The following is a 57671-nucleotide window of genomic DNA, read 5'->3' as shown; positions in this document are numbered from 1 at the left end:
TCCCGAGATCAGGATCAGGGGCGCGGCGACAAGAATGCGGGTAAGGATCGGTGGGGCGGCGGCCCGCAGCACAAAGCCGCTGAAGATGCGTCGGGCAGGCAGACCGCAGGCCAGGGCGGTGCGCACCGGAGCCTCGGTCAGCGTCTGCCGGAAGATGGCATGGAAAAAACGCAGGTTGTATCCCAGGCTGGCGGCAATCAGGCTCAGGCTGGGCACAGTGACATGATGGAGATAGCTCAGCGGGCCATGCACACGCCAGCCGCGAACCGGAAACCAGTCCAGCCAGACGCCGAAAATGGCCTGCATGCCTATGACGATGATGACCAGCGACAGGCTCATTCCGGCGGCAGCCAGCAGCGCGCAAAAGCGATCAAGGATGCTGCCGGGGCGCCAGGCGGCCACCAGTGCCAGCAGCAGGGCAAGCACGATGCCGACAACGAATCCCGGCAGCAGCAGCAGGATGGATACCACAGCGGTTCGAAGCAGGAGATGGCCGACCGGTTCGCCACTGGCAAAGCTGTGGCCGAGGTCCAGTCGTACCAGTTGGCCGAGGTAATCCGCGTAGCGCAACAGGAAAGAGCGATCCTGCCCGAGCTGGTGGCGGACCTGGGCAATCTGTTCAGCGGTGGGGTTGCGCCCCAGCTGCTCCCAGGCCGGGTCTGGTCCGAAATACACGACCAGGGTAAAGCTCAGCAGAGTAACGCCGAGAAGCAGCGTGACGCCGCTGGCCAGCCGCCGCACGAGGGTCCTTCCCGGCGTTTCGGGCGGCATCGTCAATGGTCGACGTCAGCGTCGACATCGACATCGACAAAGCGCAGGAAATAACCGCCCAGGATTTCCCGATCCGGCAGCATCCGCACGTGGCGCTTCCACAGGTGAAGGCGGGTGCGCGAAAGTGACCCGATGATGGCGCAATCGTCGATGATCATGCGGTTCATGCGCCTGTAAAGCGCCCGGCGATCGTCTCCGGCCGGCAGGGTGGCGGCCTTTTCGAACAGGCGGTCGTATTCGGGGTTGTTGTAGTTGCTGCTGTTGGCGCCGGGAGCGGCATTGGGGCCATAGAACAGCTGCAGTGCATATTGCGCATCCGGATAAGCAAGCGTCCAGCCCATCAGGAAAAGATCGAGCTGGCGGCCGCCGATGGCTCGTGCGTACTCGCCAAAGCTGGCGAAGCTCCGTGGTCTGAAATGATTGCCGGGGATGCCGACAGCCTGCATCCAGCCCCGGAACTGTTCGAACATCTGGCGCTGCTGGATGCTTGATTCCAGCCCGTAAACGAGCTCCGGCAACGCCTCATCTTGCCAGCCGGACGACTGCAGACGTTTGCGTGCCCGTTCCGGATGGTGGGCCAGAGAGTCACGTCTGGCTACGGGGTCATGCGCAGCCAGCAGCGGCGGAATCACGCCCGGAAAGGTTTCGCCCAGGCCGTGATAGAAGGTTTCGTTGCGCGCCGACCAGTCGAAGGCCTCACGCATGGCGCAGCGCAGCTCGCGGTTGCGGCGCTGGCGCTCGGGGTCGGGGTGATAACCGATGGCCGGGTTGCCCAGGTTGAACCCGTAGAACACGAAGCCGGCCTCCGGCGTGGCGCTACTGTAATAGCGCTTGCGCAGATCGGGTCGAAACCGGGGCGGGCTGCGGCTGTCGAGTACACGCTCGGCCATTTCCGGCGGCACCATGACCAGATCCACGCCGCGGCTTGAACGAAAGCTGCTCCAACGGGTTGTCGGCTCGGTAATGAAGTGAATCTCCAGGCGGTCGAGTAGTGGGTAGTCACGGCCATCGATCGCTTCCAGATCATATGCGGCGTGGCGTTCGGGATCATGGCCTTCAGCTGCCAGGTCGACTGCACCGCGGTCAAAGTGCGGGTTGGGCTGCAGCACCGCCATGGATTCATCAAAGCGTTCCAGTTTGAACGGACCCGAGCCCACCGGGTGCGTGCCGAAAGCTTCTCCGTAGTGTTCCACGGCCTCGCGCGGCACGATCGCCGCCAGTGCAGTGGCCAGCGTGTGGGTGAACTGTGGGTAGGGGCGTGTCAGCTCGATGACGACAGTGTGGCGTCCCTCCGTTCGCAGACCGGGCACGAGCTGGTCCGGGCTGCTCAGTGCTCGTTTCCCATCGAGGCCGACAATGCGGTCGCGCCACAGCCAGTCCCCGCGTGAACGCGTGACCGCCAGAAAGTGACGCTTGAGCGAATAGACGACGTCCTCGGCGATCACCGCACGCCCTTGCCCCTGAGGAAAGGCCGGGTCATCAATGAATCGCACATCAGTTCGCAGGTGAATGCGGTAGGTCAGGCCATCAGCGGAGATTTCGGGCAGATCCCGGGCCAGGTTGGGCGTGAGCTGATAGGGCCGCTGGAGATATTTGTAGCGATATAGCGTGTCGAAAAGATTGCTGGCCAGCGTGGCGGCATAGACGTTGTCGGCGTGGGCCGGATCCAGTGAACTCGGCGCGCCGTCGATTGCATGGCGATAGATTTTTGCCGGGGGCTGATCGTCCTGGCCGGCTGGCTGGCAGCCGCCGGCCAGGATGACGGCAAGTAGCAATATGGCCAGACGAATGAATGGCATCGAGCGGTCCTGAGTGGTTTTCCCAAATGGCCTGGTGGCAGCCGCTGCACCCGAACGCCGGGCCGGCTGCGCGCACAACATTAGCGGAGTCACGTCACCGGCCACAAGTGCGGCAGAAATATTTAGCAAAAGGAGTTGCAAATGACGCTGGTTGCCGATATTGTCATTCACCATTAATGGCAAACGACAGAAAAGGGGAAGCCAGTGAATGCGCAAACAGCCCAGGGCGCACTGCCGCAAGCCACTGCCGAATTCTGTACGTTCGCCGCTCACGGCATCCACGCCCTGGGGAGTCTGGATGACGACTTCGGGCAGGCCTTGCCCTGGTACGAGGCCTTGGTCCGGCCGCGCGGGGCCTACCGTGACTGGGCTCCGAGCGACTTCATAGATTTGCTGTATCGCGAGCGCTTGCCGGTGTATACCGACCTCGAGGTGTTCCAGCGCGTGGTGTCCTGGCAGCTGGAGCAGGGGCAGCCGATGCGCGTCAGCATCAATACGCACCCCGAGTCCCTGATCAATTCCCGATTTGTGCAGATGGTGCTGGACTGTCAGGGCCGTGCCCGCCAGCTGGAGCACTCGATCTGTCTGGAGCTGGTCGAGTTCGGGAGCAGCCGGGAAAAAAGCACCCTGGTCGCCAATGCGCAGCGCCTGCGTCAGGCAGGTGTTCTGGTTGCGCTGGATGACTTTGGCTGTCGCATCAACTGTTTTGACCTGTGTGCGGCCGGCATTGTCGATTTGCTCAAGGTTGATCGCGACGTGACCGGAGGCGTGCATCTGGACAGCAATCGCCGCGCCGTGGTCGACAGCATCGCGACCCTGGGCCGTGGCCTGGGGGCGCGAGTCATTGCCGAAGGGGTGGAGACGCCCGCGCAGGTGGAAGCGCTCAAGTCCCTGGGTATGCACTATGGCCAGGGCTATCACTTCCAGAAACCGCAAATACTGGAGATCTGAGATGGGTCAGGTTGTCGAGAAGACCGGCGCAACAGAAGACATCAACTGGCTGATGGAGGCGATGGCGCGGATGGTCAGGCCGGTCATTCGATTTGCCGTCGGCAGAGTCTCGTGTTCCGCGCTGGTCAACCTTGTTCGTGAAGTCTATGTGCAGGAAGCAAGGGCGCACCTCGAGAAGGAGTCGCCTGATCAGAGGGTGACGCGATCAGCCCTGGCCCTGCTTTGCGGTATGGACGGGCGGGCAATCAAGGCATACGAAGAAACACCCGAACGTCAGTACACCCCGCCGGATGTTTGTTCGGAGGCGGCCATTCTTGAAACCTGGGTTACCGACGAGGACTTCCAGAGTGCTGAACTGGGCGAGCCTGCTTCTTTGTTGGTGCATGGGCCGCACGGCACGTTCCAGAGACTGGTCAGCCGTGCCGCCGGCCGAGCCGTGACGCCGCAGACGGCGCTGGAGCGCTTGCTGGACGCAGGCAACGTGGAGCTGAACGAATCGGGAACCCACGTGCGATTGCTCGATCGGTCTTACATGCTGGTTCCACGGTCAAAGAAGTCGGCAATCGAGGCCGGCAGCTTTGCATTCAATCGGCTCGGGAGGGCGGTAGTCCACAACACGTCCGACACGGAAGATGGTCGCGCACCCTGGCTCCAGCAGGACCGATGGTCAATGCGCATCCCGGCCAGCCGTCTGGGGGTTCTGAGGCAGGAAATGCGCGAGCTCCTGCTCAAGCACATTCGCGAGGTGGAGAAACGCCTCGAAAAGGAAGAATCCGACCCGGCTCAGGATATCGATTGTTCCGTCGGCGTGGGTTGGTATTACTGGGAAGATGCTGATCGCCGCCCCCTTTGATTGCCATGAATAACACGCTGGGCACGTTGCCCAAAGGAGAGAGTCATGCTGCGTTTGATTCAAAAATCGGGAACGGGAATACAGAAGTCGGGTACAGGCATCGAACAGGATGAAGCCGGCGCATCGCTGATGCCGAAGCTCGCCTTGTTTGCGCTGTTTTTTTTGATGCTCCACGGACTGGCCTTTGCTCAGAGTGATGCGGGCATCACGCTCAGCCAGAGTGACTCCGGCCTTGTGGTATCACTTCACGACAGTAGTGGTGTCTATGTCGGCCAGGCTGAAAGCGTGGCCGACGGCTATTACATGGTCCCGCTGTATCGCGTGGTATCCAACGGGCATTTCGAACGCAACTTCGCAGCCGTGATCGCTGGCGCCGACCGCGCTGTCGCCGGAGAGGCCGGCTGCGGCGGCAACGACCTTGACTACCACGGTTCCGGTAGCGGCAAGGAAAGTCAGGGTGCAGACGCTTGTGAGCCCATTGCCAAGCACTACCATGGCTCGGGAAGCGGTTCGTCCGGTGAGCGTGTCGGTTGCGAATCCGCCAGCCTGCAGTATCACGGCTCGGGCAGCGGGTCCAGCAACAGCGGCCAGAGTGAATGCCAGCCGGTTGCGGGAGAGCCTCTCTATCATGGCTCGGGCAGTGGCTCTGCTGGCGATGCTGCTGCCTGTGCGCGAGCCTCACTGCAGTATCACGGCTCTGGCAGCGGCGGTGCCGGTGAGCAGGTCGGCGCATGCCGCGGCCTATCGCCATGGGGGGTTGCCGAGGTTGCAGTGGATGCCTCGGGCGCCAGCGTTGTCGTCAACCGCCTATCCGCTGCTGGTCTGGAAGAGCATGTTGTGGCGGCCCTGCCCGGTCGGCAAGAGGTGCCAACCGGCTTTTCAGCCAGCGACAGGACGGTATCGGCAGCCAGCGGCGCGATTGTCATCCCTTGACGCCAACAGCGCGGTGCAATCAGCCAAGATCTTCGTTTCCAATGGGCGCTTGAGTCGTCAGTCTTCCCCTTCCCGTTGACGACTCGTGCGTTGTTGGCCTGCCCCGGCTCTGCCGGGGCTTTTTTTGCCTGTTCCGGGCTGACGCGCCGATCAGAAGGGCTTGTACAGAGCCAGTGAAACGATGCCGAGAAACATGCACAGTGCCAGCAGATAAAGTCCGACCGAGCGCGTGTGCTGTCGGGCTCTGAAGGCCAGCACGCCGGTGAAGATGTAGGCGACCACCAGCAACAGCTTGGCGCCCAGCCACGACATCAGCGGCCATCCGACGATCATCCAGATGGTGATGCCGGAGGCCAGCAGTAGCGTATCGACGATGTGCGGCGCAATCTTCCAGACACGCTGTGTCAGCGGGCGGCGCAGCACCAGGCGGATGAAACCGCGCAGGGCAAAGCCGATGCCGCTGGTCAGCGCCAGCAGAATATGGATGTTCTTCAGCAGAGGGTAGTAGCTCATCGATCCGTTCGGGTCAAAAGTGCGCAGAGGATGCATTTTATGCGAATGTGCTCCCCGGTGGGCGCGGGCTATTCTCAATAGCCGGTGCTGCGGCGATAATGCCCGATCGAGCCATCGGTGCCGTCGATGGCGCAGTAGAAATCCCAGACAAGGCGCATCAGCATGAGTCACCGCGGCGCGGCAGGTTACGAAGAGGCGATTGATCGCGTCATCCAGCGCGTCGGCCGGCGGCTTGTCGTTGGCCTGCCGCTGGCGCTGGGCAAACCCAATCGTCTGGTCAATACGCTTTACCGGCGCGCCGTGCGGGACCCGGAGCTCGAGCTTGAAATCGTCACCGCGCTGTCCCTCGACCCGCCGGAGTCATCCCATTGGCTGGAAAAACGGCTGATGGATCCGATCGTGGAGCGTCTGTTCGGCAGTGATTATCCGCGCCTGGACTACGTCCGCGACCAGCGCGCCGGCCGCGTGCCCGAGAACATCCGGATCACGGAATTCTACTTCCAGTCCGGCGCGGCGCTGGGGTATCCAGCGATGCAACGTCACTATATATCCTCCAACTACACTCACGTTGCCCGCGATCTCATCGACCGCGGCATCAATGTGCTGCTGCAGCTGGTAGCCGGCCCGGAAGACGATCGCTACAGCCTGTCGTGCAACCCCGACGTCACGCTGGACGTTGTCAAGCGCCTGCACGACGAGGCCGACTGGCCCTGGATGGCAATAGCGCAGGTCCATCCTGATCTTCCTTTCCTGTACGGCGATGCCGTGGTAGCAGCGGACTATTTTGACGCCATCCTTGACGAGGATCCGCGACAGAGACTGTTCGCCGTGCCCCGCAATCGGGTGTCCCTGCAGGATCATGCCGTCGGGGTGCATGCCTCGCGGCTGCAGGCAGACGGCGGCACGCTGCAGATCGGCATCGGCTCGCTCAGTGACGCGCTGGTCAACGCCATGATTCATCGCCACCGCGACAATGCCGTTTATCGCCAGGTGGTTGCATCTCTCGATGCCCCGGGGGCCGGGTTCGAGCATCTGGACGCCTTCGGCGAGGGGCTTTACGGGGCCAGCGAGATGTTCATGGATGGTTTCATGCACCTCTATCGCGCCGGCATTCTTGCCCGCGAAGTATTCGACGATCTCGAGCTGCAGCAGCGAGTCAACGCCGGCGAGACCGTCGAGCAGGCAGGCAGCGGCGCCATCATGGACGGCGGCTTTTTTCTCGGCAGTGAGGCGTTCTATCGTTTTCTCCAGAATCTCGACGACGACGAGCGGCCGCGATTCCGGATGCACGGCGTCGGTCGCATCAATCAGCTCTATGGCGGATCGGAAGCGCTGGAAGTCGAGCAGCGCCGTCACGCCTGCTTCATCAACACCTGCATGATGGTCACGGCCACCGGGGCGGCGGTTTCCGATGGCCTGTCGGATCATCGGGTGGTTTCTGGCGTTGGCGGCCAGTACAACTTCGTCGCCATGGCGCACGCCATGCGCGACGGGCGCTCGGCGTTGATGGTGCGGGCAACGCGAACCGGCAGCGGCGGGCGCGTCGTGTCCAATATCGTCTGGGAATACCCGCACACCACCATTCCCCGCCACCTTCGCGATCTGGTGGTGACCGAGTACGGGGTGGCCGACTTGCGCGGCAAGACCGACGAGGAGTGCATCAAGCGGATGGTTGGCATCATGGACGCCCGCTTTCAGGATGGATTGGTCGAGCAGGCAAAGCAGGCCGGCAAGCTCGACCCCGACTGGCAGGTGCCGGCGGCGGCGCGCCGGAACACGCCGGGCAAGCTGGCAAGCGCGCTCGCAGACCATGGTCCACTGTTTCCCGATTACCCCTTCGGCAGCGACTTCACCCCGGTCGAGCAGCGCCTGATTCCCGCGCTCAAGCGCCTCAAACGCTTGTCCGGCAGCAAGCCGGCACTGCTGCGAGCGCTGTTGCGCGGGCGGCCCGACGACTACCCCGACGAGCTCGAGCGCCTGGGCCTGGCCGCACCCTCGTCACTGAAGGAGCGAATCCATGCCCGACTCGTTGCCGCAATGCTGGCAGAAAATTAAAGAACTCGGAATTGTGCCTCTGAGAGCCACTCGTTGATCACCCGTGTGGCGGCTTCCGGTCTTTGCATCCACGCGTAGTGGTCCGCTGTTTGTGCGTCCGCGTCGGACTCGATCACCCGCGTGGAGATATCGCATCCGCTGAGCTTGCCGATCAGCCAGTCAAGGGAGCCTTGCGGCACCAGCCAGTCGTCGGCCATGCGTAGCGTCAGCGTTGGCAGCTTCAGCTCGCTGAAGCGCGCCTCCAGGTCGATATCGAGGCCCCGTGGTCGATAGCGCCCGGAGCGGGCACTGCGTCCCCAGTCGGCCATCACGCCGCGCGCCTCGTTGCCGCCAAAGCCCACGCGCTTGCCGGGGTAGTAGCCAAACAGCGCGCCCAGGGCCGGAAAGGCGAACATGGTCGCCGCCATCATTGCCTGATGCCAGCCGGGAAAACTGCGCCAGTAGGGCGAGCCGCCGGCAAGAATGATCAGGCCACGGAGTCCCCGCGAGTCGGCGGCGGCGCTCATGCAGGTTAACTGCGCGCCCAGGCTGTGGCCGCCCAACAGGTAGCTGCCACCAGTGCGCTCGGCGACGGCGCTTCGGGCCAGGGCAATGTCGTTCAGAAGCTCGCGGTAGCCCCAGTCACACTGCCTCGAGGCGCGCATGCTCGACGAGCCGTTGCCGCGCCATTCATGGAGAAACACGGTGATGCCGATATTGGCCAGCGCACGGGCAAAGGGGATGAACAAGCGCGCGCTCAGACCCATTCCGGGCAGGAACAGCAGCGTTTGGCGCGGCTGCTCGGCGGCAACGTGGATCAGTTCGAATTGATGGCCGTCGGGGGTCTCGACGGGTACGACGGGTTGGTTGTGCGGCATAGCGACAAGTTGGGCGGCAGGAACGAGGGCATTGATTCGGCACGAGCAAGCGGTATGATATTATCATACTTTTGTCGCGTCAGGAGCACCAGCCATGAGCATGCACCGGAAAACCATCACGCTGACCGAGCAACAAGACGACTGGGTGAAAAGCCGGATTGAAAGCGGTCATTTTGGCAATGACAGTGAGTATATCCGCGATCTCATCCGAAGGGATCAGCAGGCCAAGGAACATCTTGCCATGCTCAGGCAGGCCCTCACTGAGGGTGAATCAAGCGGACAACCCAAACCGCTTGATCTATCCGCCATCAAGGCGGCCGGCCGCAAGCGAATGAAGACGGACTGAGTGAGTGCTCAAGCTCAACATCACACCGAAGGCGGAATCGGACCTCATCGGAATATGGATGTATACCTGTCAGGAGTGGGGTGCTGATCAGGCGGATGAATACCTGGATCAGTTGGAGAGGGGAATGAAACATCTTGTCGACCATCCGTCGCTTGGCACGAACTACGAGCACGTCCTCCCCGGATATCGCAGGTTGCAGGTCGAGCATCACGCTGTTTTCTATCAAGTCTTTCAGTCAAGCGTGCTCGTCGTTCGTGTGTTGCACGAGGACATGGATGCGCCTGAAAGGCTTCTGGATTAGAGCCCGCTATCTTTAATGGACCCACTAGCCAAGCGCTTCGATCAATTGCGCTACCTGCCGCTCGCTCGTGGCCCAGGAGCACACCAGGCGTGCCAGATCGTCGTGGCCGGGCCAGATGTGGAACCGGAACCCCCTGTCCTTGAGCGCGGTCAGTTTATCGGGCGCGGCCCGCATGAAGACTTCGTTGGACTCCACCGGCCAGTGGAGTGAGGCGCGTGGACTGGCTTCGATGCCTTGCGCCAGCGCGGCGGCGCGGCCATTGGCGGTGCCGGCCAGCTGCAGCCAGAGATCATCTTCGAGCATGGCCAGCAACTGGGCCGAAACGTAGCGCATTTTCGAGAGCAGATGGCCGGCGCGCTTGCGCCTTCGCTGCATGCCTTCCAGCCATTCTGGATGCCCGAACACGATGATCGCTTCGGCGGCCAAGGCCCCGTTCTTGGTCACGCCGAAGCTGAGTACGTCCACGCCGGCCTTCCAGGTGATTTCGGCCGGATGGCAGCCGAGGTGGTGCACCGCGTTGGCAAAGCGCGCACCATCCATGTGCAGATGCAGCCCGCGCTCATGCGTGGCTGCGGCAATGTCGCGGATGGACTCGGGCCGGTAGACCGTGCCGCATTCCGTCGCCTGGGTGATCGACACCACCGCAGGCTTGACGTTGTGGACGCCGTGAGCGCCGGCGCGGTCAATTGCGGCCGCCACCGCTGCTGGGTTGAGCCTGCCGTTGTCGCCCGGTAGCGGCATCAGTTTGGCGCCGGCCGAGAAGAACTCCGGCGCGCCGTTTTCGTCGTTGTGGATATGCGCGAGCTCATGACACAGCACCGCGCCCCAGGGCGGGCTCAGTTCGGCGATGGCTACGCTGTTGGCCGCTGTGCCGGTGGCAATCGGCAGCACGTGACAATCGATATCGAAAACTTCGGAGAAGCGCTGATCCAGCTGCTGGCTGTAACGATCGTTGGCGTAGGCGGTGGCGAAGCCCTGGTTGGCTTGCGAAATCGCCTCGATCATCGCCGGATGCGCCGGCGCCTCGTTGTCGCTTGTGAAATTCATTGCTCAGTTAGCTGGTTCGCTGGTTGGCTAGTTGGCTAGTTGGCTAGTTGGCTAGTTGGCTAGTTGTGCTCGGATCAGCTCTGCGTCATTTGCATTATGCCAGCCTCACCGCAAAATCATTGCTAACCAGCTAACCAGCTAACCAGCTAACCAGCTAACCAGCTAACCAGCTAACCAGCTAACCAGCTAACCAGCTAACCAGCTAACCAGCTAACCAGCTAACCAGCAAACCAGCAAACCAGCAAACCAGCAAACCAGCAAACCAGCAAACCAGCAAACCAGCAAACCAGCAAACCAGCAAACCAGCAAACCAGCAAACAAACTCCCCGCCGAATTCCCGACAATATCCCCGATGAGCGAAATCCCTACTTTCGATCCCGAATCCGTCATGCAACGTGATGTCGGCTGGCTCAAGCGCCGGCATCGCCAGCTTGTCCGCTTCCGCGGCCCGGCGGATAAGCGCCAGCGGCTGATCATGGAATACGAGAAGCGTCTGCAGGGCTCTACCGCGCGGCGTGAGCAGCGGGCCGAGGCGCGACCGGATACAGGCGAAGCGCCGGATCTGCCGATCTCGGCCCATGCCGACCGGATCGTGGAGGCGATTCGTGAAAATCAGGTGGTGATCGTTGCCGGCGAGACCGGTTCGGGCAAATCCACTCAGCTGCCCAGGCTGTGTCTGGAGGCCGGTCGCGGCGTGCGCGGGCTGGTGGGCTGTACCCAGCCCCGGCGGATCGCCGCGCGTTCGGTAGCGCGCCGCGTGGCCGAGGAATTGGGCACCGAGCTCGGTCAGGCGGTCGGTTTTCAGGTCCGCTTCACCGATCGGGTCTCCGAGCAGAGCTACATCAAGTTTATGACCGACGGCATTCTGCTGGCCGAGATTCATCACAATCGCCTGCTCGATGCCTACGACACCCTCATCATCGACGAGGCCCACGAGCGCAGCCTCAATATCGACTTCCTGCTCGGCTACCTCAAGCGCCTGACGCGGCGGCGGCCCGACCTCAAGATCATCATCACCTCGGCGACCATCGACACCGAACGCTTCGCCGAGCACTTTGACGATGCGCCGGTGATCACGGTCGAAGGCCGCGGCTACCCGGTCGATATTCAGTATCAGGATGCGGCCGAGGGCGAGAGCCTGCCCCAGCAGGTGCAGCGGGCGGTCCAGACGGTCAGCCGCATCGATTCGCGCGGCGATATTCTGGTGTTTCTGCCCGGCGAGCGCGAAATCTTCCAGGCCGCGCGCGCCCTCAAGCGCGCCAACCTGTCGCATACCGAGGTGCTGCCGCTGTATGCGCGCCTGCCGGCCGGCCAGCAGGATCGCATCTTCAAACGCGGCGCCGGGCGCCGGATCGTGCTCGCTACCAACGTGGCGGAAACCTCGTTGACCGTTCCCGGTATCCGTTTTGTGATCGATTCGGGTCTGGCCCGGATTTCGCGCTATGCGGCTCATTCCAAAGTGCTTCGGTTGCCGGTCGAGCCGGTCTCCCAGGCCTCCTGCAATCAGCGCGCCGGGCGCTGCGGGCGGGTCGCGCCGGGCACCTGCATCCGCCTGTTCGACGAGGCCGACTTTCTCGCCCGACCAGAGTTCACCGAGCCGGAAATCCAGCGCGCCGGCCTGGTCGGCGTGCTGCTTGAGATGTTGGCCCTGGGCCTGGGTGATCCTGAAGACTTTCCGTTCATCGACGCCCCGCCCAGGCGCCTGATTGCCGAAGCGCGTCAGGCGCTGCTGGAGCTGGGCGCCGTCGACCAGGATCAGGCTGGTCAGGCTCAGCGCCTGAGCCGGCTGGGCCGTCAGCTTGCTCGCCTGCCGGTGGATGCGCGTCACGGCCGCATGCTGATCGAGGCCGAGCGCCGCGGCGCCCTGGCCGAAGTACTGGTGCTTGTGGCCGGGCTGTCGGTGGCTGACGTGCGCGATCGACCGCTGGACCAGCAGCAGGCCGCCGATCAGGCGCATCAGCAGTTTGTCGTTCAGGGCTCGGACTTTCTCACCCTGTTGAAGCTCTGGCAGTGGTGGCAGCAGGCGCGCTCGGAAAACTCTCGCAGCCAGGCCGACAACCTGGCCAGAAAGCACTTTCTGGCGCCGCAGCGCCTGCACGAGTGGGGGCAGCTTCACGGCCAGCTCAGGCAGATCGCGCGTGAGGAGCGCTGGCGGCCTGGCAAGGTCGGCGCCGCCGAGCCGGAGGCGGTGCATCGCAGTTTGCTTGCCGGCCTGCTGGGCCTGGTCGGTCAGCATCAGGAAGCCGGTGAATACCAGGGCGCGCGCGGCCACAAGTTCCGCATCTTCCCCGGCTCCGTGCTGGCGAAGCGCAATCCTGGCTGGATCATGGCGGCCGAGCTGGTGGAAACTGCCCGCCCGTATGCCCGCATGGCCGCACCGGTGCAGCCCCGCTGGCTGGAAGAGCAGGGCGCCCATCTGCTCAAGCACCGGGTGTTCGACCCGTATTGGGACAAGCGCTCCGGGCGGGTGATGGGTTATGAACAGGTCAGTCTGCATGGCCTGGTTCTGGTCGAGAAACGGCGCACGCACTATGGCCCGCACGACCCGGAAACGGCGCGCGCGGTGTTCATCCGCCACGCCCTGGTGCGCGGCGAGATGCATTCCCGCGCCGGATTTCTCAAGCGCAACGCGGCCCTCAGGCGCGAGCTGGCCGAACACGAGCACAAACGCCGCCGGCGCGACGTGCTGGCCGCCGAAGCCGAGCTGGAAGTGTTTTTCTCCGCGCAACTGCCGGCCGACATATATACAACCAAAGCCTTTGCGCGCTGGTACGAGCGGCTCGACGAAAGCCAGCGCCAGCAGCTGCTCTACGATCGCGCCACGCTCTTGCGCGACGAAGCACCGCTGGCCGGGCAGGAGGCCTTCCCCGAGCACCTGCCGATCGGACCGGAGCGCTTTCGCCTGAACTACCACTTTGATCCCGCCAGCGAGCGCGACGGCGTCACGCTGGATTGCCCGCTGCATCTGCTCAATCGGCTTGATGCCGGGCGGCTGCAGTGGCTGGTGCCGGGGCTGCTCGAAGAAAAGGTTACCGCCCTGATCGCCAGCCTGCCCAAGTCGAAGCGGCGCTCGCTGGTGCCGGCAGCCGAATACGCCCGCGCGGCAATCGAGGCCCTGGGTGAGCCCGACGGGCCCTTGCTCGAGCGGCTGGCCGAGCAGCTGGCGCGGATGTCGGGCATGCACGTCGACCCGGGCGAATTCAAGCTCGACAAGCTGCCGAGATACCTGCATTTTCTGGTGCGCGTGCGTGGTGAGGGCGGCAAGGTGCTGGGCGAAAGCCGCGACCTGGGTGAATTGATCGATCGCTTCAGCGATCGGGCCCGGCGCGAGTTCATGGAGCGCCAGGCCGGGCAGTGGCAGCAGGATGGCTTGACGCCGTCGGACTTTCCCGAGCTGCCGGAAATCATCACCACCCGCGGCGGTCACCGCGCCTGGCCGGCGCTGGTCGACCAGGAAACCCGCGCCGGCGTCCGATTGTTTGACAGCGAAGACGAAGCGCAGCTCGCCCACCACGACGGCCTGCTGGTGCTGCTGCGCGAAGCCCTCGCTGACAAATGGAAGTACCTGCAGAAGAACCACGGTCTCTCGCGCGAGGCCCAGCTGGCCTGGACGCGGGTGGAGAGTCTGGGCGACTTCGCCGAAGCGCTGCGAAACCTGGCTCTGCGCAGCTTTCTCGATTACACCGGGTCGGTACGCGACCCGGCGGCCTTTGATCGGCTGGTCGCGGCCGCCCGTCAGGAACTGCTTGGCAAATACGCTGAGCTGGCAAAAACTGCCGATCAGTGTCTTGGGAAGTGGCACGCCCTGTCGATGTGGCTTGGCAGCCTGGAACAGGCCGTGCCGGCTGCAGTGGCCGACATGCGCAGCCAGCTCGACGATTTGATGTACGCCGGATTTCCGGCCGATATCGATGCCGAACGACTGGCCCACTATCCGCGCTACCTGGCGGCGATGGAACAACGCCTGGAAGCGCTGGAGCTCGACCCGGTGCGTGATCGCCAGCGCATGGACCAGGTTGCCCCGTGGTGGCAGCGCTACCTCGAACGGCTGGCCGAAGGCTGGTACACGCCCGCGCTCGATCGCTACCGCTGGCTGGTGGAGGAGTACCGCGTGCAGATTTTCGCACAGGAGTTGGGCACGGCAGAAAGGACCTCAAGCAAGCGCCTGGCCGATGCGTGGTCTGAATGTGAGTTGGAGGCAAGGCAGAATGCGTGATATATTTCTCAAATAATGCCGGAAAGGCCTGAATTAACGGAACTTTCATGCTTTGACGATGGTCTCGTTTCATCAAGGGGCGCTACAATGTGGACAGCCAGCTATCAGCAGGGAAACTCGAGAGTGAATGGAATGAAAGCCCGAATTGGATTTATTGCAGCGGTGTTGCTTGCAGGCGCCATGACGACTGGTGCACACGCCGATGGTCAAGGCCGCGATGCAACAACCCTCATGTTTGACATTGACGCGCCTGTACCGCTAACAGTGCCGATCATTGTGCGCCAGGGGTCGAGTGATTCCTCGCTCAATTACAGTCCGAATGCTGGCGTGGTCGAGTTTTCGATTGGCGAGCTAGCTGCGATCAGCGGTGATCGGATAGCTTACGATGAGCCTATATTCTGTTTTGCTGACACTGACAGCTCACATTCTCGCCCTGCAGTGAAAGTGACCGATCCGAATGGCCATGTCATTGTTGAAGGCGCTGCCACTGGTGAGTCGCTTCGCTACTTTCCCTTCCTCAAGGTGCTCTCATTCTCGCCTGGCACATCGTCTTATTGCTTTTACAAGAATAATGGGGATGATTTCGGCTTGTTCGGTCAGCAGTCGGGCCAAGACGGGACAGATAACTGCAATGACTGTATTTGGGCTGATCGCTTTTCATCCTTCTCCGACGTTGAAGTCACGTACGAACAATTGCCCAGCCAGGTCACCGTTGGCGATGAGATTACCTATCGGTTGAAGATCGAGAACAAAGGCAACGGTGACGCCAGTGAGCTGGCTCTGCAGGAAGTGTTTCCGGCCAACCAGAGCGTCTATGGCGCGGTGCTCAGCGAAGGCAGCTGGACGTGTTTTTCGAGCGATGGGGGCAGCTATTGCCCGGAACCCAGCTCCGGCCAAGGATCATTGCGTTTTCCGGATTTGAGCTTGCCGGCTTACAAGACATTGACCTTCGAGATTACACGGACGGTTGCTGCCGACGAGCCGCTGACGGTCGGGACGATTGATCTGCACGCGGCAGTGCTGGATTATGGTACGGCCGTGCCACGTTTTGATACCGCGCAGGAACCGCTGGCAGTCGTTGGTAAGCCGACAGCGCTGCATTTCCACCAGCAGCCTACTGATACGGAACAGGGCGATCCCTTTGATCCGCCGCTTGTTATTCATGTCCACGATGGCAACGGCAACCTGGTCACGACCGACAGCTCGAGCGTCATCAGCTTGCGCTTGGTGGCCAACGGGCAACCAATGCCTCAGGAACTGGCTGCGATGACTGTCGATCAGGGTGTGGCGGATTTTTCTGGCTCAAACGGGGTTGAACTGCCCGGTAATCTGAACCCGGGCACCGACTATTACCTGCGCGCTGACGCTATCAACCCATTATTTGTTATTCCGGGGAAGGGAAGCGACACTTTTGCCGTGACCGCCGCTACCCCGTAAAATTGCATCGCGGCGCGGATACGGGCACCGCCCGCTTCCGTGCCCGTGGACTGGATGGCCACTGATCGTGCACGCGCTCAAGGCATGGTTGAGTTCATATGCCCGTCGCGCTGGTGCTGGCGACGGTCGCGATTGGATCGACCGCGTTCTTGCGCTCATCGAGCCCGAGCATAATACCGATCCTGCAGCCCCGACAGCTGCTGAAATCCTGACTGCCCTCGAGGCGCTTGAGCGCCTCTCGCCCGACTGGCCCACCGTTATTGCGACCGTGCTATGGCCGGGGGTTGCAGCGAGTGGCCACAAGTCCTGCGACCTCGGCGATTCAGCGCTGACCGCTGCGGTTGACAACTTGCTCGATCAGCTCGGCACCCTGCAGCATTTTGGCCGCACCTACCTGCCCGACGATCAGACCCGCGCCGAAGGCTTGCGCCAGCTGCTGATGGCGCTGGTGGCCGACGTGCGTGTGGTGGTGATCGCGCTGGCCTGGCAGATTGCGCGATTGCATGCCGCGCGCGACGCTGACGAGGCCGCGCAGCGGCAAATTGCGCGCGAAACGCAGATGATCCACGCGCCCTTGGCCAATCGCCTGGGGATATGGCAGTTCAAGTGGGAGCTCGAGGACCTGGCCTTCCGCTATCTCGAGCCCGAAGCCTACCGCAGTATCAGCCGCATGGTGGCCGAAAGGCGCGCTGATCGTGAAGCCTTCATCGACGAGTTCATGGAACGCCTGCGTGCGCTGCTCGCGGCCTCGGAGATGGACGGAGAGGTCAGCGGCCGGGTCAAGCACATCTACTCCATCTGGCGCAAGATGCAGCGCAAGGGCCTGGACTTCCATGAGCTGTTCGATGTGCGCGCCGTGCGCGTGCTGGTCGATACCGTCGAACAGTGCTACGCCGTGCTGGGGCTGGTGCACACGCGCTGGCAGCCCGTGCCGAGCGAGTTCGATGACTACATCACCAACCCCAAGGCCAACCTGTATCAGTCGCTGCACACGGCCGTGAACACCAGCAGCGGCCGGGTCGTGGAAGTGCAGATTCGCACGCACGACATGCATCGCCATGCCGAGCTGGGCGTGGCCGCCCACTGGCGCTACAAGGAAGGCGGTGCGCGTGATGAGGCGATGGAAAGGCGCATCGGCGCGATGCGCCAGCTGCTTGAAGGTCAGGGCAGCGAGGATGATGACGAGGCCCTGCTCGAGGGTTTCAGCAATCTCACCACCGAGGATCGAGTCTACGTTCTGACTCCGGCCGGAGAAGTGCGCGATCTCTCCGCCGGAGCAACGCCGCTGGATTTTGCCTACCTGATCCATACCGAGATCGGGCATCGCTGCCGCGGCGCCAAGGTCAATGGCCGCATCGTGCCGCTGACCTATTGCCTGCGCAACGGCGATCGCGTCGAGATTCTGACCGCGAAAGAGCCGCGCCCTTCCCGCGATTGGCTGATTCCGGACCTGGGCTACATTGGCACGGCGCGGGCGCGCTCCAAGGTTCGCCACTGGTTCCGGCAGGCCAACCAGGAGGAAAACCTGGCGGCCGGACGGCAGGCGCTCGAAAGCGAGTTCCGCCGCCTGGACCTGGAACCCGGCGAAGCGGCTCGCGTGAAAGGCAAATTCAACGCCACCCGTATCGAAGAACTGTATGTCAGCGTTGGTGCCGGCGATGTGACGGCAACCCAGGTTGCCCGGGCAGTCGAGCGTCTCCACGAGCGTGAACGCAGGGAACGCAAGGGCATACCGCTGCAGCGCGAGCCGGTGGCGCGCGGCGATGACGACGATGTGCGTATCGAAGGCGTCGGCAGCCTGATCCACCAGATGGCGCGCTGCTGTCAGCCGGTTCCCGGCGACGATATTGCTGGCTACATCACCCGCGGGCGGGGCGTGAGCATCCACCGGCAGGATTGTCGGCAGTTCCTCACGCTGCAGGGCGAGCAGCCCGAGCGCGTGCTCGAAGTGCAGTGGACCCGCCGGCTGCGCAATCGCTATCCGTCACGGATTGTCGTCCACGCCTGGGATCGTCGTGAACTGATCAAGGACATCGGCACCCTGCTGGCCGCCGAGAAAGTCAACGTCACCGGCATGAACGCCCAGCACGCCGAGACCAGCGACGAAGTGGATATCAGACTGACCGTTCAGGTCGAAGACTTCGACCAGCTCACCACTTTGCTCAACCGCCTGCAGACCATTCCCAGCGTCACCGACGCCCGCCGGCTTCGTTAGTGGGAAAATCCTGTAAACGCCAAGACGCCAAGACGCCAAGACGCGAAGTAAAAACCGTGGTTAACTTTGTTTATTTTTTCCTGGCGTCTTTGCGTTTCAAAGGTTTTTCCGATCCCCGGCGCCCATCAGCTCGACGATTGCCCGCCTGGCGGCATCAAAGCTGAAGTGCTTTTCGACGTTGGCCAGGCCGCCGTCGGAAAGCTTCATCCACAGCGCCTCGTCGTTGTAGGCGCGCACCACGGCTGCGGCAAAAGCCTCGGTGGTGTCGGCAATGAGCACGTCTTCGCCGTGTTCCAGATACATGCCTTCGGCGGCGCAGGTGGTGGCCACCACCGGCAGGCCCCAGGCCATGGCCTGGTTGACCTTGCCTTTCACGCCGGCGCCATAACGTAGCGGCGCGATCGACAGCCGGCTGGTCTCCAGGTAAGGCGTGAGGTCGGCCACGTAACCGTGCATGATCACGCCGTCGCTTCGGCGCTCGCGCAGCCCCTCGGGCATGCGGCTGCCGATGATGTGCAGCCGCGCCTCGGGTATGCGGCGCCGGACCAGCGGCATGATTTCCTCGATCAGCCACTCGGCGGCATCAAGGTTGGGTGGATGCTGAAAGCCGCCTACAAAGACCAGGTCGCGTCGCTCGGCCCAGCCGCAGCGGCGGCCGTGAATGCGATGAATGTTCGAAAGCACGCGGACATGCGCTTCGGGTTCGAGCTGTTGCAGAAGGGTCTGCTCGACTGGGCTGACCACCAGCGTGGCGTCGGCCTGCCTGATCAGCGCCAGCTCGGCTGCCCGGGTCTTGCGCGCCATGCGCGCGGCCTGGTCGTCGCCGGCAATTTCGGCCATGCGCTCCTCGCGCAGAAAATGCAGGTCGACGGTGTCGAAGGCCAGCGCCGCGTTGGGGCAGTGGCGCTTGATGCTTGGCAGCAGAGGGCTGAGCACATAGTGCCGGCTGACGATCACTTGATCCAGGCGTGGGCCGTGCTCGGCCAGCCAGTCGTCGATGCTCGTGGCCCAGGGGTGGTGCAGCACTTCGATGCCGATTATCTGCAGCTCGCGTGTGTAGCGCGCCACCCAGGCGAGATTTTCCGGCATGAAGCTGACCCGGTAACCCAGGTCGCGGAGGATGGTGAGCATGGCGACCATGCGCATCGATCCGGAATCCTTGTCGGGCTCGGGCGTGGTCGCGTCGATGACCAGAACGTGGCCGCGGTTGCGGTGATGACGCGCCCGATCAACGGCCTCGACCGCTTCGGGGCCAGGGACTGGCGCGGGTTGTTGTTTCAGCTGCGGTCGCCAGCGTTCCAGGAATTTCTCGCGGTTGATCGCCTGATAGCGCTTGGTGCCCGAGGACTCGTCGGTGCCCGAACTGATGCCTTCGTGATGGACGATGGTGCAGGCAGGCTGGTAGATCACCCGCAGGCCCTCCTCGCGCACACGGAAGCACAGGTCGGTGTCTTCGTAGTACGCCGGCGTGTAGTGTTTGTCGAAGCCGCCCAGTCGTTCGAACAGTTCACGCTCGATACCCAGGCAGGCGCCCGAGACGTAGTCGGCCTCGCAGGCGAAGCTGTATTCGGGGCGTTCGGGCTGGTCGCCGCGGCCGTAGTTCCAGCCCGAGCCGTCGCTGAATATAATGCCGCCGGCTTCTTGCAGGCGCCCGTCGGGGTAGACCAGGCGCGCGCCGACAATGCCGACGTCGGGAAACGCAGAAAAGGTATCTACCAGGGCTTCGAGCCAGCCGGAGGTGACCGTCGTGTCGTTGTTGAGAAATACCAGATACTGCCCGCGAGCGCTCTCGGCACCGGCGTTGCAGCTGGCGATGAAGCCGCTGTTGGTGTCGTTGCGCAGTACTCTCAGACCGCGGCACTGGGCCAGATAGTCGGCGGTGCCATCGCTGGAGCAGTCGTCCACGACGATCACCTCGCAGGCGTGCCGACCGGCGCGATCGGCCAGTGAATTGAGGCAGGCCGAGGTGTAGTGCACCTTGTTGAAAACCGGCACGATGATGCTGACCAGGGGATCATCTGCCGACTCGAACGAGACCGGATACAGTTCCTCGACCGGTGGTTCGACCGTTTCGATCGCAGTCGGCGGCTGCGCGCCCGGGTGAATGCCCTGTTGCATCAGTTCCAGCGTGCCGCGCGCGCCGTAAAGCCGCAGATTGTGAACCAGCCTCGCCAGCAGGCGCGGCCAGCGCAATGGGTTGTAGACGCGCCGGCGCAGCGCATTGGCAGCTACGCGATTGACCACGCGCATCGGTCGGGTGATGCGCCAGGAGCGGCTGGCGAAGATGGTCTGGAGTTCTCGATCCAGATGGTCGATCCGCGCCTCGGCACTGCTGCGGACCTGCTCCAGTTCGGCTTCGCTGCGTTCGATGGTTTCGGCAACTTGCCGTTTGTGGCTTTCCACCTCACCTTCAAGCTTCCTGGCCCACTGCGTGCGCTCGTTGGCCAGCCGCTCCTGCTTGCGGGCCCAATCGGCCCGGCTCTGCAGCTCATCGTCGAGCGTCTCGACCCGGGCGCGCAGCGCCGTGTGCTCATGCCGGAGATCGGCCAGCTCGGCGGCGCGGGCGGCGGCTTGCATCTCGATGCCGGAGCTGGTGGCCGCAGCCCGCAGCCCGACCTGACGCCGGGGCGCGAGGTCATTGATGGAAATCAGCGCCTTGGTCACCGGGGGCTCTTTCGGCAGGTTTTTGCGCAGCGCGGTCAGCTGCTCGGGGTTTTCTGCCAGCGATCGGATCGTTTGCGTCAGGGCTTGCGCATTCGGCTCGAACAGCAGGCCGTCGACCTCGTGGCTGATCCGTTCGATGAAGCTGCCGGTACGCGTGGCCAGCGGCACCAGGCCAAGGGCACGGGTCTCGCTGAGCACATAGTTCCAGGTTTCGGCTACCGTGGATAAAAACAGCGCGGCCTGAGCGCCGATTCTCGCCAGGTGTACTGGGAGGTCTTCGTGGCGGTAGTCGAGCACGATGTCGACATCGGGCCGGCCGAAAAAGCGCATGCCGTGGCGGCCGCAGCCCAGCAGGGTGATGCGGGCGTGGTCGCGCAGTTCATCGAGCGCCGCTTCGAGCAGGCCCAGCCCCTTGCCGGGCGACAGGCGCCCGACGACGACCAGGTTGAGCCGTCCGTCGGGCAGGGTCCGCGGTGCGACAGCGGGCGTGTCGGCCGGCCAGCCGGCGAAGCCGTGAGGAATGATTTGCGCCTTTGCCAGCGGATCGTCCACCAGGCGGCGCCAGCGCTCGAGCACCTGTTCGGTCGGAGCCGCCAGAGCCACATCGCTTTTCGCCACGGCTTCCAGCCAGGCGGTGGTCAGGTCCTGCCAGGGGGCGACGCGCCGTTCGACAAACAGAAAGCCATCGCCGGAAGCGGCAATTGCCGCTTCGAGATCAATGGCACCCTCGGCGGTGATCCAGGCGAAGGGATCGTGATCGAGCGCCGGCCATGCGGGATAGTAGTCGTGCAGCATCTGGATGGTCGGCAGGCCGGTGGCCAGCGCATCCAGGCCATGGCCGATCAGCGAAGACACGACCACGCGGCCGACGCCATAGCGACGGATCACCGCATCGAGTATGTCGCAATATTGCGGGTGCTCGATATCCGTCCCGGGAATGGCTGGCGCCAGGGTCCATTGCCGGATACAACCGCGGCCGGGGCCGGCGGCGTAGAGCTTGACCCACTGGCCGTGGACGACGCCGTCGGTTCGGCCGCTGGCGGAAAGCACCAGGTGGTGGTGGGTTTCGTCGGCGGCTGCCAGATCGTCGATCCAGCGGGCGACACCACCGCCCCAGTCGTGGCTGATGTGCAGCTCGACCGGGCGCTGATCGAATCCGAGCAGGGGCAGGGAATCGATCGTGTCTTCTTCCCCCAGCCGCTCGAGAGCCGCGCACAGATGGCCCATTGCTGCGCGCCGGTCCGGCGCGTCGATTTCGTCAGCGCTTTCGGCATGCGGATCCTCCAGCCACAAGCCGTCATACAGCCAGCAGTGCCCTTGATTGGCCAATTCGATGGCTGCATCAGCTTGCCCTGGCGCAATCACGGCCAGTCGTTCAGGGTGCAGCCGGATCAGCGAGAAACGCAGCTCGGAGGCGGCGTTGACGAGAGCATCAATGTTGGCTTCGGCTGTGAGCGCAAGGCCAGCCGCCGGGTCGAGCCCGGGCTGGTGGTTGCCCGGCAGGCCAAGAAGCGGCGGGCAGTCTGCTGAGGCCAGGGCGTGGTCGAGGCGGCGAGAAAAATGTTCGGGCAGTATCAGGCCCGGTGCCACCAGAACAATGCCGTGTTCACGGTGCCGGGCCTCGATGCTGTCAAGCCAGTGCCACCACGGCCCCCGGCTGCCGGGCAGGACGCCCAGGCTGTCAGGCACCAACCCGCCTTCGCTGGCGACGATCTCGCCAGGAAAATGCCGCTGCAGGTTTGCAAGCCATGCTGGCTCGACCATCCGGCCGGGTTCGGTCAGGACGACAACCAGGGCACGATCGCTGAATGGACTGTTTGCGTCAGTCACCAATTGGCCTTGAGAAATTTTCCAGATGCATAATCGGACGGTATACTGCCCCGAACCGTTTGCGCCGGTCGGGCCCGTTGCGGCAAATGCGTCGCCGCAAACGGGCAATTATCGTTCACCCATGGACTTCTGTCATCTCGCGTATGGCCGGCAAGCCGCGGCGCAGCCGTAAAGCACGTTCCCGCAAGAAGAAAACCGGCAGCCGCCGCTGGCTTCGCTGGCTGCTGCGCCCGATGCTGTTCGTGCTGGGCCTGTCGCTGGGCCTGCTCGGACCGTGGGTGTGGTGGCTCGATCGCGAGGTGTCACTGCGTTTTGCCGACCGCCACCTGACCGAGGCCAGCCGCGTTTACGCTCGCCCGCTGGAGCTGCACGACGGGCTTCTGTTTTCGCGTCGGGATTTGCTGGTCGAGCTCGAGGCCGCCGGGCTGCGTTCGGGTGCGATCGAGCGACCGGGGCGCTTCCGGGTCGACGGCCAGCGCATCGAGCTGCACCTGCCGGCCTTCGATTTTCCCGACGGACGCCAGGCCGCGCAGCGTGCATCACTGCGGCTGCGCAACGGGCGTATCGACCTGCCTGACGAGACCGCGATCCTGCGGCTGCCGCCAGCCGAGCTGGGGCGCATCCTGCCGCTTGACGACCGCGTGCGTACGCCGCTGGCCATCGAGGAGTATCCGCCTTTGCTGGTCGCCGGAGCGCAGGCGGTCGAGGATCGCCGCTTCAAGCATCATTTCGGGCTTGATGTCTGGGGCCTGGCACGCGCGATGTGGGCCAATTTCCGCGCCGGCAAGGTGGTGCAGGGTGGCAGCACGATCACTCAGCAGCTGGTCAAGAACCTGTTTCTCTCGCCCGAGCGCAACCTGCTGCGCAAGTTCAACGAGGCGATCATGGCCATCAGCCTGGAGCAGCGGTTTTCCAAGGCCGAGATTCTCGAGGCCTGGCTCAACGAGGTTTACATGGGCCAGGACGGTCGCCGCGGAATTCACGGTTTCGGACGCGCCGCAGAATACTATTTCGGCCAGCCGGTGGAAGCGCTCGATGCCGGCCAGATCGCCTTGCTGGTGGGCATGGCGCGCGGCGCCTCCTGGTATCACCCGCTGCGCAATCCCGAGCGTGCCCGGGCTCGACGCGATCTCGTTCTGACCATGTTTCACGAAACCGGCCTGATCGACGAAAACAACCTGCGCCGCCAGCAGCAGGCCGGGCTGGGGCTGCGCCCGTCGCTGCGCTCCGGCGCCAGTCAATACGGTGCCTTCATGGACCTGGTCGGGCGGCAGCTGCGGGCCGACTACCGCGAGCGTGATCTGCGCGGCAAGGGCTTGCGGGTGTTCACCACGCTGTCGCCCTCGGCACAGCGCCGCGCCGAGGCCGCGCTGGCCAACGGGCTGGCGCGAGTCGAGCGCGAGCCCGATTCGCTGCAGGGCGCCATTGTTCTGCTCGAGCCGGGCGACGGCGAGCTGCGCGCGCTGGTGGGTGATCGTGCATCCGGAAGGCGCGGATTCAACCGTGCGCTGGACGCACGCCGTCCGGTGGGTTCGGTGATCAAGCCGCTGACCTATCTGCTGGCCCTGGCCCGAGCCGACGCATTCACCTTGGTTACGCCGGTCGAAGATGAACCGTTGACGGTCGATATTCCCGGTTCGGAGGCCTGGCAGCCGGTCAATCATGATCACGTCAGCCACGGCACGGTGCCGCTGCTCGAGGCGCTGGCGCGCTCCTACAACCAGGCCAGCGTGCGCATCGGCCTGGCCGTGGGCGTCGATGCCCTGTTTCAGCTGATGCGCCAGCTTGGGGTGGCACCCGGGCGCGAGGCACATCCGGCCGCTTTTCTCGGTGCCGTGAGCCTCACTCCGCTGCAGGTCGCCCAGCTCTACCAGCCCATTGCTTCGGAGGGTTACAGCGCGCCGCTGCGGGCCGTGCGCGAGGTGGTGGACAGCGACGGCGAGACCATCGCGCGCTATCCGCTTCGTCTCAAACCGCTGCCGCAGCGCGAAGCCCTGGCCCTGCTCGACTTTGCCCTGCGACGAGTGGTGACCCATGGCACGGCACGTTCGCTGCCCCGGCTGCTGCGGCATGATCCTGGCGTGCGCGGCAAGACCGGCACCACCAACGACCAGCGCGACGCCTGGTTCGTGGGCTACACCAGCGACTGGCTGGGCGTGGTCTGGGCCGGCCGCGACGACAACCAGCCCGCCGGCGTCGGCGGTGCGAGCACGGCGCTGCCGGTCTGGGCCGCGCTGTTCGACAAACTGCCCACGCGCGAGGTGCGCCCGGGCCGGCCCGACAGCATCGAGTGGTTCTGGATCGACTGGCCCAACGCCCGCCTGGCTGCCGAGCACTGCGAGGGAGCGGTGGCGATCCCGTTCATTGCCGGCAGCCAGCCGACAGCACTTTCCGATTGCGTGGAAAAGCGTGGACGCTGGCCGTTCGGGCGCTGACGCGGGTTTGTGCGGTTCAGAGCCCGGGCGATTCCCTGTACCATTGGTGCGGTGCCCACACGATGCTTGCCACAAGCCGATGACCGCAACAGCATCCCGTATTTCGATTCACGTTGTATCAGCGCCCGGGCTGGTTCTCCTCTCGGCCCTGATTCTGGCCGCCTGTGCGCCCTGGCAGCCGACCCTGGACGACCCGGAAGTGGCCGAGCAGGTGCGCGCACCCGCCGGCGGCGAGGAGTCGCGCGGCCTGCAGGTCTATCCGCTGCGCAATCCGGCCGTGCGCGAGCTTGAACAGGCCGCCGAGGCAGCCCGTTCGGAAGGCGATTTCGAGCGTGCCGAGTCGCTGCTCGAGCGCGCCCTGCGCATCGAGGATCGCGACCCCGAGCTGCTGCAGCGCATGGCCGAGCTGCAGCTCTCGCGCGGCGACTGGGAACAGGCGGAAAATTACGCCACCCGCTCCTGGGAACTGGGGCCGCAGGTCGGCGATATCTGCCGGCGCAACTGGCGCACCATGGCTCTGGCGCGCGAGCGCAGCGGCGCGTTGGTCGCGGCCGCCGAGGCCCGCGAGCGCGTCGAGATCTGTCCCCTCGAGCCGCCCGAGCGCTTCTGATCGTGGCCCGTGCCGCGATGATGACCGCTTGATGAGCGCCTCCCTGGCGACCCTGTTCGGCGCCGATGGTGCCCTGGCCGGAGCGCTGCCGGCGTTTCGACCGCGTGCGGGGCAGCTCGGACTGGCCGAGACCATCGATCGCTGCCTTGACAGCGGTCAGGATCTGGTCGCCGAGGCAGCGACCGGCACCGGCAAGACCCTGGCCTATCTGGTGCCCGTGCTGCTGCGCGGGGAGCGCACGATCATTTCCACCGGCACGCTCAACCTGCAGGACCAGCTCTTTCGACGTGATCTGCCGCTGGCCCTCAAGGCGCTCGGCGTGGAGCGCAAGATCGCGCTGCTCAAGGGGCGGGCAAACTACCTGTGCCTGCACCGCCTCGAGCGTCATGTCGCTGAGCCGGAGCTGTTCGAGGATGTCATGCCCGAACTGCACACCGTACAGCGCTGGGCCGGCTACACCAACAGCGGCGAGATCAGCGAGATCGACGATATTCCAGCGTCCTCGCGGGTGTGGCCGCTGGTAACCTCGACTCAAGACAACTGCCTGGGCAGCGACTGCCCCTTTATATCCGACTGCCATCTGGTTCACGCCCGGCGCCGCGCCCAGGAGGCCGACGTTGTGGTGGTCAACCATCATCTGCTGTTTGCCGACATGGCGCTCAAGCAGACCGGCTTCGGCGAGGTGTTGCCCGGCGCCGAGACGGTCGTGATCGACGAGGCCCACCAGGTGCCGGACACGGCCATGCGCTTTTTCTCGCGCGGCCTGAGCGCCTGGCAGGTGCGCGAGCTCACCCGCGACACTCTGGCTGCCAGCGCTGGCGCCGCGGGCAGCCTGAAGCTGCTACAGGCGCCCGTGGCCAACCTGCGCGCGGCGCTCGAGCAGGCCGTCAGCGCCAGCGTCGACCTGCCGGCCCGCGGCGAGTACTCGGCCCTGCGTGACTGTCTGAACGAGTTTCAGGCGCTCTTGAAAGCCCTCAACGACCTGGCGCGCGCCCTCGACCCGCTGGCCGAGCGCACGCGCGATCTGGCCAATTGCGCCGAGCGCGCCCTGGCTATGCAGGAGGGTCTGCACGCCTTTCTGGAAGGCAAGGAAGGCTACGTGCGCTGGTTCAGCTCGCGCCGCGGCCGCTTCCAGCTCAACCTCACGCCGCTGGACGTGGCCGCGCCGCTGACCGAGCTGCGCGAGCGCGTGCCCGCGACCTGGGTGATGACCTCGGCGACCCTGGCGGTCAACGGCCGCTTCGAGCATTTCACCCGCCGGCTCGGTCTCGAGTCGGCCGAGGAGCTGGTCGTCGACAGCCCCTTCGACTACCCGAACCAGACGCGGCTTTGGATTCCCGAAAACCTGCCCGAGCCGCGCGATCCGGCCCATACCGAGCGGCTGCTCGAAGCCGTCATGCCGCTGCTGCGCGCCGCCGGGGGCAGGGGTTTTCTGCTGTTTACCGCGCATCGCGCCCTCAGGCGCGCCGCGCAGTGGCTGCGAGCGCACAGCGACTTCAACCTGCTGATCCAGGAAGACGCGCCGCGGCACGTCCTGCTCGAGCGTTTTCGCAGCACGCCCAATAGTCTGTTGCTGGGCGCGGCCAGCTTCTGGGAAGGCGTGGACGTGCCGGGCCAGGCACTGAGCATCGTGGTGATCGACAAGCTGCCTTTCGCCGCCCCGGATGATCCGGTACTCGAGGCCACGCTCAAGGCCGTGCGCGAGGGCGGCGAGAATCCGTTCACCACCGTGCAGCTGCCGCAGGCGGTGCTGGCGCTCAAGCAGGGCGCCGGGCGGCTGATTCGCCAGTGGAACGATTTCGGCGCGCTGGTGCTGGGCGATCCGCGCATCACGCAAAAACCCTACGGGCGGCTGTTCCTCAAGAGCCTGCCGCCGATGACCCGGGCCCACAGCGCCGCCGAGGCGGCCGAGTTCCTGCGCGAGAGGTTGGCAGCATGATCCGGCTGGGGATCGAGACGGCAACCGATTTCTGCTCCGTGGCCCTGGAGGTCGACGGCGAGATGAGCGTGCGCGAGGAGCTCGCGCCGCGCCGCCACGCCGAGCTGCTGATTCCCTGGATTCGCGAACTGCTCGCCGGGCGCGGCATCGGCTTTGCTGATCTCGACGCGCTGGCGGTCTCGCGCGGGCCCGGCGGCTTTACCAGCCTGCGCATCGGCCTGGGCGTGGCCCAGGGCATTGCGCTGGGCCACGAGCTGCCGATTCATGCCGTCTCCACCCTGGCCACCCTGGCGCGCGCCGCCAATCCGCAGGCCCGCGCCGGCCACGTCCTCGCCGTGCTCGACGCGCGCATGTCGGAGGTCTACGCCGGGTTCTTCGAAGGACGAAACGGGGAGCACAGGTCGGTCGGCCCGGAAGTGGTCGTGGCCCCGGCCGCACTGACGCTGCCCCATGACGGCCCGTGGCTGGCCGCGGGTTCGGGTCTGTCGAGTTACGCCGATGAGCTCGAGCCGGTGCTGGCCGGCAAGACCGTGGAAAAACAACCGCAGACCTGGCCGGACGCCCGCAGCGTGCTGGCCCTGGCCGACTCGGTCGAGCCGGTTCCCGCCTGGGAGCTGGAACCGAAGTACGTGCGCGATGAAGTGACGGGGTGAGTCATTTTTCAGCACGCGTGGTCAGACGCCGCTGGCGTCATCCGTCGGCGATGTAACGCCGACCTACGCCGCTCGTTCGCGTGCGGTTTGACGTGGACCGCTGAAGTGGGTCGCGGTTACATCCGCGACGGACGACATTTCAACCTTGAACACACGTAGCGCATGCGTGGTCAGGCCCGCTGACGTCCCGTCGGCGATGTAACGCCGACCTACGCTTCGTTCGCCGGCGGTTTGACGTTGACTGCTGAAGTAGGTCGCGGTTACATCCGCGACGGACGACCTTCGCCGTGGTCGGAGCGCTCAATCCGCCAGCTTGCGGAACAGCCGGTCGTAGCGTCCGGCGATTTCCTGCCAGCTCAGCGAGCGCGCCATTGCGTGGCCCGACTCGCTCAGGGCGCGGCGGCGGTTGGTGTTTTCCAGTAGTCCGGCCACGGCTCGGGCAAAATCGTCCCAGCCGTCGCGGATCAACAGTTGCTCGCCGTCGGTGACGGGCAGGCCCTCGCAGCCCTTGCTGGTGCTGACCACGGCTAGGCCGGCGGCGAAGTAGTCGAGGATCTTCATGCGCGTGCCGCCGCCGGAGCTCAGCGGCACCACGGCGATATCGCAGGCCTTGAGGGCCGGCGCCAGCTCGTCGAGGCTGCCGGGCAGACGCAGGTCCGGATGCTCGACACCCGGCGGTGCGTCGCGGCCGATGCCGAGTACCTGAACGCGGTGCCCCAGCCGCTCGAGCCGCGGCAGCAGTTCTTCGACCAGCGTGATCAGCGCCTGGCGGTTGGGCGGGTAGGAAAATGTGCCGTGATAAACCAGCACGGGTCGAGTCGGATCAAGGCCGAATATGGCGGCGAGGTCGGCGGGTTGCGCAGTATCGAAAGCAGGCAGGTCGACGCCGTGGGGGATGGTCATCTGTCGGCCCCGGCACAGGCCGCCGGCGATCAGTCGGGCACGGTCGCGGTCGGAAACGCAGACGACCGCGTCCATGCTGTTGGCCAGCTTCACTTCGCTCGCTTTCAGGGTTTCGACGGCGCGCGCCGACAGGTCGGGCAGCTGCTCGGCCAGGCGCTGATACTCCACGTTGTGTTCGGCCAGCACCGCCTGACCGCCGTTGAGCAGGCGGCAGATGCGGGCCGACTGGGCATAGCCGGGGAACTCGGCCAGCGCCACCGAGGCACCAATATGGCGGCCCACCCAGGCGGCGCGCAGGCCGTAGCCGGGATCATAGAGCGGCCAGTAGAGAAAGGCGTTGCTGGCCGGCAGGCCGCGCAGGCGGTGGATGGCGTGGCTGAGAATCTTCGGCATGGCCAGCGCGCGCAGCCACCACGGCAGGGGATGCGCGGTGATGTCATCGGGCGTCACCCGCCAGTATCGACTGCGCTCGGCGGTAACGATGGCGACGGGCCGCCCCAGGCGGGCCAGTCCACGGGCGGTTTCGATGATCTTGACTGCGGCGCCGTGGTCGGTCGGGAACAGGTCCGGGCGGGTGATCACGACCACGCCGTTGCCTTCCACCATCCGGCGAACGGGGCGTAGCAGCCGCCTTGCGATCAGGCCGGCACGCCCGGGCGCCGGTCGCGATACTGTCGGGCCGGCACCGGCCGCCGGACTGAAGCGCCTCGGCTGCCCGCCGGGTGTTTCGAGCCAGTCGAGGAGCGGACGGCTGCAGGCGCTCGGGCTGAAACGTTCGCGGGCCAGGCGATGGGCGCCGCGGGCCTTGTCGTGCCAGGTCTCGGGGTGCGCCAGCGCCTCGATGACGGCCTCCCGGGCGCCCCGGCGCGAGTCGACCACCCAGCCGGCGTTGTATTCGCGCACCAGCGCGGCGAGCGGCAGGTAGTCGTTGATCAGCAGCGGCAGGCCGGCCTGCAGGAACGAGGCGATTCGAAAGGGCTGCGCCAGCTCGCGCTCGAAGTTGGCCTTGGCCAGCTCGACGCCGATATGTGCCCGCGTGTCGAGAAAGTTCTGCCATTGTCGCCATGAACGCATGCCGTGCCCAATCGCGTCGATGCCGGTCTCAACGCTTCCGAAATGATGCAGCTCGAGCTCGCCGGGCGCCTGCGCCGCTGCCAGGTCGGCCAGCCAGGCCGAGCCGTCGCGCCAGGGCCAGTCCTGGCCGCCGGCGACCAGACGCAGCGGCTTGTGGCGATACTCTCGTGCGTTTGGTGGTGCCTTGATGGCCAGCGGCACTTCGATGATCGGTACATGTCCGCGCAGATCCTCACCGGCAGCCAGCAGCCAGCCGGCCAGCAGGATGCGCTGGCGGGCGTTGCCGACCATCAGCACGCTGGCCCGTGACAGCGCGCCGGTATAGCGCCGGATCGCGATCGGCGTGGTCATGGGATCGACGAAGTGCTCCTCGAGTGGACGCGGCGCGATGCAGTCGATCACGACCGCCTGGTCGAGTTTGTCGGGCAGGCGCTCGGCGAGCTGCCAGTAACCGAGCACAAGCACGTCCGGACGTATCTTGTGAATGCACCTTCCGAGGGCCGAGTGTGTCCATTCCGGGTTGTGTCGCTGGATGATCTCGTGGCCGGCGGCGGAAAGCGTTTCGCTGAGCATTGCCGCGCGCAGCTGGTTGCCAGTCGCTACGTGGTCGGGATCCAGCGGCGGCTCCAGGGTCAGGTAGAGAACGCGCATGAAGTCTTATCGAGCCCCGCCGGAATGCCAGAGTGTTTCGAGCAGCTCCGCGCCGCGCTGGCTGCCGTCGGCGAGAAAGCGCTCGACGATCTGTTCGCAGCGATCCGCACTGGCCTCGATCAGGCTCTTCTTGACCGCGGCCACGCGCGCCGGCGGCATGCTGAAGTTGGTCACGCCCAGCCCCAGCAGCAACCGGGCGGCGCGCTCGTCGCCGGCCAGCTCGCCGCAGACGGTCACTTCGAGGTCATGCCGCCGACCCGCTTCGACGATCCGGCCGATCAGCTCGACCAGGGCCGGATGGGCCGGATCGTGAAGGTAGCTGACCAGCTCGTCCTGGCGGTCGATGCCCAGCACGTACTGGATCAGGTCGTTGGTGCCGATGGACAGAAAGTCCAGCGCAGTGGCCATGGCATCGACGTTGAGCGCGGCCGCCGGCGTTTCGATCATGCCCCCGACCGGCAGCTCCGGATCGATGGCCAGGCCTTCGGCGCGCAGGGCCTCCCGGCATTCGGCGATCAGCTGGCGGGCCTGGGCGATTTCGTCCACGTTGGTCAGCATCGGCAGCAGGATGCGCACCGGTGAGCCTTCGGTCGAGGCGCGCAGAATGGCGCGCAGCTGCGCTCGGAACAGATCGGTAACCGACAGCGACAGGCGCAGCCCGCGCAGGCCCAGGGCGGGATTGGCGCCCTGGGTGAGCGCCAGCGCGTCGGGCAGCTTGTCGCCCCCGGCGTCGAGCGTGCGGATAGTGACCGGCTTGCCGCCCATGGCTTGGATGGCATCGCGGTAGGCGCGGTACTGCGCCTCCTCATCGGGCATGTGCTCGTCGAGAAAAAGATACTCGGTTCGCATCAGCCCGATACCGGCGACGCCGGTATGCATGCAGCGCTCGAATTCGATCGGCAGTTCGGCGTTGCCGTAAATCTGGAAGGACTTGCCGTCGGCCGTACGCGCGGGTCGGGAGATGAAGCGTTTGAGTTCGCCGCGATGACGCTCGCTGGCCGCCTGTTTGTCGGCATAGTGGCGCTGCAGGCTGTCGTCGGGGTTGACCAGCACGGCGCCGTAATGACCGTCCAGCACCAGGCGCTCGCCCTCGTCGAGCAGCTCGAGGGCGTGGTGCACACCCACGATCATGGGAATTTCCAGGCTGCGAGCGAGGATGGCCGTGTGCGACCAGGGGCCGCCGTGCTCGGTAACCAGGCCGGCGACCCGCCGCTGGCTCAGGATGGTCAGGTCCGCCGGCGTCAGTTCGGTCGAGATCAGAATCGTGTCGCTGAGCTGATGCGGTACCTGGGCGTTGAGGAGTGCCGGGGGCTGCTCAGCCAGTTCGCGCTGGATCAGATTGACGACCTGTTCGAGGTCCTCGCGACGCAGCGCCAGGTATTCGTCGTCAAGGCGCCGGAACTGCTCCTGCAGCTCGTCGGCCTGTCGTGCCAGCGCCCACTCGGCGTTGACGCGATTGTTGCGGATGCGCTCGCAGGCCGACTCGACCAGCATCGGGTCGTGCAGGATCAGGCGATGCGCTTCCAGCAGTTCCCGCGCGGTTTCACCACCGGACTCGCCAATGCGCTCGAGCACGCCTTCGAGAAAGGCGTTGCCGCGTTTGACGGCCCGCCGAATACGGTCAATTTCCGCCTCCACGGCGTCGGCTTCGAGGCGATACTCGGGCAGGGCCAGCTCGCCGGGCGTGAGCCGATGCACTCGGCCCAGTGCAATGCCGGCCGTGACTCCGATGCCGGTCAGCGCCAGGCTCACTCGCCCTCTCCGAAACGATTGGAGACGAGCTGCGCGATGGCGTCAGCGGCGCTGTCCTGATCGGCGCCGTCGACCTCCAGCGTCAGTTGACTGCCACAGGGTGCGGCCAGCAGAAGCACGCCCATGATGGACTTGGCGTTGACGCGCTTGTCGCCATGACTCAGCCAGATCTGGCTGTCGAAACCGGAGGCGGTCTGCACCAGCTTGCTGGCGGCGCGGGCATGCAGGCCAAGCCGGTTGATCAGCTCCAGTTCGACGGTCTTCATGACTGCACGACGCCCTGGGTGCCACCGGCGACCGCCAGTTGAGCAAGTTCGGCCGGGGGATTGTCGGCGTGGTTGGTGACCTTCAGCAGCATGGGCAGATTCAATCCGGAAACCACCGGGTAGCCCATGGCCTGTGCCGCCTGAGTGGCCAGGTTGTGCGGGGTGGCGCCGGGCAGGTCGGTTATTACCAGCAGGCCCTGGGCATCGGCGCTGCGCGCAAAGGTCTCGCGCAGATGCTTGAGCGTGGCTTCGATTTGCGTGCGGTAGCTGACCGCCACGGTGACCACCGGCAGCGCGTAGCCGAGAATGTTCTCCGCCTCGTGACGGACGGCTTCGCCCAAGGCGGCGTGGGTGACCACGACAATGCCGGTCATTGCTCCAGCTCCCGATGGCTGACCAGCACACGCAGTTCGTCCTTGCGCAATTCACGTGCGATGCGCTCGACCGCGTAGACCGAGCGGTGCTGGCCGCCGGTGCAGCCAATGGCCACGGTCACCAGGCTGCGCTGGTCTTCGGCCAGGGCCGGAAACCAGCGCCGGATGAAAGCCAGAAGATCATCGCAGAACTCGTCGACGATGGGATGCGACTCCAGATAGTCACGCACCTGTGATTCCAGCCCGGTGTGCGCGCGCAGGCCCGGTTGCCAGTGTGGATTGGGCAGGCAGCGGGCGTCGAACACCATGTCGACGTCGCGGGGCACGCCCTTTTTGAAGGCGAAGGACTCGAGCACCAGCGATTGCACGGATTCGTTTCGGGTCACCCCGATAGCGCGCCAGACCTGCCGCCGAAGCTGATGGATGTTGCTTTCGGAGGTGTCGATGATCCAGTCGGCCTTGTCGCGAATGGGGGCCAGCAGCTTGCGTTCGGCTTCGATCGCGGTTTCGACGCCGCCGAGATCGCTCAGCGGATGCCGGCGCCGGGTTTCGCTGAACCGGCGCACCAGCACTTTCTTGTCGGTGTCGAGGTAGAGCAGCTCGAATGGCCGATCGCCGGGCAGCGAATCCAGCAGCTCGGGCAGACGCTCGAGGCCTTCCGGGCCGCTGCGTGCGTCGATGCCCATCGCCACTCTGGGATAGCGCCCGGGCTGGTTGCGCACCTCGCGTGCCAGCTCGGGAAGCAACGCGCCGGGCAGGTTGTCCACACAGTAATAACCCAGGTCTTCGAGCGCTTGCAGGGCAACGGTCTTGCCGCTGCCCGACAAGCCGGAAACGATGATCAATGGACTGTTCATTGCTTGTCAGCCAATAGCCTCCCGTGGCGTTCGACAAACTCGGCGGCGGCATCGAAGCCCTTCATGCGCAGCATGAAGTCGCGTACCGCAGCCTCGGCGATGATTGCCATGTTGCGCCCGGCCAGAACCGGCAGGTTGATCTGCGGGATCTTGAGGTCGAGCACCTGGTGTTGTGAAGCATTGCCCTGCAAGCGGTCGGGTTCGCTGTCGCCGCTTTGCGGCAGGTGCAGGTGAATGATCAGCCGCAGATACTTGCTGGCCTTGACGGCAGTATCTCCGAACATGCGGCGGATATTGAGGATGCCCAGGCCGCGGACTTCCAGGCACTCCTTGAGCACCGGCGGGCAGGAGCCTTCGATGATGTCCGGGGTGAGCTGGGTAAACTCGGGTGCGTCATCGGCAATCAGGCGGTGGCCGCGCGTGAGCAGCTCCAGCGCCAATTCGCTCTTGCCGGTGCCCGATTCGCCGGTAATCAGCACGCCGATGGTAAAGATCTCCATGAACACACCGTGCCGGGTCTCGCGAGCGGCAAGGCGGCGTGAAATCTGGTATTCGAGGAAGTCGACCAGCTCCCAGTCATTCTGGCTGGAGGTCAGCAGCGGTGTGTCGTTCTCTTCTGCAAGCCGGGCCAGATCGTCTGCTACTTCCAGACCGTTGGCCACGATGATTGCCGCCGGCTCGTCGCCCATGATCCGGGCGAGGGTTTCCCAGCGGGCTCTCGACGGCAGGCCTTCGAGCCAGTCGTACTCCTCACGGCCGATGACCTGGATGCGGGTGGAATGAATCGGGGTCAGAAACCCGACCAGGGAAGGGCGCGAATGAAAGCCGGTGGGTTCGAGTTCGCGCCTGCCGGCTTCCGCCTTGCCGCTGACCCAGCGCAGGTCGAGGCGGTCGGCAAACTGGTCATAGAGTTCGGCCGGGGTGATGCGCTGGGTCATTGCGCCGCGACATCGGCCGGACTGGTGGACAACAGACGCAGCAGCTCGTCGGGGTCGTCGGTGCTTCGCAGCGCGTCGCGCTGCGAAGCGCGGCCGAGTCGTTCTGCCATCTCGGCCAGCAGGCGCAGGTGCGTGTCCGTACATTGCTCGGGCACCGCCAGGGCAAAGAACAGATCGACCTTTTCGTGGTCGGGGGCATCGAAATCGATCGGACTCTTGAGTCGGACCATGGCGCCGGACACGTCGTTCTGGTTATCGACGCGGCCATGCGGTATGGCCACGCCGTGCCCCAACCCGGTCGATCCCAGCCGCTCGCGCTGGCAGAGACTGTCGAAAATATCTCGCGTACTGGCGCTGCCGGGAGCAGCAGCCAGCAGGCGGGCCACCTTCTCCAGCAGACTCTTCTTGCTCGAAGCGGAGATGTCGACTGCAATGCGTTCGGCGGAGAGCACGTCAACAAGCTGCATGAGTTCGAACCCCTTCCTTTGATCAGCGCAGCGCGCTACTCGGCTTCAGCCGGTGGCGAACTGCGGTGTGAGGTGACCTTATCCTTGTGTCGGCGGACCTGGCGGTCGAGCCTGTCCATCAGCAGGTCAATGGCGGCATACATGTCTTCCGATTGCGCCTCCGCGTGCAGCGGATTGGTGCGTCCGCCGACCATGACGGTGCCCTCGGCAATGTGCTCGAGCTTCTCGAGACGCAACACGAAGTGACCCGAGATGAGGTTTTCGAAATGACGCTCGAGACGCTCACTCTTTTCGGTAATGTAGGCTTTCAGGGCTTGGGTGACTTCAATGTTGTGTCCAGTGACTTCGATCTGCATCGACTCGCTCCTTCAGGTTTGCTCAAGTCCTTGTTGCCAAAGCTCATGTTATCAACCCGGCAGTCCGGCAATGATAGTCCATGGCGGCGTTCAATTCGCATGTAGCCGTGCCGTTCGCCGGCGCTGGGCCGAGCCGGGAATGCCCAGCTGCTCACGGTATTTGGCTACCGTTCGCCGCGCCAGCTTGATGCCGTTTCCGGCCAGCTGGTCGGCCAGCGCCTGATCCGACAGTGGCTTGTTCGGGATCTCTTCTCCGATCAGCTTTCTCAGCTGTGCCTTGACCGCGGTGGCGGCCACTTGCTGGCCGTCCTGAGTGTCTATTCCCGTCGAGAAGAAATACTTCAGCTCGAAAGTTCCGCGCGGCGTATGCACGTACTTTTCGGTCGTCGCCCGCGATACGGTGGATTCGTGAACATCGATCGCCTCGGCGACTTCACGCTGCAGCAGGGGTTCGAGCCCGGCCTCGCCCTGGCTGAAGAAGTTATGCTGGCGTTCGGCGATGGCGCCGGCGACGGCCTGCAGGGTCTGATTGCGCATCTCCAGCCCGCTGATCAGCCAGCGCGCCTCTTGAAGCTGATCTCTCAGGTACTCCTTGTCCGCGCCCCGCGCCTGCCGCGCCAGCTTGAGGTACACGCCGTTGAGCCGCAGGCCCGGGTCGTTGTCGGGATTGAGCGTGACCCGCCAGCCGTCTTCGGCAGGGTGAATGTAGACATCGGGGACGATGTAGTTTTCATCCTCGCGACCAAAGCGGGCGCAGGGGTGCGGGTTGCAGCGTCGAATGACCGCCAGTGCGGCCTGAATTTCGCTCTCGGTCATGCCGGTAGCGCGAACCAGGGCGCGAATATCCTGCTTTCCGAGCGCATCCAGATGCCGTTCAACCAGGTGACAGGCCAGGCCAAGCGCCGGGGTGCTCGATGACATGGCTTTAAGCTGCAGCAGCAGGCTTTCGCCCACGCTGCGGCTGGCCACGCCAAGGGGCTCGAAGCGCTGCACACGTTCGAGGACGGCGGCGACCTCCTCGATGCTGACCAGGTACTCGGGTGCCAGCGAGCTTCGCAGGGTGGCCAGATCGTCCTGGAGATAGCCGTCTTCGTCCAGAGCGTAGACGATGGCCCGCGCAATGGCCTCGTCGGTTTCGCTCATGCCCGCCAGATTGACCTGCCACAGCAGGTGCTGCTGCAGCGATTCATCGGCCCGGTCGCTGATGAATTCGTCGTAATCGGGTGCCGGGCCGGCGCCGACGGAATAGCCTTCCGGCAGGTCGTCGAAACCGTAGTCGTCGCCGTAGTCGAGCTCGATTTCGTCGCGTTCTTCGCTGCCGGTCTCCTCGCCGATATCATCATCGTCAAGCGGCTCGTCGGCACGTTCGAGCATGGGGTTGGTGTTGAGCGCCTCGCGGGTGGTCTGCCGCAGCTCGACCCGGTTGAGCTGCAGCAACGCGATGGCCTGCCGCAGCTGCGGTGCCAGTTTGAGTTTTTGACCCAGCTTGAGCTGGAGGCCTGCTCCCTGTCTCATGCCTTCGATTCTACGCCACGGGCAAGAATCGGGCCACTTGCTCGGAGCAGCGGCCTGGATGGCCGCTCATGGCGGGTTGCCTCTGCTGCCGGCCTTTGCAGCCGAGCACTGGCGCCAGCCTCTGCAGGAGCGGTTCCGGACCGCGATACGGCACTGATCAAAAGCCGCAGTAAAGCCCGCTCCCCGAAGGAGTCCGCTGCTTCTTGCTGCGAGCTCTGCAATACCGGATCGCGGGATTCCGGCGTTGACTTTCAAGCGCATCCTTTCGTGCCTTTTCGGCTCTCTTGCGCCGGGAGAAATACCTGCTCAAAGCGTTCACACCGCAAGCCGGGCGGAACGCCTTCGGCTTTGATTTCAGGCGGCGTCCGGGGCGTTGCCTGATGGCAGAAAAAAGGCCCCGCCCGATGCCGGGCGGGGCCTTTCTCAGAGCCGTGCAATGCGGCGCCGCCAGGGGCGGTTACTGAACGCTGAGTGTGTATTCGGAAGCCACCCAGCCGGTGCGTCCCTGGCTGTCCTGGATCTGGATCCAGTCGCCGGCGCGTGTCAGCACGTTGGCCATGGCGCCGGAGGTGAGGCTGAACTGCACCGGGCTTTCACCGTTGGGTCCGGAACGCACGTTGAGCGAATTGGCGGTGATGACTACGCGCTCGCCGGTGCCGCCGCCACCGCTGCCGGTGTTGCTGGCCTGATAGCCGGCCGACTGACTGCCGCCTTCGCGGTAATAGCGCTGCGGCGTGCGGCGCACGATCTCTTCGACCGACTTGCCGATGACCTGGCGCAGCGCCTTTTCGCGCGGCGTGTTTTCCCAGGCGGACAGCGAGCCACCCAGCGAGTGTCGGCCGGTGTAGCCGGCCAGGGCGCCGCCGATATCGAAGTCCTTGGCTTCGCCCTGGACGCTGGTGGCGGCCAGTACACGGCTGGTGGTCGTGTCGATGATGCGCAGGTCGATGGCCATGTGGGCGCTGCTTGAACCGCCGGCGATGCTGCCGACGACCTTGCCGATGCGGCTGCCGCCGAAGGAGCCGCTTCTGCCGCTGGCGTTTTCGGAAAACTCGGTCACCGCGGCAACCACCAGCAGCTCGGCGCCTTCAACCTCGCCAATGGCGGCAGCGGTGTCCTGGCGCACGCGCCCGCTGGCGCCGAAGTCCTGCTCGGCCAGAATGTCGTCCACGGCCTGTCGCTCGAGCACGATGAAGCGCCCCGAATTGAACAGCGCGGTGGTCAGCATGTCGGCCATGCCGTCGCCGATGGACTGGTTCCACCAGCGGCCGGAGTTGCTGGCCTTGTTTTCGAAGCGGGCCACGGCAATGCGCGCCTGCGGGCCGTTGTAATCTGCCGCGCGTGCTTCGCCGATGCTGGGTCCGGAGCCGCTGTCACGCACCTGTGTGGTCGTGCCCGCAGCGGGGCAGCCGGTCAGCAAGCCCAGTGCGCACAGGCCGGCAATCAATTTGAATTTCATGGTGTCTCCTCCTGAAATGATCCGTATCTTTTGCCCCGTCATGCAGCTGCACCTGCGGGCAGGATGTATTGAGCGTGTACCCCAATAACGAAATGCCGGTCCGAATCCGGACAGGCTCTGCACGAGTTCGACCGAGCCTTGCATTTTAGTCCGAGGGTGAGGCGTTCGCCAGCGCCAAGCCGGGTGGTACCCTCTTGATATCCCGTCCAGCGCTGGACGGGCCCGACTGCTGGAGAACTGCTGCATGACGACGCTGGAAACCGAGCGCTTGATCATTCGGCCATGGCGCCGCGAGGATCGCCCGGCGCTGGCGCGCATGGCCAGAGACGCCGAAATGATGCGCTACGTCACCCGGGGGCAGACCTGGTCCGATGAGGCCATCGATCAGATGCTGGAGCGCCAGCGCCGCCACCTGACGCAGCACGGCGTGTGTTTTGGCGCCACGGCGCTCAAGGCCAGCGGCGAGGTCATCGGCGTGGTTGGCATGCAGCAGCTCGACAACGGCGATTTCGAGCTTGGCTGGTGGGTCTGGAAGGACTACTGGGGCCGGGGGTTCGCAACCGAAGCGGCCAGCGCTTATGTCGAGTATGCGCGTCATGTCATGGGGCTTTCCAGCCTGGTCGCTGTCATCGATCCACCCAACATTGCCTCCAAGGTCGTGGCCGCAAGGCTGGGCCTGCGCTTCGAGCGCATCATGAATGCACGCCGGACGATTTCGCGCCGCGATAACGAACCGATTGCGCTCTACAGGATCCGGTTTCAATGACCGGCTACAACGATCAGCCTTTCTGCATCGAGGTCATAGGGTTCGCCGTCGTAGTCGCCCCAGTTTGCCTCGATACTGAAGCCGGATGACCGCAGCAGGCTGCCGATTTCGCCCGCTGACCAGACGCGATGCGAGAACTCGTGGCGATGTACGCGATCGCCGTCGATCAGCAGCCACTCGTTTTCCAGCCGCGTCATGTCTTCGACCAGGGCGGGGCGCTCGATCAGAAGGCGCCCGTCGTCGTATTCGGTCAGGTGCACCGGCTGCAGGTTGCGGCAGAGATACTCCAGGCCCACCAGGTCAAGTATCAGCCGGCCGCCCGGCGCCAGGCTGGCGCGAATGCGGTCGAGCACGCGCCGGTGATCGGCTTCGGCGGTGAAATAGCCAAAGCTTGTCCACATCACGACGATCAGGTCGAAGGCCTGCGGGCGCTCGAATTCGCGCATGTCGGCTTCGACGAGCTCGATATCACGCTGCCCGCGGCCGGCGGCAAGCTGTTGCAGCAGCGACGGGCTGGTGTCGACGGCAGTGACTTTCAGGCCGGCATCGGCCAGCGGCAGGGCGTGTCGGCCCGGGCCGCAGCCCAGATCAAGGACGGTTGCGGGCGGATCGCCCAGCAGTTCGAGCAGCTGCTGGACTTCCTGCCGGCCGCGCGCGAAAGTGTCTGCGTTGAACATCAGTGAACCGAAGTTGCGCCAGAAGTTGTCGTCCAGATACCACTCGTCGCTCAAGTTTCTGCTCCTGTTGCTGTGGCTGCCGGGGCTGGCCGGCTGTGCCACGATGGCCTGGTACGGCCAGGCCGCCCGCGGCCAGATCGAGGTTCTGACCAAGCGCGAGGATATCGCACAATTGCTGGCCGATCCGGCCACTCCACCCGCCCTCGCCGAGCGCTTGCGCACGGTACTCGACATACGTGATTTCGCAACGCGCGAGCTGGGGCTGCCAGACAGCGGCAGCTACACCCTTTACGCCGATCTCGGGCGCCGGGCGCCGCTGTGGAACGTGGTGGCGGCGCCGCGCCATTCGGTGCGGCCCCGAACCTGGTGTTATCCACTGGTCGGCTGTGTCGCCTACCGCGGATTCTTTCGCCATCGGCAGGCAGCCGAGCTGGCGGCGCGGCTGGAGGCGGGTGGTTTCGACGTGGCGGTCTACCCGGCCACGGCTTACTCGACGCTGGGCTGGTTTGCCGATCCGGTGCTCGAGAGCATGCTTGCGCTGCCCGACCCGGCCCTGGCCGAGCTGATTTTTCACGAGCTTGCCCATGAGCTGCTTTATGTGCGCGGTGATGCCGCCTTTAGCGAGGCCTTCGCAACTTTTGTCGCCCGTGTGGGCACCCGGCGCTGGCTGGCGCATCGTGGCGCTGACGAGGGTCTGCAGCGATGGCAGACGGATCAGCGGCTGAATCGGCAGCTCAACGAGCTGCTGCTGGCTGCCCGTCAGCGCCTGGCCGATGGCTATGCGGGGACCACTGATCGGGAAAGACTGGCCCGAATCAAGCGGCGTGAGTTCGAGCGACTCGATGCCCGGCTCAGTGAGCTGGTCCGGCGCCACGACAGTGCCCGGATCCGGGCCTGGCAGGCGCGTGACATCAACAATGCACATCTGGCGATGCTGGCCACCTATGAGTCCGGCGTCGCAGCTTTCCAGTCGCATTTTCAAACCGAGTGTTACGCCCACTTGAGCTGCCTGTACGCTCACGCACGTTATCTGGCGCGGGGAGATTCTTCCCGGCGTGCGGAATTTCTTGGCGCAAGCCATTGAACAATGGCCAAGGATGTGCAAACTTAACCGGCTATCTCGCAACGCCGACCCGACTTGTATTCGATTCAACTGCTGTCTGCCGTAATCGCACTGGCGCTGGCCCAGGCTCCCGCGCCCGGGGCGGAGCAGGTCGGCGCGGCCATGGCTTGTCCGCCGCCGGCGCCGCTGCGTATTCCCGAGGTCTCGCAGGATGCGCCGCTCGGGGTCACGGATATTCACGCCGGGCGCCTGGACGCCAGCCGCCAGGAACAGGTGCGCTTCCGCGACAGCGTGCGGCTGCAGCAGGGGCACCAGCAGCTCGAAACCGATGAGCTCATCTATGAACCCGACAGTGGGCGGGTGCGCATACCCGGCTGGCTGCGCTACAGCGATCCGCGGCTCAATGTCGATGCCGAGCGTGCCGTCTATGAAACACGCAGCCGGTCCGGCCGTTTTGAACAAGTTCATTACGCCATTCCCGGAACGACAGCGCACGGCTCGGCCGCCTCGGTCGCCCTGGAGAGCCCGGAAAATGCGCGCCTGGAGAGCTTTGGCTTCACCACATGCCCGCCAGAGCAGCCCGATTGGCGGCTGGAGGCCTCCAGCGTGGACATGGATCTGGAGGCCGGCGTCGGCCGGGCCCGCAACGCCCGCCTGAGCTTCAAGGGCTTTCCGCTGCTGTATACGCCGTGGCTGAGTTTTCCGCTCGATGACAGCCGCAAGAGCGGCTTTCTCTATCCCGGCTTCGGTTACTCGGCCAATGACGGCTTCGATCTGTCCGTGCCCTGGTATTGGAATATTGCCCCCAACCAGGACGCCACCATTACCGGCCGCTGGATTGAAAAACGCGGGCCGATCCTCGGGCTGGAGCATCGTTTTCTCACGCCGAGCCAGGCCGGTGAATTTCGCATGGAGTGGCTGCCCGATGACCGCAGAACCGGGAACAGTCGTTATTATGGCCAGTTCGACTACCGCATCAGGCCCGCGCCGGGCTGGTCGGCACGCGCGGACCTGCAGCGCGCCAGCGACGAAAATTACTTCATCGATCTGGGCAGCAACCTGAACGATTCGGCGATTCAGTTTCTGCGTTCTTCGGTGAGCCTGCGCGGCACCGGGCGCTACTGGGCGCTGGACCTGCTGGCCGATACCTTTCAGGTGCTCGATGAGTCCGTCGGCCCCGGGCGCGAGCCCTACCGGCGCCTGCCGCGGGCGCTGCTCGACGTGGACCGGCCGATGCCCGGCAACCTGCGCTTCTCGCTCGATGCCGAAGCGGTGTACTTCGATCGCGATGTAGGCGTGACCGGAACGCGTGTCGATCTGTTTCCGCGCCTGCACTACGATCTGGTTCGGCCCGGCTGGCACGTGCGCCCGGCCGTGGGGCTGCGCTCCACGGCCTATCAGCTCGACCACGGCATGCAATCCAGCCTCGATCGGACCCTGCCGATCACCACCGTCGATGCCGGGCTGACCTTCGAGCGCAGGCTGGGCAGCGGACGCGTCCAGACCCTGGAGCCGCGGCTGTATTATCTGTACGTGCCGTATCGGGAGCAGGCGCACTATCCGGATTTCGACACCCGTGATCTGACCTTCGGATTCAGCCAGCTGTTTCACTACAACCGCTTCAGCGGCCCTGACCGCCAGGGCGATGCCAATCAGCTCACGCTGGCGCTGACCTCTCGCCTGCTCGATGCCGAAGACGGCTTCAGCCGCCTGGAGGCCAGCGTTGGCCAGATCGTCTATTTTCGCGACCTGCGCGTGCAGCTTGATGGCCAGGCCGTCGAAACCCGCGGCCGCTCTGCGACGGTGGCCGAAATGACCTGGCGGCCGGCGCGTCGGCTGGCGCTTCAGGCCGGGCTGCAGTGGGATGACGAAGCCAGTGAAACCGAAGTTGCGCGTTTGGGTCTCAACTGGCAGGGTCGGGATGCGCGGCAATTGGCCCTGGGTTATCGTTTTCGCCGCGACCGGGTCGACCAGGCGGATCTGCGCTTTCGTTACCCGGTAACCGGGCAGTTGAACCTGATTGGCCGTGTGACTTATTCGTTCGAGGAAAATGAGACACTGGAAATGCTCGGCGGGCTGGAATACGACAGCTGCTGCTGGTCGCTGCGACTGACCGCGCGCGAATGGGTGCGCAACCGCGAATCGGACAAGCGCACGGCATTTTTCCTGGAGCTGGAGCTCAAGGGCCTGGGCAGCGTTGGCCGTGCCCCCTACCAGCTGTTTTCCGATGCGCTGTGGCGCTGACCCGATTTTCTTCCAAAGACAACCGGAACCGTAATGAAACAGGCAAAGACTCAAACCCTGACCGTGCTGGCGCTGCTGGCGCTGCTGGTGCCGCTGCCGGCCTTCGCTCAGGATGCAACCGAGAATCAGGGCGGGAGCAAAAGCGAGACCATCGATCGCATCGTGGCGTTGGTTGAAGAAGACGTCATTTTGCAAAGCGAGCTCGACGAGGCGATCGAGACGATCGAGCAACAGGTCAGGGCCCGGGGCGAAAATCTGCCGCCGCGCAGCGTCATGGAAGAGCAGGTGCTCGAGCGCCTGATCGTACAGCGCCTGCAGCTGCAGCGCGCCGAGCAGGGCGGCATTCGCGTCTCCGATGCGGATGTCGATAATGCGCTCAATCGGGTGGCCCAGCAGAACCGGCTTTCCCTCACCGAGCTGCGCGATGCACTGGAGTCCGACGGCATCGACTTTTCCGAGTTTCGCCGTGAAATTCGCAACGAGATCATGGTTTCGCGCATGCAGCAGCGCATTGTCGAGTCGATGGACGAGATCAGCGAGACCGAAGTCGACATCATGCTCGCATCCGAACGCTTCAGCGGGCAGGAATACCTGCTGTCGCAGATCGTCATTACCGTGCCGGAATCGGCCTCGCCCGCCGAGGTGCGTCAGGCCGAGTCGCGAATTGCGCAGATTTATGATCAGCTCGATGAAGGCATGGCCTTCTCCGCGGCTGCCATCAGCTACTCCCAGGCGCCGGACGCACTGGAGGGCGGCGATGTCGGCTGGCGTAGCGCCAGCGCTCTGCCCAGGGTGTTTGCCGAAGCCATCGAGGGCACGCAGCCCGGTCAGGTGACCGAGCCGTTGCGCACGCCGGCAGGCTTTGTCATTCTCAAGATTCGCGATGTGCGCGAGGCCGGCGCCATGATGGTCGAGGAGTATCGTGCGCGCCATTTGCTGATCAGCCCGTCGGAGCTGCTCACGCCCGAGCAGGCGCGCGAGGAAATTCAGGATCTCAGGCAGCGAGTCGAGCAGGGCGAGGACTTTGCCAAGCTGGCGCGGGAGTACTCCGATGACTCGTCGACCGCCAACATCGGCGGCATGATGGAGTGGTTTCCTCCCGGCAGCGAGGGGCGGCATATTCAGCAGGTAGTGGAGACACTCGAGCCCGGTGAATTGAGCGAGCCGTTTCAGAGCGCGCAGGGCTGGCACCTGATCAAGCTGCTTGACGTGCGCCAGACCGACCGCGGTGAAGACATCCGGCGCGCTCAGGCGCGGGAAATGCTCAGAGAGCAGAAATCCCAGGAAGAGCTGGATCGCTTCATGCGCGAGATGCGCAATGAATCGTTCGTCGAGATTCGCCTGTAGTCGCGGCATCGATGGCGCTCGAGCAGCTCATTCTCACGCCGGGTGAGCCCGCCGGGATCGGGCCGGAACTGGCCTGTCGGGTCGCGCTGATGGATCCGGGCCTGGTCCTGGTGGCCGATCCCGATTTGCTGCGCCGGACTGTCGAACGGCTGGGCCTGGACACCGCGGTACACGAGCTGAGCTCGGTCGACTCCGGCGCCACCGGCGGCATTCGCTGTCTGCCCGTTGCGCTCCGGCAACCGGTCCGGCCCGGGCACCCCGACCCGGCCAATGCCCAGTACGTGCTCGAATGCCTGCGAACGGCGGTGCGCCACTGCCAGGCCGGGCGCGTTCACGGCCTGGTGACCGGGCCCGTGCACAAGGGGGTCATCAACGAAGCCGGAGTGGCATTCAGCGGCCATACCGAGTTTCTTGCTGCTGAAGCCGGGGTGGCGCGGGTGGTCATGCTGCTGGTTGCCGGGCGGGTGCGGGTGGCGCTGGCCACCACTCATCTGCCGCTGGCCGACGTGCCTGCGGCGGTTACCAGCGACAGCCTCGGCCAGACGCTCGAGATCCTGCATCAAGGGCTGCGCAACCAGTTCGGTCTGGCCGCTCCCGATATTGCCGTGCTCGGTCTCAATCCGCACGCCGGCGAGGGCGGGCATCTGGGACGCGAAGAGATCGAAATCATCGAGCCGCTGATGGCGAGACTTGGCCGGCGCATGGCCCTGACCGGACCGCTGCCTGCCGATACCGCCTTCGTGCCCGATCGCCTGCGCACGTTCGACGCCGTGCTGGCGATGTATCACGATCAGGGCCTGCCGGTGCTCAAGCACATCGGTTTTGGCCATGCCGTCAACGTGACCCTGGGGCTGCCGTTCATACGCACCTCGGTCGATCACGGCACGGCCTTTGATCTGGCCGGCACCGGCAGAGCCGACTCCGGCAGCCTGAACGCCGCCATCAGCCAGGCGCGCGGCATGCGGCGGCCGGATGGCCGGACCGCTCGCTGATGGCGCTGCCGTGATCAAGCCGCATCGGCCGCGCAAGCGCTTCGGCCAGCATTTTCTTCACGACCCCGGCGTTATAGCCCGGTTGGTTGCCGCCATCAGGCCCGGCGAGGACGACACCATCATCGAGATCGGCCCGGGTGAAGGCGTGCTTACCCGGCCGCTGCTGGAGGCCGGTGCGCGCGTGACCGCCATCGAGCTTGATCGCGATCTGGCCGCGACACTGCCCGAGCGTCTGGAATTTCCCGAGAGATTGGCGGTCCTTCAGGCCGATGTGCTGCAAGTCGATGCGGCCACTCTCGCGGCGCCAGCGTCAGGATTGCGGGTGGTGGGCAACCTGCCCTACAACATTTCCACGCCGATCATGTTTCACCTGTTCCAGTGGCGCGATTCGATCAGCGACATGCACTTCATGCTGCAAAAGGAAGTGGTCGATCGCCTGGTGGCCGGCCCCGGATCGAAACAATACGGCCGCCTGTCGGTGATGGCGGCTTTTCACTGCCGGACCGAGCGCCTGTTCAACGTGCCGCCGGGCGCATTCCGGCCCCCACCGAAGGTGGATTCGGCCATTGTGCGCCTGGTGCCGAAGCGGCTTGACGCCGAAACCCTTGCCCGGCTGCCGCAGCTCGAAGAAGTTGTCCGCCGCGCCTTCGGCCAGCGTCGCAAGACCCTGCGCAACGCCCTGAAGGGGGGCCTGGACGAGGCGGCGATTGCGGCGGCGGGAGTCGACCCGAAGGCCCGGGCCGAGACGCTCTCGCTGTATCAGTACCTGGCTTTGGCAAACCGGCTGGGCGGCGGCTGAACCCTGCTCACCACTCGGCAATCTTCCAGTAGGCGGGCTTGACCGGTGCCATGTGTTCGTGCCGGCTCTCGAGCTGGCCGTCACCGTCGTCGTCGATCAAATAATAGGAAGGCCCGCCTTCGAGCGGCGTGACCTTGATCATGTAGACCTGGCCGCCGGAGCTGTACTCCTCGACGATGCGGTCGTCTTCGCGGCGAATGACCACCTGCGGCTGGATCTGCTCGTCCGGATCCTGCACCTTGGGCGGCAGCGGCTCGCGAATCGGTGGTGGCGGTGGCGCATCCGACGGCGGTGGCTCGTTCTGAGACAGCGCCGGAATTGGAGCCATCATCAGCGTGATCGCAAAAACAAGCAGAACAGGACGCAGCATGGTGGAGTGCTCCAGAGTGACTGCCTCCCAGTCTAGCAAAGACATGGCTGTGACCCCGTTGATTCAGCACGCGCGCGCTGGCTGCTGCACCGCGAGCGTTATGATGGGCGGCCACGTTTCACGGAATTGCCGAGCATGTCCAAACAAGCTCCAGTGTGTCTGGTTGACGGGTCTTCCTACCTTTACCGCGCTTTCCACGCCCTGCCCAGCCTGACCAGCGCCGACGGGCAGCCTACCGGCGCCGTTTTCGGCGTCGCCAACATGCTGCGGCGCATGCTCGAGCAGTACCAGCCGGAGCAGGTCGCGGTTATTTTCGATGCGCCCGGAAAGACCTTCCGCCACGCCACCTATGCCGAATACAAGGCCAATCGGCCGCCGATGCCCGACGAGCTCAGAAGCCAGATCGAGCCGCTGCACGAGCTGATCGATGCGATGGGCCTGCCGCGGCTGGTGATCGAGGAAGTGGAAGCCGACGACGTGATTGCCACTCTCGCGCGGCAGGCGCGCGAGGACGGGCGTGAGGTGCTGATTTCATCCGGCGACAAGGATCTGGCCCAGCTGGTAACCGACGGGGTGACGCTCGAAGACACCATGCAGGACAAGCGCTACGACCCCGAGGCGGTCGAACAGCGGTTCGGCGTTGGCCCGGCGCTGGTCGGCGACTTGCTGGCGCTGATGGGCGACAGCTCCGACAATATCCCCGGCGTAGACAAGGTCGGCCCGAAGACGGCGGTCAAGTGGCTCAAGCAGTATGGCGATCTCGACGGCGTGATCGAGCATGCCGAAGAGATCGGCGGCAAGGTTGGTGAAAACCTGCGCTCCGGTCTGGAGCAGCTCAGGCTCTCGCGCGAGCTGGTCGAGCTGCGCGATTCCGTCGAGCTCGACGGCGGCCGCGAGATGCTCGAGCGTCGAGAGCCCGACCGCGAGCGGATGGTCGAGCTGCTCAAGCGCTTCGGGTTTTCTTCTTGGCTGAAGCAATACATCGATGGCGAGGCCGAAGGGACGGGCGCCGGCGGTGATCTGGAAGTCGAGACCGTCACCACGCGCAAGCAGCTGCAGGCGCTGGTGGAGGTGCTGGAGGCAGCCGAGCTGATTGCCTTCGACACCGAGACCACCAGCCTGGAGCCGTTGAATGCGGATCTGGTCGGCTTCTCGTTTGCCGTCGAGGTCGGCAAGGCCTGGTATGTGCCGCTGGCGCATGCCGATCAGAGCAACGAGTTCACCGCCGCAGAAGCCATCGAAGCCCTGCGTGGCGTCATCGAGAGTGACGAGCGGCCCAAGGTCGGCCAGCACCTCAAATACGATCTCAACGTGCTCGAGCGCGCCGGAATCCGGCTCGGCGGCATCCGCCACGACACCATGCTGCAATCCTACTGCCTGCATTCGACGGCCACGCGCCACGACATGGATTCTCTGGCTGCCCGCTATCTCGGGCGTCGAACGACGCCGTATGAAGACGTGGCCGGCAAGGGGAAAAAGCAGGTCACCTTCGATCAGGTGCCCGTCGCGACCGCCGCCGGCTACGCCGGTGAGGATGCCGATGTCACCCTGGCGTTGCATCACCACCTCTGGCCCCGGCTTGAAAGTCTGGACGGGCCGGCGCGCATCTATTCCGAGCTGGAGATTCCGCTGATTCCGGTGCTGGCGCGCATGGAGCGCACCGGCGTGGCGCTGGATGCCGACGTGCTGCGCACACAGAGCCGTAAGATCGAACAGCGGCTGGACCAGCTGGCCGAGGCCGCTTTCAACGAGGCCGGTCAGGAGTTCAATCTGGGCTCGCCCAAGCAGCTGCAGGAAATCCTGTTCGAAAAGCTCGGTTTGCCGGTCAAGCGCAAAACGCCCAAGGGTCAGCCGTCGACGGCCGAAGACGTGCTCCAGGAGTTGGCCCACGAGAACCACGAACTGCCCAGGCTGATCCTGGAGCAGCGTGGCCTGGCCAAGCTCAAGAATACCTATACCGACCGCCTGCCCGAGCGCATCCATCCGCGCACCGGCCGGGTGCACACACACTACCACCAGGCTGTGACTGCGACCGGGCGCCTGTCGTCGGCCGATCCCAATCTGCAGAACATCCCGATTCGCACCAGCGAAGGTCGGCGTATCCGCAAGGCCTTTATCGCGCCGCAAGGCAGCGTGCTGCTGGCGGCCGACTATTCTCAGGTCGAGCTGCGCATCATGGCGCATCTGTCGGGTGATGCGCGGCTGCTGAAAGCCTTTGCCGACGGCGAGGACATTCACCGGGCGACCGCCGCCGAGGTCTTCGGACTGGCCATCGACAAGGTCGACGACAGCCAGCGGCGCGCGGCCAAGGCGATCAATTTCGGCCTGATGTACGGCATGAGCGCCTGGGGCTTGTCGCGCCAGCTCGAGCTCACGCGCAACCAGGCTCAGGAATACATCGATCGCTATTTCGACCGCTATCCGGGCGTGCGCACCTTCATGGACGACATTCGCGAGCGCGCGCGCGAGCAGGGCTATGTGGAAACGCTGTTCGGCCGACGCCTGTGGGCCGATGAGATTCGCTCGCGCAACAACCAGCGCCGTCAGGCCGCCGAGCGCGCTGCCATCAACGCCCCCATGCAGGGCACGGCGGCTGACATCATCAAGCGCGCCATGATTGATGTGGATGCCTGGATCCGGGCCGAAAACGTGCCCGCAAGGCTGGTCATGCAGGTGCACGACGAACTGATACTGGAAGTGCACGCCAAAGCCCTCGAGCGCGTGCGTGAAGGCGTGATCGAGCGCATGCAGAATGCAGCCGAACTGGACGTCGAGCTGCTGGTCGAAGCCAACAGCGGATCGAGCTGGGAATCCGCTCATTAGGGGCTCTCAGGCGATTGCCGACGCCCGGAAAAGCCGAAAAACGAAATTATTCATGAATTCAGGTGAATTTCCGGAACTTTTACCCGGATGCCCTGGTCTATTCAGTCACCATGCGCATGGTGGGGTCCGCTTCCCTCCCTAGGCGGACCCATTGGATTCGGTTACAGTCCCCAAACCGGATCCGACTACAGGCCCCGGGTCCTCCCTCGCCCGGGGCCTTTTTTATTCCGGAATCGTCATGCCCTCCGACGATTTCCCGGAATTCTGTGCAGAGGAAAACTTCACCCCTTGGCTCCGGCGGCCACCGGCAGCTACGTGCTCGATCGATTTCTTTCACTGCGGTTTGTCTCGCGCGCGTCCCGAGCCCCGAACCGCGGCGATATACTGGCGGTTTGCTTTGCGATAGAGGGCTTTCCTGATGCTTGAAGTGATCATTCTTGCTGCCGGCGAGGGCAAGCGGATGAATTCGGCCCGTCCCAAGGTGCTGCAGCCGGTAGGCGGGCGGCCGATGTTGCAGCATCTGGTTGACGCCGCCGGCGCGCTCGAGCCCGCTGCGATTCGTGTCGTGGTGGGCGCCGGTGCCGAGCAGGTCAGGGCCGCGCTGGAGGGGCAGGCGCTGGAATGGGTGCTGCAGGCCGAGCGCCGCGGCACCGGGCACGCCGCTTTGCAGGCGCTGCCCGAGATCGATGCGCACGCCCGGGTGCTGATTCTGCCCGGCGACATGCCGTTGATTGGCACCGAGACGCTCGCCGCACTGCTTGCTTCATCGGCCGATCTGGCGGTGCTGAGCTTCATCGCCGACGATCCCGCCGGCTATGGTCGGATTGTCCGTACCGAGGGTCGCGTCACCGCCATTCGGGAAGAAAAAGACGCCAGCGACGAAGAGCGACGCATCAATGAAGTCAACAGTGGCGTGCTTTGTGCCCGCGCCGGCCGGCTGTCTGCCTGGCTCGATCGCATCGGCGACGACAACGCCCAGGGCGAGTACTATCTCACCGATTGTATTGGCGTCGCCGCCCGCGCCGGCTGCAGTGTCGAGGCGATCGTGGCCGCTGACGCCGACGAGCTGCTGGGCGCCAATGACCGCGCCCAGCTGGCAGCGCTCGAGGGCGTGTTCCAGCGCCGCGCCCGCGCAAGCTTGCTGACCGCCGGCGTTACCCTGCTCGACCCCGACAGCGTGCAGCTGCGCGGCACGCTCGAAGCCGGCCGCGATGTGAGTATCGACGTCAACGTGGTGCTCGAAGGCCGCAATCATTTCGGCGACGGGGTGACGATCGGACCCGGCTGCGTGATCCGTGACTGTGACCTGGCCGCCGGCACCCGGGTGGAGCCGATGAGCGTGCTTGAGGGCGTGCGCACCACCGGCGCCTGCTCGATCGGCCCGTTTGCACGGCTGCGGCCCGGTACGGAGCTGGCCGCCGGCGTAAAAGTGGGCAATTTCGTCGAGATCAAGCAAGCCCGGCTGGCCGCTGGCGCGAAGGCCTCGCATCTGAGCTACATCGGCGATGCCGAGATCGGCGCGCAAGCCAACATCGGCGCCGGCACCATCACCTGTAACTACGACGGCGCCAACAAGCACCTCACGGTGATCGGTGAGAGCGCTTTCATCGGCTCCAACTCGGCGCTGGTGGCTCCGGTGAACATCGGTCGTGGTGCGACCATCGGCGCCGGCAGCGTCATCTCCGCAGACGCGCCGGCGCAGCAGCTTACGCTGGCCCGTGCTCAGCAGCGCAGCCTTCCGGAGTGGAAGCGCCCGCAGGCCAAAGACGGGAAATGACGCCATCCAGAGACCGGCATGTCGGGCCTGGCCGGTGCGCAGGCGGGACCGGAAGTGCTAGACTCGAAACATCGAAGCCGGTTCGCGGCGTCAGCCGCGACTGCCGCCAGGCACAGGCTGGACGATTTGAACTTGAAAAGCCGTGAAGGAGTCAGAACAATGACCGAGGAACACTCTCCGGAGGCCGCCCCCGGAGCGCAGGACAAGGAAACCAGTACCTGGGCGATGATCCTGCATCTGTCGGTGCTCTCAGGGCTGATCGTGCCGATGGCCGGTCTGATTGTCCCCATCGTGATCTACATTCTGAAAAAGGACAGCCTGCCGGGCCTGGAGCCGCACGGACACGTGGTATTCAACTGGATGATCAGCGCGGTGATTTATGCCATTGCCAGCATGATTCTGATGATCGTCGGGATTGGTTTTCTGCTGTTGGCAGCCCTGGCGCTGGTGAGCCTGGTCTTTCCCATCATCGGTGGCGTCAAGGCCTCCGAAGGAGAAATCTGGCCCTATCCGCTTTCAATCAAGTTTTTCAAGTAAGGTCGCTTCAAGTAGCGTTATTCAAACAGCTTTGACTCGAGTAATGAACAAGGTGCTGGTCGGACGAACCCCTGCGGTTCTGCTGATGACGGTGCCGGGAAATCAATGACAATGACTGCAAAAAAACCTGCCCTGGTTTACGAAAACCTCGTCTTTTTCATCGCCATCGCCGTGCTGGGTTTCATTGCCGCGCCGGTGTGGCTGGTGCTTCACGGCTTCAGTGGCTGGACCTGGTTGTTCGCCGGCATTTTCTGGGTGCTCAGCGGCCTGTCCATCACCGCCGGCTACCACCGCCTGTGGTCGCACCGCACGTACAAGGCCGCTTGGCCGCTGCGACTGTTCTTTGCCATCTTTGGCGCCCAGTCCCTGCAGAACTCGATTCTTGTCTGGGCGGCGCGCCACCGCGTGCATCATCGTCATGTTGACGATGCCGAGCGTGATCCGTACTCGATCACGGCCGGATTCTGGCACGCACACATGGGCTGGATGCTGCGCAAGTGGCCGACCAGCGAAATCAATTTCGATCAGGTTCGCGACCTCGAGCGCGACCCGATCGTGATGTGGCAGCACCGTTATTATTGGCCGCTGACCTGGTTCATGAACCTCGGTCTGCCGTTGCTGCTGGGCTGGATGGTTGGCGATATCGTCGGCATGGTGCTGCTCGCCGGTGCCTTCCGCGTGGCGTTCTCGCAGCACTGCACCTTTTTCATCAACTCGCTGGCGCACACGCTCGGCAAGCGTGAGCACAACCTCGGCAATACCGCGCGCGACAGCAGTATTGTCGCGTTGCTGACCTGGGGCGAGGGCTACCATAATTTTCACCATGCCTTTCAGGCCGATTACCGCAACGGCATTCGCTGGTGGCAGTTTGACCCGGGCAAGTGGCTGATTGCCGCTTCCTCCTGGGTGGGCCTGGCGCATGAGCTGCGACGCACGCCGCGCTTCAAGATTCGCCGTGCGCGCCTTCAGGTTCAGTTCCAAGAGCTGCAGGAACGCATCGCCGGTGATCCCCGCGCGAGGAGCTGGTCAGAAACCATCGAGCACGAGTACCAGCAGTTCAAGGAGACGATTGCGCAGTGGCAGGCCGTTCAGGCCGAACGCGTCGCCGCGGGCAAGGCCGCGATTCGCGACAAGTGGCGTCGCACCGAACTGTCCACGCGCTATCGTGAGCTTGAATACCGCCTCAAGATGCAGACCCGGCGTCTGGCCACCATCCAGCGCGCCGCGGCGGCGGCGTAGTGATTGGCGTGACTGGCGGTGCGGAGTGCTGCGTGAGGTCGAGGGCGGCTTTGCCGCCCCATCGCCGGGTATTCAGCTCTCCAGGCCGAAAAAGCGTTCCGCAGTAGCCGTCGTTTCCTTCGCCAGTTGATCCGGGCTCACGCCGCGGCAGGCGGCGACGGTGCCGGCAACCCAGGGCAGCCAACGCGGCTCGTTGCGGCGCGTCTTGACGCGTGGGCGCATGTTGCGCGGCTTGAGGTAGGGCGCGTCGGTTTCGATCATCAGGCGATCGGTCGGGACCTCATGTACGAACTCCTTGAGGTGATGGCCACGGCGCTCGTCGCAGATCCAGCCGGTGATGCCGATATGGCAGTCCAGCTCCAGGTATTCGAGCATGGCCTCCCGCGTATCGGTAAAACAGTGCACGACCGCTGCGCTCAGGTGCGGGCGGAATTCACGCAAGATCGCGATGAAGTCATCGTGCGCTTCGCGCTGATGCAGGAAAACCGGCTTGCCGCAGTCGGCGGCCAGCTCGAGCTGTTTTTCGAACGCACGGCGCTGCGCCGGGCGGGGTGAGAAATCACGAAAGTAGTCGAGCCCGCATTCGCCAACGGCCACCACGGCCGCGTGACGGTGCAGCTCGGCGATCACGCTCAGGCTGTCGCGACTGAGCTCGCCGACATAGTGCGGGTGGATGCCGGCAGTGGCGTAGAGCACGCCGGGCCATTCTTCGGCCAGTCGGCAGGCGGCCACGCTGGCCGATTCAGTGGCGCCGGTGACAATCATCCGGCTCACGCCCTCGGCCTGTGCAGCCTCGATGACGGCCTGCCGGTCGGCGTCAAACGACTCGTGAGTCAGGTTGCAGCCAATATCAATGAGTTCCATGGCGAGCGATTGTAGCCGCTTGCCGTCGGCAGCTGTGGCTGACGACCGCGGGTGCGCTCAGTCCAGTCGAATCTTGAGCAGGCTGGCCATCTGCGGGGCGACTTTCGGCGTCACCAGATCAGCCAGAGTGTATTGCCTCAGGGTGTCGAGAAACGCTTGCAGGGCCTCATCGAGCATCCGCGGCAAGCGGCAGGCCGGCGTGATGACACAACGATTGTCCGGGCGGAAGCACTCGACCAGGCCGAAGTCCGGCTCCATGTCGCAGATGACCTCGCCCACATTGATGGCGTCCGGCTTTCGCGCCAGCTGAATGCCGCCGCCGCTGCCCCGGGTGGACTTGACATAGCCATTGAGCGCGAGCTTGTGCACCACCTTCATCAGGTGGTTGCGAGAAATCGAGAAGGCGTCGGAGATTTCCTGAATGGTGACGCGCCGCTCGCCGGTCACGGCCAGATGCATCAACACCCGCAACGACAGGTCGGCATGATGAGTCAGGCGCATGGCAAGGCGCTCAACCGGGCCGCCCGTCGGCGCGCGGGCTTGTGAGAATGGGCAGATAGAGCCAGAGAAACAGTGCGAAGGCGGCGCACCAGGCCGTGGTGGTGACCATGACGCCGCCGCGCCAGGGCAGCCAGCCCAGGGCAGTGGCGAGCCGAACGAGCGCTGCCGTCAGAATCAGAACGTAGGTGGCAACTGCGCCTTTCGGCAGCTCCAGCGGGCGTCCGGTGTGCCCCAGGGCAACGCGTGTCATCACGCCCATGATCATCACCCCCATGGCGCCGGGTCCCAGCGCGTGCATCCACGCGGTGGAGGAGGGCGTGCCGGTACCGAGGCTGAAGGCCATCAGGATCAGGCCCAGCGGAATCCACGCGTAACCGATATGGAGAATCCAGACCAGAGCATCGCTTCTTGCGCGCCAGCCTTGCCAGCCGATCACGCGGACGGCGTTGGCAATGCCCGCCAGGCCGGCGAGCCCGGCCAGCACCAACGCCGGGGCGCCGGCGAGCAGGCTCAGCACCAGCAAGGCCGCCGAAGTGATGCTCGCCGTTTCCACCAGCGGCCAGCTGCGCACCTGCTCGGGCGACATCTGCTGGCGCAGCATCCAGTTGCGCGTGAAAGCCGGAGTGATTCGTCCGCCGATGATGATGATGAGCACAGCGATCAGGCCCACCGTACCGAGCTCGACGCGCCGTACCAGGGCAGGTTCATGCGCCAGCCAGCCGGCATGGAACAGCAGGTTGGCAAGAGCCAGGGCGGAAACCACCGCAACCAGAGGCAGGTTGCGGTAATTGCCCGAGCCGATGATCACGCGCCCGGCGTAAACCGCCACGGCGGCAAAAAAGGCCACGTCGATCAGCGCAACCAGCCCGGCCGGCAGCAGCGCTGACAGCCACAAGGCGACGCGCCCGGCCAGCCACAGGCCGAACAGCAACTGCAGGCCGCGGCCCGACAGTGGCTGCGCCCCGGTCCAGTTGCACATGGCGGTGAGCAAAAATCCGGCGATCGCTGCGCCGACCATGCCGAACAGCATTTCGTGGCTGTGCCACTGCAGCGGCGAGTAGTCGCCGGCCAGCGGCCAGCCCAGCAGCAAGACACCCAGCCAGCCTACGACCGCCAGCATGGCGTAGCCCGAGGCCGCCAGGAAAAAAGGGCGAAAAGGACAGGCCCAGAGGGCCGACTCGATTTTCAGCGTAGCAGTCAGGGTACGGGTTGGCATCTGGTTGCAGTCCGGACGTGGTTGACCCGCGATGGACGGGTCAGTATGAAAGTCAGCACGAAGAGGAACAGAATCATTACGCCGGCCAGCAATGCAGGCCTTGCGCCGAGCAGCCACAGTGAGATGGCGCTTGTTGCCATCAGAGCCCCAGCCAGGCACTTGGCCCGCACCGGTATGACGCCGTGGCGCTGCCAGGCGCGAAGCGTGGCACCGTAGCGCGGGTGCCGGTAGAGACGAAAACGCAGTCGCGGGCTGGCACGCGATCCTGACCACAGGGCAAACAGCAGAAACGGCGTTGTTGGCAGTACCGGCAGCACCGCCCCGGCCGCACCCAGGCCGATCGCGGCCCAGGTCAGCGATAGCCATATCCAGCGTGGTATTGGTCTGCCGAGCCTGATCATGCATCAAGTATACCTTTTTGCCGCTGTGGCTGTCATCGTCGCTTTGCTGGCCGGTGCCTGCCGGTGCTTTCGGCATGCAGCCAGGCCGGGACCTGCCATCCCGAAAGCGCCTTTCGCCGCTTTTTGTTGCCCACCCCGCCGCCGGAACGATTAGAATTGTGCGCCAACCGTGGTTGACGATTCACCAACCCCTGTTGCCGGCTTAGCTCAGTTGGTAGAGCGGCTGATTTGTAATCAGTAGGTCGGGAGTTCGAATCTCTCAGCCGGCACCATTTCCTTCCAACAGCCCGGACACTTTTCAGGCCTCCTTGCGCTGGCCGGAGTCGTATTCGAACTCCCGACAATCGACAATCGAGTTCGAACCGAGCGGCGCAGCCGCGAGCTCGCTGGAGCGCAGCGACAGCCCGAAGGGCCAGGCCGCGTAGCGGCCGCTGCCATCCCTCAGCCGGCACCAATTTAAAAACGCCCAAAAACAGTTGGTTACCAGACCATTACCGCAGCCACTCCTTATCCTTTGTTGGTCTAATAGTTCATTGCTGGTCTATTGGCGGTCTATTTGGTGGGGACGTGTTCCTCTGCTTGCCCATTTTCGGGCGCGCTAGCTGCCAGATTCCCTGCAGAGCCTCCAGGCTCCCGGCAAAGGAAGGGGATCGTCTACTGCCTTCACTGTGAAGCAACCTTGGACAACCGGTCGATCCATGTCGCCAGAAATAGAGTCTCCACCCACCGGCGGCAGTGAATCGGCTGGCCTTTGTTTCTCCAAAGTGGTCCTCTAGGTCACTGACAAAACTGCCAGATTGAGGATTTGTCAGCTTTGTCAGTACGCCAGACTGCTTATGCAAGTTTCTTCGCCGAATACTGACACAGGCAGCGCTCCGAGTTACTGTCAAGTCTGGTGTATGACCACTGGCTCATCAAGCGGCGTCCCTGCTGATTTTGCGTTCATCTATTCCGTCGATGAACTTCACGCCGGCAACGACATCGGCCAGTTGCCGGAAGCCCCGCAGTCTGCGCCAGC

The 57671-nt window shown here is 64.5% G+C and carries 45 protein-coding genes and 1 tRNA gene (1 of these 46 running past the window's edge); 24 read left to right on the top strand and 22 right to left on the bottom strand.

The features are described 5' to 3' along the window. Together ACEWQZ_RS06395 and ACEWQZ_RS06390 are read right to left on the bottom strand one after the other, a co-directional pair. Positions 1-741, bottom strand: partial view of an ABC transporter permease gene (locus ACEWQZ_RS06395; protein ID WP_476482244.1) — the 5' portion only. It extends 186 nt beyond the left edge of the window; 741 of the gene's 927 nt are visible here — the first part of the coding sequence; the start codon lies at positions 739-741; the stop codon falls past the left edge of the window. A 32-nt stretch (positions 742-773) separates the two neighbouring features. Next, a complete protein-coding gene (locus ACEWQZ_RS06390) occupies positions 774-2570 on the bottom strand; it encodes an ABC transporter substrate-binding protein (protein WP_476482243.1) in 1797 nt (598 codons plus the stop codon). Positions 2571-2774: 204 nt separating this feature from the next. Between ACEWQZ_RS06390 and ACEWQZ_RS06385 the strand changes: the two genes are divergently transcribed. Genes ACEWQZ_RS06385 through ACEWQZ_RS06375 form a run of 3 tightly spaced genes read left to right on the top strand, consistent with a single transcriptional unit; the run spans position 2775 to position 5307 of the window. Then, on the top strand, positions 2775-3521 hold the full coding sequence (locus ACEWQZ_RS06385; RefSeq protein ID WP_476482242.1) for an EAL domain-containing protein: 747 nt from the start codon (positions 2775-2777) through the stop codon (positions 3519-3521). A 1-nt stretch (position 3522) separates the two neighbouring features. Beyond that, positions 3523-4374: a DUF6502 family protein gene (locus tag ACEWQZ_RS06380; RefSeq protein ID WP_476482241.1), complete on the top strand. Its 852-nt coding sequence runs from the start codon at positions 3523-3525 to the stop codon at positions 4372-4374. A 45-nt stretch (positions 4375-4419) separates the two neighbouring features. Further along, the gene (locus ACEWQZ_RS06375; protein WP_476482240.1) at positions 4420-5307 is read left to right on the top strand and encodes a hypothetical protein; all 888 of its coding nucleotides are present in this window, start codon (positions 4420-4422) and stop codon (positions 5305-5307) included. Positions 5308-5457: 150 nt separating this feature from the next. On the opposite strand, the gene ACEWQZ_RS06370 is transcribed toward ACEWQZ_RS06375, so the two are convergent. Then, positions 5458-5820, bottom strand: coding sequence for a SirB2 family protein (locus ACEWQZ_RS06370; RefSeq protein WP_476482239.1), 363 nt, complete (start codon positions 5818-5820; stop codon positions 5458-5460). A 162-nt stretch (positions 5821-5982) separates the two neighbouring features. On the opposite strand from ACEWQZ_RS06370, the gene ACEWQZ_RS06365 reads away from it, so the two are divergent. Further along, complete coding sequence (locus ACEWQZ_RS06365; RefSeq protein WP_476482238.1) at positions 5983-7875, top strand: acetyl-CoA hydrolase/transferase C-terminal domain-containing protein; 1893 nt, start codon at positions 5983-5985, stop codon at positions 7873-7875. Here ACEWQZ_RS06365 and ACEWQZ_RS06360 read toward each other — a convergent pair. Beyond that, positions 7872-8732: an alpha/beta hydrolase family protein gene (locus tag ACEWQZ_RS06360; protein WP_476482237.1), complete on the bottom strand. Its 861-nt coding sequence runs from the start codon at positions 8730-8732 to the stop codon at positions 7872-7874. The genes ACEWQZ_RS06365 and ACEWQZ_RS06360 overlap by 4 nt on opposite strands. A 94-nt stretch (positions 8733-8826) precedes the next feature. Here ACEWQZ_RS06360 and ACEWQZ_RS06355 point away from each other — a divergent pair, with 94 nt between their 5' ends. Then, complete coding sequence (locus tag ACEWQZ_RS06355; RefSeq protein ID WP_476482236.1) at positions 8827-9078, top strand: type II toxin-antitoxin system ParD family antitoxin; 252 nt, start codon at positions 8827-8829, stop codon at positions 9076-9078. A 4-nt stretch (positions 9079-9082) separates the two neighbouring features. Further along, a complete protein-coding gene (locus ACEWQZ_RS06350) occupies positions 9083-9379 on the top strand; it encodes a type II toxin-antitoxin system RelE/ParE family toxin (RefSeq protein WP_476482235.1) in 297 nt (98 codons plus the stop codon). A 24-nt stretch (positions 9380-9403) separates the two neighbouring features. Here the strand turns inward: ACEWQZ_RS06350 and ACEWQZ_RS06345 are convergent, their stop codons facing one another. After that, positions 9404-10426 (bottom strand): threonine aldolase family protein, encoded by a 1023-nt coding sequence (locus ACEWQZ_RS06345; RefSeq protein ID WP_476482234.1) that lies wholly within the window; start codon positions 10424-10426, stop codon positions 9404-9406. Positions 10427-10778: 352 nt separating this feature from the next. Between ACEWQZ_RS06345 and hrpA the strand changes: the two genes are divergently transcribed. From hrpA to ACEWQZ_RS06330, 3 genes are all read left to right on the top strand, one after another. After that, a complete protein-coding gene (hrpA, locus tag ACEWQZ_RS06340; protein ID WP_476482233.1) occupies positions 10779-14642 on the top strand; it encodes an ATP-dependent RNA helicase HrpA in 3864 nt (1287 codons plus the stop codon). A 132-nt stretch (positions 14643-14774) separates the two neighbouring features. Next, the gene (locus ACEWQZ_RS06335; protein WP_476482232.1) at positions 14775-16079 is read left to right on the top strand and encodes a hypothetical protein; all 1305 of its coding nucleotides are present in this window, start codon (positions 14775-14777) and stop codon (positions 16077-16079) included. Positions 16080-16146: 67 nt separating this feature from the next. Next, positions 16147-18294, top strand: coding sequence for a RelA/SpoT family protein (locus ACEWQZ_RS06330; RefSeq protein WP_476482231.1), 2148 nt, complete (start codon positions 16147-16149; stop codon positions 18292-18294). Positions 18295-18390: 96 nt separating this feature from the next. Here ACEWQZ_RS06330 and ACEWQZ_RS06325 read toward each other — a convergent pair whose 3' ends face one another. After that, on the bottom strand, positions 18391-22788 hold the full coding sequence (locus tag ACEWQZ_RS06325; RefSeq protein WP_476482230.1) for a glycosyltransferase: 4398 nt from the start codon (positions 22786-22788) through the stop codon (positions 18391-18393). A 143-nt stretch (positions 22789-22931) separates the two neighbouring features. Here ACEWQZ_RS06325 and ACEWQZ_RS06320 point away from each other — a divergent pair, with 143 nt between their 5' ends. From ACEWQZ_RS06320 to tsaB, 4 genes are all read left to right on the top strand, one after another. Then, positions 22932-25223: a transglycosylase domain-containing protein gene (locus tag ACEWQZ_RS06320; protein WP_476482229.1), complete on the top strand. Its 2292-nt coding sequence runs from the start codon at positions 22932-22934 to the stop codon at positions 25221-25223. 79 nt (positions 25224-25302) lie between these two features. Further along, the gene (locus ACEWQZ_RS06315; RefSeq protein ID WP_476482228.1) at positions 25303-25833 is read left to right on the top strand and encodes a tetratricopeptide repeat protein; all 531 of its coding nucleotides are present in this window, start codon (positions 25303-25305) and stop codon (positions 25831-25833) included. 31 nt (positions 25834-25864) lie between these two features. Next, positions 25865-27772 (top strand): ATP-dependent DNA helicase, encoded by a 1908-nt coding sequence (locus ACEWQZ_RS06310; RefSeq protein ID WP_476482227.1) that lies wholly within the window; start codon positions 25865-25867, stop codon positions 27770-27772. After that, a complete protein-coding gene (gene tsaB, locus ACEWQZ_RS06305; RefSeq protein ID WP_476482226.1) occupies positions 27769-28425 on the top strand; it encodes a tRNA (adenosine(37)-N6)-threonylcarbamoyltransferase complex dimerization subunit type 1 TsaB in 657 nt (218 codons plus the stop codon). The genes ACEWQZ_RS06310 and tsaB overlap by 4 nt, the downstream gene beginning before the upstream one ends. Before the next feature lie 300 nt (positions 28426-28725). On the opposite strand, the gene ACEWQZ_RS06300 is transcribed toward tsaB, so the two are convergent. The 10 genes from ACEWQZ_RS06300 to ACEWQZ_RS06255 all read right to left on the bottom strand — a co-directional run bounded on the left by ACEWQZ_RS06300 (position 28726) and on the right by ACEWQZ_RS06255 (position 39037). Beyond that, positions 28726-31053, bottom strand: coding sequence for a glycosyltransferase (locus ACEWQZ_RS06300; RefSeq protein ID WP_476482225.1), 2328 nt, complete (start codon positions 31051-31053; stop codon positions 28726-28728). A gap of 6 nt (positions 31054-31059) precedes the next feature. Next, the gene (gene ptsP, locus ACEWQZ_RS06295; protein WP_476482224.1) at positions 31060-32805 is read right to left on the bottom strand and encodes a phosphoenolpyruvate--protein phosphotransferase; all 1746 of its coding nucleotides are present in this window, start codon (positions 32803-32805) and stop codon (positions 31060-31062) included. Beyond that, positions 32802-33071: an HPr family phosphocarrier protein gene (locus ACEWQZ_RS06290; RefSeq protein WP_476482223.1), complete on the bottom strand. Its 270-nt coding sequence runs from the start codon at positions 33069-33071 to the stop codon at positions 32802-32804. Before ACEWQZ_RS06290 ends, ptsP begins: the two co-directional genes overlap by 4 nt. Continuing rightward, positions 33068-33445: a PTS sugar transporter subunit IIA gene (locus tag ACEWQZ_RS06285; RefSeq protein ID WP_476482222.1), complete on the bottom strand. Its 378-nt coding sequence runs from the start codon at positions 33443-33445 to the stop codon at positions 33068-33070. The genes ACEWQZ_RS06290 and ACEWQZ_RS06285 overlap by 4 nt, the downstream gene beginning before the upstream one ends. Continuing rightward, positions 33442-34302, bottom strand: coding sequence for an RNase adapter RapZ (gene rapZ / locus ACEWQZ_RS06280; protein ID WP_476482221.1), 861 nt, complete (start codon positions 34300-34302; stop codon positions 33442-33444). The genes ACEWQZ_RS06285 and rapZ overlap by 4 nt, the downstream gene beginning before the upstream one ends. Next, positions 34299-35240 carry an HPr(Ser) kinase/phosphatase gene (hprK, locus tag ACEWQZ_RS06275; RefSeq protein WP_476482220.1) on the bottom strand — a complete coding sequence of 314 codons (942 nt, stop codon included), beginning with the start codon at positions 35238-35240 and terminating at the stop codon, positions 34299-34301. Before hprK ends, rapZ begins: the two co-directional genes overlap by 4 nt. Beyond that, entirely contained in the window at positions 35237-35707 is a 471-nt protein-coding gene (locus ACEWQZ_RS06270) for a PTS sugar transporter subunit IIA (protein ID WP_476482219.1), read from the bottom strand. The genes hprK and ACEWQZ_RS06270 overlap by 4 nt, the downstream gene beginning before the upstream one ends. A gap of 35 nt (positions 35708-35742) precedes the next feature. Further along, positions 35743-36063 (bottom strand): ribosome hibernation-promoting factor, HPF/YfiA family, encoded by a 321-nt coding sequence (gene hpf / locus ACEWQZ_RS06265; protein ID WP_476482218.1) that lies wholly within the window; start codon positions 36061-36063, stop codon positions 35743-35745. Positions 36064-36153: 90 nt separating this feature from the next. Continuing rightward, positions 36154-37578: an RNA polymerase factor sigma-54 gene (locus tag ACEWQZ_RS06260; RefSeq protein WP_476482217.1), complete on the bottom strand. Its 1425-nt coding sequence runs from the start codon at positions 37576-37578 to the stop codon at positions 36154-36156. Positions 37579-38035: 457 nt separating this feature from the next. Continuing rightward, positions 38036-39037, bottom strand: coding sequence for a CsgG/HfaB family protein (locus tag ACEWQZ_RS06255; RefSeq protein WP_476482216.1), 1002 nt, complete (start codon positions 39035-39037; stop codon positions 38036-38038). Positions 39038-39281: 244 nt separating this feature from the next. On the opposite strand from ACEWQZ_RS06255, the gene ACEWQZ_RS06250 reads away from it, so the two are divergent. Next, on the top strand, positions 39282-39803 hold the full coding sequence (locus tag ACEWQZ_RS06250) for a GNAT family N-acetyltransferase (protein WP_476482215.1): 522 nt from the start codon (positions 39282-39284) through the stop codon (positions 39801-39803). Here the strand turns inward: ACEWQZ_RS06250 and ACEWQZ_RS06245 are convergent. Then, on the bottom strand, positions 39797-40534 hold the full coding sequence (locus ACEWQZ_RS06245) for a class I SAM-dependent methyltransferase (protein ID WP_476482214.1): 738 nt from the start codon (positions 40532-40534) through the stop codon (positions 39797-39799). The two genes, ACEWQZ_RS06250 and ACEWQZ_RS06245, sit on opposite strands and share 7 nt — an antisense overlap. Between ACEWQZ_RS06245 and ACEWQZ_RS06240 the strand changes: the two genes are divergently transcribed. Genes ACEWQZ_RS06240 through rsmA form a run of 5 tightly spaced genes read left to right on the top strand, consistent with a single transcriptional unit; the run spans position 40506 to position 46925 of the window. Then, positions 40506-41564, top strand: a complete 1059-nt coding sequence (locus tag ACEWQZ_RS06240) for an aminopeptidase (RefSeq protein WP_476482213.1) — start codon at positions 40506-40508, stop codon at positions 41562-41564. The two genes, ACEWQZ_RS06245 and ACEWQZ_RS06240, sit on opposite strands and share 29 nt — an antisense overlap. Positions 41565-41618: 54 nt before the next feature. Continuing rightward, positions 41619-43787 (top strand): LPS-assembly protein LptD, encoded by a 2169-nt coding sequence (locus ACEWQZ_RS06235; RefSeq protein WP_476482212.1) that lies wholly within the window; start codon positions 41619-41621, stop codon positions 43785-43787. Between the two features lie 33 nt (positions 43788-43820). After that, on the top strand, positions 43821-45134 hold the full coding sequence (locus ACEWQZ_RS06230; protein WP_476482211.1) for a peptidylprolyl isomerase: 1314 nt from the start codon (positions 43821-43823) through the stop codon (positions 45132-45134). An 11-nt stretch (positions 45135-45145) separates the two neighbouring features. Further along, positions 45146-46126, top strand: coding sequence for a 4-hydroxythreonine-4-phosphate dehydrogenase PdxA (gene pdxA, locus ACEWQZ_RS06225; protein ID WP_476482210.1), 981 nt, complete (start codon positions 45146-45148; stop codon positions 46124-46126). Continuing rightward, positions 46107-46925 (top strand): 16S rRNA (adenine(1518)-N(6)/adenine(1519)-N(6))-dimethyltransferase RsmA, encoded by an 819-nt coding sequence (gene rsmA, locus ACEWQZ_RS06220; protein ID WP_476482209.1) that lies wholly within the window; start codon positions 46107-46109, stop codon positions 46923-46925. Before pdxA ends, rsmA begins: the two co-directional genes overlap by 20 nt. Positions 46926-46932: 7 nt before the next feature. On the opposite strand, the gene ACEWQZ_RS06215 is transcribed toward rsmA, so the two are convergent. Then, positions 46933-47340: a DUF2782 domain-containing protein gene (locus ACEWQZ_RS06215; protein ID WP_476482208.1), complete on the bottom strand. Its 408-nt coding sequence runs from the start codon at positions 47338-47340 to the stop codon at positions 46933-46935. Positions 47341-47430: 90 nt separating this feature from the next. Between ACEWQZ_RS06215 and polA the strand changes: the two genes are divergently transcribed. The 4 genes from polA (at position 47431) to ACEWQZ_RS06195 (ending at position 53671) form a co-directional block, all read left to right on the top strand. Further along, positions 47431-50118 (top strand): DNA polymerase I, encoded by a 2688-nt coding sequence (polA, locus tag ACEWQZ_RS06210; protein WP_476482207.1) that lies wholly within the window; start codon positions 47431-47433, stop codon positions 50116-50118. 418 nt (positions 50119-50536) lie between these two features. After that, complete coding sequence (gene glmU, locus ACEWQZ_RS06205; protein WP_476482206.1) at positions 50537-51895, top strand: bifunctional UDP-N-acetylglucosamine diphosphorylase/glucosamine-1-phosphate N-acetyltransferase GlmU; 1359 nt, start codon at positions 50537-50539, stop codon at positions 51893-51895. A gap of 18 nt (positions 51896-51913) precedes the next feature. Further along, a complete protein-coding gene (locus ACEWQZ_RS06200) occupies positions 51914-52432 on the top strand; it encodes a DUF4870 domain-containing protein (RefSeq protein ID WP_476482205.1) in 519 nt (172 codons plus the stop codon). Between the two features lie 111 nt (positions 52433-52543). Next, the gene (locus ACEWQZ_RS06195) at positions 52544-53671 is read left to right on the top strand and encodes an acyl-CoA desaturase (protein WP_476482204.1); all 1128 of its coding nucleotides are present in this window, start codon (positions 52544-52546) and stop codon (positions 53669-53671) included. A 72-nt stretch (positions 53672-53743) separates the two neighbouring features. Here the strand turns inward: ACEWQZ_RS06195 and ACEWQZ_RS06190 are convergent, their stop codons facing one another. Genes ACEWQZ_RS06190 through ACEWQZ_RS06175 form a run of 4 tightly spaced genes read right to left on the bottom strand, consistent with a single transcriptional unit; the run spans position 53744 to position 56653 of the window. Next, positions 53744-54535, bottom strand: coding sequence for a TatD family hydrolase (locus tag ACEWQZ_RS06190; protein ID WP_476482203.1), 792 nt, complete (start codon positions 54533-54535; stop codon positions 53744-53746). A 57-nt stretch (positions 54536-54592) separates the two neighbouring features. Beyond that, entirely contained in the window at positions 54593-55036 is a 444-nt protein-coding gene (locus tag ACEWQZ_RS06185) for an RrF2 family transcriptional regulator (RefSeq protein WP_476482202.1), read from the bottom strand. Positions 55037-55046: 10 nt separating this feature from the next. After that, positions 55047-56252 carry an NnrS family protein gene (locus tag ACEWQZ_RS06180; protein ID WP_476482201.1) on the bottom strand — a complete coding sequence of 402 codons (1206 nt, stop codon included), beginning with the start codon at positions 56250-56252 and terminating at the stop codon, positions 55047-55049. After that, positions 56234-56653, bottom strand: a complete 420-nt coding sequence (locus tag ACEWQZ_RS06175; RefSeq protein ID WP_476482200.1) for a YbaN family protein — start codon at positions 56651-56653, stop codon at positions 56234-56236. The genes ACEWQZ_RS06180 and ACEWQZ_RS06175 overlap by 19 nt, the downstream gene beginning before the upstream one ends. A 196-nt stretch (positions 56654-56849) precedes the next feature. Here ACEWQZ_RS06175 and ACEWQZ_RS06170 point away from each other — a divergent pair. Then, positions 56850-56925: transfer RNA gene (locus ACEWQZ_RS06170), tRNA-Thr, on the top strand. Positions 56926-57671 lie beyond the last annotated feature (746 nt).

This window comes from Wenzhouxiangella sp. YN1, assembly GCF_056324145.1.
This window is presented reverse-complemented; position numbering and strand designations above follow the sequence as displayed.

Coding starts and splice junctions, on each gene's coding strand:
- ACEWQZ_RS06390 (WP_476482243.1), bottom strand. CDS start 2,570: ATGCCATTCATTCGTCTGGCCATATTGCTACTTGCCGTCATCCTGGCC.
- ACEWQZ_RS06380 (WP_476482241.1), top strand. CDS start 3,523: ATGGGTCAGGTTGTCGAGAAGACCGGCGCAACAGAAGACATCAACTGG.
- ACEWQZ_RS06375 (WP_476482240.1), top strand. CDS start 4,420: ATGCTGCGTTTGATTCAAAAATCGGGAACGGGAATACAGAAGTCGGGT.
- ACEWQZ_RS06370 (WP_476482239.1), bottom strand. CDS start 5,820: ATGAGCTACTACCCTCTGCTGAAGAACATCCATATTCTGCTGGCGCTG.
- ACEWQZ_RS06365 (WP_476482238.1), top strand. CDS start 5,983: ATGAGTCACCGCGGCGCGGCAGGTTACGAAGAGGCGATTGATCGCGTC.
- ACEWQZ_RS06360 (WP_476482237.1), bottom strand. CDS start 8,732: ATGCCGCACAACCAACCCGTCGTACCCGTCGAGACCCCCGACGGCCAT.
- ACEWQZ_RS06355 (WP_476482236.1), top strand. CDS start 8,827: ATGAGCATGCACCGGAAAACCATCACGCTGACCGAGCAACAAGACGAC.
- ACEWQZ_RS06345 (WP_476482234.1), bottom strand. CDS start 10,426: ATGAATTTCACAAGCGACAACGAGGCGCCGGCGCATCCGGCGATGATC.
- hrpA (WP_476482233.1), top strand. CDS start 10,779: ATGAGCGAAATCCCTACTTTCGATCCCGAATCCGTCATGCAACGTGAT.
- ACEWQZ_RS06335 (WP_476482232.1), top strand. CDS start 14,775: ATGAAAGCCCGAATTGGATTTATTGCAGCGGTGTTGCTTGCAGGCGCC.
- ACEWQZ_RS06320 (WP_476482229.1), top strand. CDS start 22,932: ATGGCCGGCAAGCCGCGGCGCAGCCGTAAAGCACGTTCCCGCAAGAAG.
- ACEWQZ_RS06315 (WP_476482228.1), top strand. CDS start 25,303: ATGACCGCAACAGCATCCCGTATTTCGATTCACGTTGTATCAGCGCCC.
- ACEWQZ_RS06310 (WP_476482227.1), top strand. CDS start 25,865: ATGAGCGCCTCCCTGGCGACCCTGTTCGGCGCCGATGGTGCCCTGGCC.
- tsaB (WP_476482226.1), top strand. CDS start 27,769: ATGATCCGGCTGGGGATCGAGACGGCAACCGATTTCTGCTCCGTGGCC.
- ACEWQZ_RS06300 (WP_476482225.1), bottom strand. CDS start 31,053: ATGCGCGTTCTCTACCTGACCCTGGAGCCGCCGCTGGATCCCGACCAC.
- ACEWQZ_RS06290 (WP_476482223.1), bottom strand. CDS start 33,071: ATGAAGACCGTCGAACTGGAGCTGATCAACCGGCTTGGCCTGCATGCC.
- ACEWQZ_RS06285 (WP_476482222.1), bottom strand. CDS start 33,445: ATGACCGGCATTGTCGTGGTCACCCACGCCGCCTTGGGCGAAGCCGTC.
- rapZ (WP_476482221.1), bottom strand. CDS start 34,302: ATGAACAGTCCATTGATCATCGTTTCCGGCTTGTCGGGCAGCGGCAAG.
- hprK (WP_476482220.1), bottom strand. CDS start 35,240: ATGACCCAGCGCATCACCCCGGCCGAACTCTATGACCAGTTTGCCGAC.
- ACEWQZ_RS06270 (WP_476482219.1), bottom strand. CDS start 35,707: ATGCAGCTTGTTGACGTGCTCTCCGCCGAACGCATTGCAGTCGACATC.
- hpf (WP_476482218.1), bottom strand. CDS start 36,063: ATGCAGATCGAAGTCACTGGACACAACATTGAAGTCACCCAAGCCCTG.
- ACEWQZ_RS06260 (WP_476482217.1), bottom strand. CDS start 37,578: ATGAGACAGGGAGCAGGCCTCCAGCTCAAGCTGGGTCAAAAACTCAAA.
- ACEWQZ_RS06255 (WP_476482216.1), bottom strand. CDS start 39,037: ATGAAATTCAAATTGATTGCCGGCCTGTGCGCACTGGGCTTGCTGACC.
- ACEWQZ_RS06250 (WP_476482215.1), top strand. CDS start 39,282: ATGACGACGCTGGAAACCGAGCGCTTGATCATTCGGCCATGGCGCCGC.
- ACEWQZ_RS06230 (WP_476482211.1), top strand. CDS start 43,821: ATGAAACAGGCAAAGACTCAAACCCTGACCGTGCTGGCGCTGCTGGCG.
- pdxA (WP_476482210.1), top strand. CDS start 45,146: ATGGCGCTCGAGCAGCTCATTCTCACGCCGGGTGAGCCCGCCGGGATC.
- rsmA (WP_476482209.1), top strand. CDS start 46,107: ATGGCCGGACCGCTCGCTGATGGCGCTGCCGTGATCAAGCCGCATCGG.
- ACEWQZ_RS06215 (WP_476482208.1), bottom strand. CDS start 47,340: ATGTCTTTGCTAGACTGGGAGGCAGTCACTCTGGAGCACTCCACCATG.
- polA (WP_476482207.1), top strand. CDS start 47,431: ATGTCCAAACAAGCTCCAGTGTGTCTGGTTGACGGGTCTTCCTACCTT.
- glmU (WP_476482206.1), top strand. CDS start 50,537: ATGCTTGAAGTGATCATTCTTGCTGCCGGCGAGGGCAAGCGGATGAAT.
- ACEWQZ_RS06200 (WP_476482205.1), top strand. CDS start 51,914: ATGTCGGGCCTGGCCGGTGCGCAGGCGGGACCGGAAGTGCTAGACTCG.
- ACEWQZ_RS06195 (WP_476482204.1), top strand. CDS start 52,544: ATGACTGCAAAAAAACCTGCCCTGGTTTACGAAAACCTCGTCTTTTTC.
- ACEWQZ_RS06190 (WP_476482203.1), bottom strand. CDS start 54,535: ATGGAACTCATTGATATTGGCTGCAACCTGACTCACGAGTCGTTTGAC.
- ACEWQZ_RS06185 (WP_476482202.1), bottom strand. CDS start 55,036: ATGCGCCTGACTCATCATGCCGACCTGTCGTTGCGGGTGTTGATGCAT.
- ACEWQZ_RS06180 (WP_476482201.1), bottom strand. CDS start 56,252: ATGCCAACCCGTACCCTGACTGCTACGCTGAAAATCGAGTCGGCCCTC.
- ACEWQZ_RS06175 (WP_476482200.1), bottom strand. CDS start 56,653: ATGATCAGGCTCGGCAGACCAATACCACGCTGGATATGGCTATCGCTG.